The organism is Micromonospora sp. ATCC 39149 (genome assembly GCF_000158815.1).
GTDB lineage: Bacteria > Actinomycetota > Actinomycetes > Mycobacteriales > Micromonosporaceae > Micromonospora.
In genome coordinates, this window is record NZ_GG657738.1 from 2912228 (window position 1) to 2969898 (window position 57671).

The 57671-nt window shown below is 72.2% G+C and carries 45 protein-coding genes and 3 pseudogenes; 17 read left to right on the forward strand and 31 right to left on the reverse strand.

Annotation, left to right across the window (positions count from 1 at the left end):
* Positions 1–29 precede the first annotated feature (29 nt).
* Entirely contained in the window at positions 30–1160 is a 1131-nt protein-coding gene (rlmB, locus tag MCAG_RS12310; RefSeq protein ID WP_007073300.1) for a 23S rRNA (guanosine(2251)-2'-O)-methyltransferase RlmB, read from the reverse strand.
* A complete protein-coding gene (gene cysS / locus MCAG_RS12315) occupies positions 1160–2575 on the reverse strand; it encodes a cysteine--tRNA ligase (RefSeq protein WP_007073301.1) in 1416 nt (471 codons plus the stop codon). Before cysS ends, rlmB begins: the two co-directional genes overlap by 1 nt.
* A gap of 63 nt (positions 2576–2638) precedes the next feature.
* On the opposite strand from cysS, the gene MCAG_RS12320 reads away from it, so the two are divergent.
* Together MCAG_RS12320 and MCAG_RS12325 are read left to right on the forward strand one after the other, a co-directional pair.
* Entirely contained in the window at positions 2639–3328 is a 690-nt protein-coding gene (locus MCAG_RS12320; RefSeq protein WP_050777941.1) for an IclR family transcriptional regulator, read from the forward strand.
* A gap of 180 nt (positions 3329–3508) precedes the next feature.
* Complete coding sequence (locus MCAG_RS12325; protein WP_036376966.1) at positions 3509–4501, forward strand: hypothetical protein; 993 nt, start codon at positions 3509–3511, stop codon at positions 4499–4501.
* 260 nt (positions 4502–4761) lie between these two features.
* On the opposite strand, the gene MCAG_RS12330 is transcribed toward MCAG_RS12325, so the two are convergent.
* From MCAG_RS12330 to MCAG_RS12340, 3 genes are all read right to left on the reverse strand, one after another.
* Positions 4762–6426: a S8 family serine peptidase gene (locus MCAG_RS12330; protein WP_036376968.1), complete on the reverse strand. Its 1665-nt coding sequence runs from the start codon at positions 6424–6426 to the stop codon at positions 4762–4764.
* A 169-nt stretch (positions 6427–6595) separates the two neighbouring features.
* Positions 6596–7294 carry an HAD family hydrolase gene (locus MCAG_RS12335; RefSeq protein ID WP_007073305.1) on the reverse strand — a complete coding sequence of 233 codons (699 nt, stop codon included), beginning with the start codon at positions 7292–7294 and terminating at the stop codon, positions 6596–6598.
* 109 nt (positions 7295–7403) lie between these two features.
* A complete protein-coding gene (locus MCAG_RS12340; RefSeq protein WP_007073306.1) occupies positions 7404–8375 on the reverse strand; it encodes a DMT family transporter in 972 nt (323 codons plus the stop codon).
* 91 nt (positions 8376–8466) lie between these two features.
* Between MCAG_RS12340 and MCAG_RS12345 the strand changes: the two genes are divergently transcribed.
* Positions 8467–9012: a CGNR zinc finger domain-containing protein gene (locus MCAG_RS12345; RefSeq protein WP_007073307.1), complete on the forward strand. Its 546-nt coding sequence runs from the start codon at positions 8467–8469 to the stop codon at positions 9010–9012.
* 11 nt (positions 9013–9023) lie between these two features.
* Here the strand turns inward: MCAG_RS12345 and MCAG_RS12350 are convergent, their stop codons facing one another.
* From MCAG_RS12350 to MCAG_RS12360, 3 genes and pseudogenes are all read right to left on the reverse strand, one after another.
* Entirely contained in the window at positions 9024–9788 is a 765-nt protein-coding gene (locus tag MCAG_RS12350) for a GNAT family N-acetyltransferase (RefSeq protein ID WP_007073308.1), read from the reverse strand.
* 278 nt (positions 9789–10066) lie between these two features.
* On the reverse strand, positions 10067–10249 hold the full coding sequence (locus tag MCAG_RS12355; RefSeq protein ID WP_007073309.1) for a DUF397 domain-containing protein: 183 nt from the start codon (positions 10247–10249) through the stop codon (positions 10067–10069).
* Positions 10240–11051 (reverse strand): annotated as a pseudogene (locus MCAG_RS12360) (Scr1 family TA system antitoxin-like transcriptional regulator). Before MCAG_RS12360 ends, MCAG_RS12355 begins: the two are co-directional and overlap by 10 nt.
* Positions 11052–11308: 257 nt before the next feature.
* Between MCAG_RS12360 and MCAG_RS12365 the strand changes: the two are divergent.
* Positions 11309–11650: a hypothetical protein gene (locus MCAG_RS12365; protein ID WP_007073311.1), complete on the forward strand. Its 342-nt coding sequence runs from the start codon at positions 11309–11311 to the stop codon at positions 11648–11650.
* Between the two features lie 14 nt (positions 11651–11664).
* Here the strand turns inward: MCAG_RS12365 and MCAG_RS12370 are convergent, their stop codons facing one another.
* Positions 11665–13074 (reverse strand): class II fumarate hydratase, encoded by a 1410-nt coding sequence (locus MCAG_RS12370; protein ID WP_198141541.1) that lies wholly within the window; start codon positions 13072–13074, stop codon positions 11665–11667.
* Positions 13075–13205: 131 nt separating this feature from the next.
* On the opposite strand from MCAG_RS12370, the gene MCAG_RS29645 reads away from it, so the two are divergent.
* Complete coding sequence (locus MCAG_RS29645; RefSeq protein ID WP_007073313.1) at positions 13206–15626, forward strand: hypothetical protein; 2421 nt, start codon at positions 13206–13208, stop codon at positions 15624–15626.
* Between the two features lie 1357 nt (positions 15627–16983).
* Positions 16984–17070: pseudogene (locus MCAG_RS36215) on the forward strand (GntR family transcriptional regulator); the annotation flags it as partial.
* 426 nt (positions 17071–17496) lie between these two features.
* On the opposite strand, the gene MCAG_RS32450 reads toward MCAG_RS36215, so the two are convergent.
* The 5 genes from MCAG_RS32450 to MCAG_RS30655 all read right to left on the reverse strand — a co-directional run bounded on the left by MCAG_RS32450 (position 17497) and on the right by MCAG_RS30655 (position 29187).
* Positions 17497–17991, reverse strand: coding sequence for a hypothetical protein (locus MCAG_RS32450; RefSeq protein ID WP_007073315.1), 495 nt, complete (start codon positions 17989–17991; stop codon positions 17497–17499).
* Positions 17991–24347, reverse strand: coding sequence for an RHS repeat-associated core domain-containing protein (locus MCAG_RS12380; protein WP_232290142.1), 6357 nt, complete (start codon positions 24345–24347; stop codon positions 17991–17993). The genes MCAG_RS32450 and MCAG_RS12380 overlap by 1 nt, the downstream gene beginning before the upstream one ends.
* A 422-nt stretch (positions 24348–24769) precedes the next feature.
* The gene (locus MCAG_RS32455; RefSeq protein ID WP_232290143.1) at positions 24770–26266 is read right to left on the reverse strand and encodes a hypothetical protein; all 1497 of its coding nucleotides are present in this window, start codon (positions 26264–26266) and stop codon (positions 24770–24772) included.
* 472 nt (positions 26267–26738) lie between these two features.
* A complete protein-coding gene (locus tag MCAG_RS12385; RefSeq protein WP_007073317.1) occupies positions 26739–28802 on the reverse strand; it encodes a glycogen debranching N-terminal domain-containing protein in 2064 nt (687 codons plus the stop codon).
* Positions 28768–29187: an SCP2 sterol-binding domain-containing protein gene (locus MCAG_RS30655; protein WP_007073318.1), complete on the reverse strand. Its 420-nt coding sequence runs from the start codon at positions 29185–29187 to the stop codon at positions 28768–28770. The genes MCAG_RS12385 and MCAG_RS30655 overlap by 35 nt, the downstream gene beginning before the upstream one ends.
* Positions 29188–29351: 164 nt before the next feature.
* On the opposite strand from MCAG_RS30655, the gene MCAG_RS12390 reads away from it, so the two are divergent.
* Complete coding sequence (locus MCAG_RS12390) at positions 29352–30836, forward strand: aldehyde dehydrogenase (protein WP_198141542.1); 1485 nt, start codon at positions 29352–29354, stop codon at positions 30834–30836.
* 106 nt (positions 30837–30942) lie between these two features.
* On the opposite strand, the gene MCAG_RS12395 is transcribed toward MCAG_RS12390, so the two are convergent.
* The 3 genes from MCAG_RS12395 to MCAG_RS12405 all read right to left on the reverse strand — a co-directional run bounded on the left by MCAG_RS12395 (position 30943) and on the right by MCAG_RS12405 (position 34774).
* On the reverse strand, positions 30943–32610 hold the full coding sequence (locus MCAG_RS12395) for a fumarate hydratase (RefSeq protein ID WP_007073320.1): 1668 nt from the start codon (positions 32608–32610) through the stop codon (positions 30943–30945).
* 112 nt (positions 32611–32722) lie between these two features.
* Positions 32723–34132, reverse strand: coding sequence for a PQQ-binding-like beta-propeller repeat protein (locus MCAG_RS12400; RefSeq protein WP_036376982.1), 1410 nt, complete (start codon positions 34130–34132; stop codon positions 32723–32725).
* Positions 34133–34267: 135 nt separating this feature from the next.
* The gene (locus MCAG_RS12405) at positions 34268–34774 is read right to left on the reverse strand and encodes an Lrp/AsnC family transcriptional regulator (protein ID WP_007073322.1); all 507 of its coding nucleotides are present in this window, start codon (positions 34772–34774) and stop codon (positions 34268–34270) included.
* 138 nt (positions 34775–34912) lie between these two features.
* Between MCAG_RS12405 and hppD the strand changes: the two genes are divergently transcribed.
* The 3 genes from hppD (at position 34913) to hisC (ending at position 38309) form a co-directional block, all read left to right on the forward strand.
* Positions 34913–36118, forward strand: a complete 1206-nt coding sequence (gene hppD, locus MCAG_RS12410; protein WP_007073323.1) for a 4-hydroxyphenylpyruvate dioxygenase — start codon at positions 34913–34915, stop codon at positions 36116–36118.
* 86 nt (positions 36119–36204) lie between these two features.
* Positions 36205–37215, forward strand: coding sequence for an RDD family protein (locus MCAG_RS12415; protein ID WP_007073324.1), 1011 nt, complete (start codon positions 36205–36207; stop codon positions 37213–37215).
* The gene (gene hisC, locus MCAG_RS12420) at positions 37212–38309 is read left to right on the forward strand and encodes a histidinol-phosphate transaminase (protein WP_007073325.1); all 1098 of its coding nucleotides are present in this window, start codon (positions 37212–37214) and stop codon (positions 38307–38309) included. The genes MCAG_RS12415 and hisC overlap by 4 nt, the downstream gene beginning before the upstream one ends.
* A gap of 10 nt (positions 38310–38319) precedes the next feature.
* Here the strand turns inward: hisC and MCAG_RS12425 are convergent, their stop codons facing one another.
* The 5 genes and pseudogenes from MCAG_RS12425 to MCAG_RS12445 form a co-directional block, all read right to left on the reverse strand.
* A complete protein-coding gene (locus MCAG_RS12425) occupies positions 38320–39573 on the reverse strand; it encodes a PQQ-binding-like beta-propeller repeat protein (RefSeq protein WP_007073326.1) in 1254 nt (417 codons plus the stop codon).
* A 49-nt stretch (positions 39574–39622) separates the two neighbouring features.
* Positions 39623–40105 (reverse strand): SRPBCC family protein, encoded by a 483-nt coding sequence (locus tag MCAG_RS12430; RefSeq protein WP_007073327.1) that lies wholly within the window; start codon positions 40103–40105, stop codon positions 39623–39625.
* Between the two features lie 114 nt (positions 40106–40219).
* The gene (locus MCAG_RS12435; RefSeq protein ID WP_007073328.1) at positions 40220–40429 is read right to left on the reverse strand and encodes a DUF397 domain-containing protein; all 210 of its coding nucleotides are present in this window, start codon (positions 40427–40429) and stop codon (positions 40220–40222) included.
* Between the two features lie 240 nt (positions 40430–40669).
* Positions 40670–41869: pseudogene (fahA, locus tag MCAG_RS12440) on the reverse strand (fumarylacetoacetase).
* Positions 41866–42762 carry a hypothetical protein gene (locus MCAG_RS12445; RefSeq protein ID WP_036373225.1) on the reverse strand — a complete coding sequence of 299 codons (897 nt, stop codon included), beginning with the start codon at positions 42760–42762 and terminating at the stop codon, positions 41866–41868. Before MCAG_RS12445 ends, fahA begins: the two are co-directional and overlap by 4 nt.
* A 131-nt stretch (positions 42763–42893) precedes the next feature.
* Between MCAG_RS12445 and MCAG_RS12450 the strand changes: the two genes are divergently transcribed.
* Positions 42894–44069, forward strand: a complete 1176-nt coding sequence (locus MCAG_RS12450) for a homogentisate 1,2-dioxygenase (RefSeq protein WP_007073331.1) — start codon at positions 42894–42896, stop codon at positions 44067–44069.
* Between the two features lie 8 nt (positions 44070–44077).
* Here the strand turns inward: MCAG_RS12450 and MCAG_RS12455 are convergent, their stop codons facing one another.
* Genes MCAG_RS12455 through MCAG_RS12470 form a run of 4 tightly spaced genes read right to left on the reverse strand, consistent with a single transcriptional unit; the run spans position 44078 to position 46859 of the window.
* Entirely contained in the window at positions 44078–45115 is a 1038-nt protein-coding gene (locus MCAG_RS12455) for a tetratricopeptide repeat protein (RefSeq protein WP_007073332.1), read from the reverse strand.
* Between the two features lie 9 nt (positions 45116–45124).
* Complete coding sequence (gene ispF, locus MCAG_RS12460) at positions 45125–45607, reverse strand: 2-C-methyl-D-erythritol 2,4-cyclodiphosphate synthase (protein ID WP_036373227.1); 483 nt, start codon at positions 45605–45607, stop codon at positions 45125–45127.
* Positions 45608–45623: 16 nt separating this feature from the next.
* Entirely contained in the window at positions 45624–46319 is a 696-nt protein-coding gene (gene ispD, locus MCAG_RS12465; RefSeq protein WP_036373229.1) for a 2-C-methyl-D-erythritol 4-phosphate cytidylyltransferase, read from the reverse strand.
* 54 nt (positions 46320–46373) lie between these two features.
* Positions 46374–46859 carry a CarD family transcriptional regulator gene (locus MCAG_RS12470; RefSeq protein WP_007073334.1) on the reverse strand — a complete coding sequence of 162 codons (486 nt, stop codon included), beginning with the start codon at positions 46857–46859 and terminating at the stop codon, positions 46374–46376.
* A gap of 327 nt (positions 46860–47186) precedes the next feature.
* On the opposite strand from MCAG_RS12470, the gene MCAG_RS12475 reads away from it, so the two are divergent.
* Positions 47187–47918, forward strand: coding sequence for a hypothetical protein (locus MCAG_RS12475; protein ID WP_036373231.1), 732 nt, complete (start codon positions 47187–47189; stop codon positions 47916–47918).
* Between the two features lie 84 nt (positions 47919–48002).
* On the opposite strand, the gene MCAG_RS12480 is transcribed toward MCAG_RS12475, so the two are convergent.
* A complete protein-coding gene (locus tag MCAG_RS12480) occupies positions 48003–49052 on the reverse strand; it encodes a type III polyketide synthase (protein WP_036373233.1) in 1050 nt (349 codons plus the stop codon).
* Between the two features lie 94 nt (positions 49053–49146).
* On the reverse strand, positions 49147–49902 hold the full coding sequence (locus tag MCAG_RS12485; protein WP_036373235.1) for a methyltransferase domain-containing protein: 756 nt from the start codon (positions 49900–49902) through the stop codon (positions 49147–49149).
* 46 nt (positions 49903–49948) lie between these two features.
* On the opposite strand from MCAG_RS12485, the gene MCAG_RS12490 reads away from it, so the two are divergent.
* The 4 genes from MCAG_RS12490 to disA all read left to right on the forward strand — a co-directional run bounded on the left by MCAG_RS12490 (position 49949) and on the right by disA (position 54508).
* Positions 49949–50791, forward strand: a complete 843-nt coding sequence (locus tag MCAG_RS12490) for a UbiA family prenyltransferase (RefSeq protein ID WP_036373236.1) — start codon at positions 49949–49951, stop codon at positions 50789–50791.
* A gap of 135 nt (positions 50792–50926) precedes the next feature.
* Complete coding sequence (locus MCAG_RS12495; RefSeq protein WP_036373238.1) at positions 50927–51649, forward strand: hypothetical protein; 723 nt, start codon at positions 50927–50929, stop codon at positions 51647–51649.
* Positions 51650–51738: 89 nt separating this feature from the next.
* Positions 51739–53181, forward strand: a complete 1443-nt coding sequence (gene radA, locus MCAG_RS12500) for a DNA repair protein RadA (protein WP_007073340.1) — start codon at positions 51739–51741, stop codon at positions 53179–53181.
* A gap of 142 nt (positions 53182–53323) precedes the next feature.
* Positions 53324–54508, forward strand: a complete 1185-nt coding sequence (gene disA / locus MCAG_RS12505) for a DNA integrity scanning diadenylate cyclase DisA (RefSeq protein WP_036373240.1) — start codon at positions 53324–53326, stop codon at positions 54506–54508.
* A 65-nt stretch (positions 54509–54573) separates the two neighbouring features.
* On the opposite strand, the gene MCAG_RS12510 is transcribed toward disA, so the two are convergent.
* The 3 genes from MCAG_RS12510 to MCAG_RS12520 all read right to left on the reverse strand — a co-directional run bounded on the left by MCAG_RS12510 (position 54574) and on the right by MCAG_RS12520 (position 56522).
* Positions 54574–55308 carry a hypothetical protein gene (locus tag MCAG_RS12510; protein ID WP_036376984.1) on the reverse strand — a complete coding sequence of 245 codons (735 nt, stop codon included), beginning with the start codon at positions 55306–55308 and terminating at the stop codon, positions 54574–54576.
* 144 nt (positions 55309–55452) lie between these two features.
* Positions 55453–56013 (reverse strand): peptide deformylase, encoded by a 561-nt coding sequence (locus tag MCAG_RS12515; protein ID WP_007073343.1) that lies wholly within the window; start codon positions 56011–56013, stop codon positions 55453–55455.
* Positions 56010–56522 (reverse strand): glycine cleavage system protein R, encoded by a 513-nt coding sequence (locus MCAG_RS12520; RefSeq protein ID WP_007073344.1) that lies wholly within the window; start codon positions 56520–56522, stop codon positions 56010–56012. The genes MCAG_RS12515 and MCAG_RS12520 overlap by 4 nt, the downstream gene beginning before the upstream one ends.
* Before the next feature lie 96 nt (positions 56523–56618).
* On the opposite strand from MCAG_RS12520, the gene MCAG_RS12525 reads away from it, so the two are divergent.
* Positions 56619–57536: an A/G-specific adenine glycosylase gene (locus MCAG_RS12525; protein WP_036376987.1), complete on the forward strand. Its 918-nt coding sequence runs from the start codon at positions 56619–56621 to the stop codon at positions 57534–57536.
* Positions 57537–57671: the final 135 nt, after the last annotated feature.

A 57671-nucleotide genomic window follows, 5' to 3' on the forward strand; every position in this document is an offset into this window, starting at 1 on the left:
GGCCCCGCCGCGTCACTCGTGGGCTGTGCTCACGCCTCCGCGGCCCGGCGGCGGGCCACCTCGGCGAGGGTGACCGCAGCGGCGACGCTGGCGTTGAGCGACTCCACCTCGGAAACCATCGGGATGCTCACCGTCAGGTCGCAGGTCTCGCCGACCAGCCGGGACAGCCCGCGCCCCTCGGAGCCGACGACCACGACCAGCGGGCCGACGGCGGCCTCCAGGTCGTACAGGTCGGTGTCGCCGTCGGCGTCCAGGCCGACGACCATGAAACCGGCATCCTGGCACGCCTTCAGCGACCGGGTCAGGTTGGTGACCTGGGCAACCGGCACCCGCGCCGCCGCACCGGCGCTGGTGCGCCAGGCGGTCGCGGTGATCCCGGCGGCCCGCCGCTCCGGTACGAACACGCCCTGCGCGCCGAACGCGGCGGCGGACCGGATCACCGCGCCGAGGTTACGCGGGTCGGTGACCCCGTCGAGCGCGACCAGCAGCGGGGCGGTCTGCTCCAGCGCCGCCGCCACCAGGTCCTCGAACGGCTCGTACGCGAACGGCGGCACCTGGAGGCCGATGCCCTGGTGCAGCACCCCGCCCGTCATCCGGTCAAGCTCGGCCCGGCTGATCTCCAGGATGGCGATGCCCCGGTCGGCGGCGGTGCGGACGATCTCGTTGACCCGGTCGTCGATCTCGATGCCGTGGGCCGTGTAGAGCGCGGTGGCCGGCACCTGGGCGCGCAGCGACTCCAGCACCGGGTTCCGCCCGACCAGCAGCTCCGGGGTGTCCTTCGCCGGGTTGGACTTGCGGCCCGGCGCGACCCGGGGACCGGTGCGCCCGGTCGGCTTGCCACCCCGCCCGCCGGCACCGCCCCGGATGGTCGGCACCCCCCGGCCGCCGCCCCTGCCCCAGGTGGTGTCCTTGGTGCCCGGCTTGCCGACCTTCGGGGTGCGCCCCTCCTCGGCCGCCGCCCGGCGCTCCTTGTCCTGCTTCCAGGCGGTGCGCTGGGGCAGCTTCTCGGTGCCCGAGTACGCCTTGTGCCAGGGGCGCTCGTCGGCGGGCAGCGTCTTGCCCCGACCCGCGAGGGCGCCCTTGTTCTTGCCGCCGGAGCCCTTCGGGGCACCCGCCTTCGGCGTCAGTCGCCGGCCACGGCGCTGCGAGTTGCCGGCCATCAGTCCTGCTCTCCAATAGTCCAACGGGGGCCCTGGGGGGTGTCCTCGACCACCACGCCGGCCAGCTTGAGCTGGTCGCGGACGGCGTCCGCAGCCACCCAGTCCTTGCGGCTGCGGGCCTGCGCGCGCTGTTCCAGGGCCAGCGCGACCAGTGAGTCGACCACGCCGCGCAGGTCGTCCGCGCGACCGCCGCCGGTCCATGCCTCGTCGAGGGGGTCGATACCAAGGATATCCAGCATCGCCCGCGTGGAGCCGAGGGCCGTGCGGACGGTCACATCATCGCCGGCGGCCAGGGCGGTGTTGCCGTCCCGGAGCACCTCCTGGAGCACCGCGAGCGCGGCCGAGGTGTTCAGGTCGTCGTCCATCGCGGCGACGAAGCCAGCCGACAGCTCGCCCAGCTCACCGGGGCCGACCCGCTCGGCGGCCCGCTGGACGAACCCCTCGATCCGCCGGAAGCCGCTGGCCCACTCCCGCAGCGAATCCTCGGTGTAGTCGACGTGCGACCGGTAGTGCGCCGCCGCGTAATAATAGCGCAGCTCGATCGGGCGCACCCCGAGTGAGTCGATGTAGGTCAGGTCGAGGGCGTTGCCGAGCGACTTGCCCATCTTCGCCCCGCCGATGCCGAGCAGCCCGTGGTGCACCCAGTAGCGGGCGAACGGCAGGCCGGCCGCCTGCGACTGGGCGATCTCGTTCTCGTGGTGCGGGAAGGTCAGGTCGAGCCCGCCACCGTGGATGTCGAACTCCTCGCCCAGGTAACGCCAGCACATCGCCGAGCACTCGATGTGCCAGCCGGGCCGCCCCCGCCCCCACGGCGAGGGCCAGTACGCGTCGGCCGGCTCGTTGGGCTTCGCTCCCTTCCACAGGGCGAAGTCGCGCGGGTCGTGCTTGCCCCGCTCCGGGGCGTCGTCGGCGGCCTGCATGGCGTCGGGCGACTGCCCGGACAACGCGCCGTACGCCGGCCAGGAGGCCACGTCGAAGTAGACGTCGCCGGAGCCGTCGGTGGCCGGGTAGGCGTGCCCGGTGTCGATCAGCCGCGCGATCAGCTCGTGCATCTCCGGGATGTGCCCGGTGGCCCGCGGCTCGTACGTTGGCGGCAGCACGTTCAGCATCCCGTACGCGGCGGCCAGCGCCCGCTCGTTCGCGTACGCGATCGACCAGAACGGCCGGCCCTGCTCGACGGCCTTCACGAGGATCTTGTCGTCGATGTCGGTCAGGTTGCGGATGAACCGCACCTCGAACCCCCGGGCCAGCAGCCAGCGGCGCAACACGTCATAGTTGACGCCGGAGCGAAGATGACCGATGTGCGGGGGGCCCTGGAGGGTGAGACCACACAGGTAGACCCCCGCCTTGCCGGCTTCCCGCGGGACGAAGTCCCGCACCGATCGGGTGGCGGTGTCATACAGGCGTAGCGTCACGCCTCCAGGGTAGCCGTCCACGGGTTCCGGGTTCGCCCCGCGCCGGGTCGTACGCTGCCCCTCGTGGATGAGGCGGCACGGCAGGATGGCACGACGACCCGGACCGACGACGGCACGCGCGGGGGTGAGACAGCCCAGACGCTGGACCGGGGGCTGCGGCTGCTGCACCTGGTCGCCGACGCGCCGGGCGGGCTGACCGTCACCGAGGCGGCCAACCGGCTGGGCATCGGCCGGGCCGCAGTCTACCGGCTGGTCGGGGCGCTCAGCGGGCACGGCATGGTACGCCGCGACGGCGACGGCCGGTTACGGCTCGGCGCGGGGGTGCTGCACCTGGCCCGGCGGGCCCAGCCGCTGCTCGCCGAGGGCGCGCTGCCCGCCCTGCGGCGCCTCGCCGAGCAGGCCGGCGCGACCGCGCACCTGACCGTCGTCGAGGGCGGCGAGGGGGTCGCCCTGGCGGTGGTCGAGCCGAGCTGGACGTCGCTGCACGTGGCGTACCGGACGGGGACGCGGCACCCGCTGGAGCGAGGGGCGGCCGGACGGGCCATCCTCGCCGCCCGGGCGGGCTCCGCCGGCCCGGTGAGCACCAGCGGGGAGTTGCAGCCCGGGGCGTACGGCGTGGCCGCACCGGTGCTCGGCGTACCGGGGCTGGAGGCGAGCGTAGGCGTGGTGGCGCTGGCCCCGCTGGACCCGGAGTCGGTCGGCGGGCAGGTGCTCGCGGCGGCGGCGGCGATCAGCGCGGCCCTCGCCCCCTGACGAGCCCCGCCCCCGCCCCGCATCGCCTCGCCTCGTCGCGGGGCCGGGCCCGGCCCTTTGCGCCCCGCCTACCACACCCGACGGCGAATGGGGCGGTTGTCCACAGGGTGGGGAGCCGGCGGGGCGGCGGTTGTCCACAGGGGTGTCGCGGGGCGTGCTGGGGCGGTGACGCTGGAGGACATGCCCCCACAACCTTCCCGTCCCGCTGCCCTGGCCCGGCAGGTCTTCCGCGGCTCGGAGGCCGTCCGGCTTGGGCTGCTCAGCCGGCACCAGCTCCGCGGCGCGTCCTGGCTGCGCCTGCGCCACGACGTGTACGCCGACGCCCGGCTGCGCCGCGACCACGGCCTGGCCTGCCGCGCCGCCGCGCTGCGGTTGCCGCCGGAGGCGGTGCTCGCCGGCCCCTCTGCGGCCTACCTGCACGGCGTCGAGCACGCCGCCTCGTTCACCGACGACGTGCACGTGCTCGTCCCCCGATCGGCCCGGATCGACTCCCAGCCCGGCATCCGGGTGCACACTCTCGGCGCGGCCCCGGTTCTCCTGCCGGCAGGGGGCGGCCCGGTCACCCGAACGGACGACGACCGGGCAGTCGCAGCCGAGGCCACCGCCGGTCCGGCCATCGTCGACGGGACGGCTGCTGGTGCCAGGGTGCTCCGGTGGTCGACGCCGGCCCAGGCCGCGTGGGAGACGGCCGTGTGGCTGGAGCCGTTCCGGGCGGTGGCGATCGTCGACGGCCTGCTCGGCCGGGGGCTGGTCACCCCGGCCGACCTGACGGCGGTCGCCGAGCGCAACGCCGACCGGCCCGGCGGACGGCGCGCCCGTTGGGTGTTCGGGCTCGCCGACGGTGGCGCGCAGTCTCCGCCGGAGTCGCACCTGCGGGTCCGACTGGTGCTGGCCGGTCTGCCCCGCCCGGTCACCCAGCACCCGATCCGGCTGGCGTCCGGCCTGGCCCTGCACCCCGACCTGGCCTGGCCGGCCTTCCGGGTCGCCGTCGAGTACGACGGGCACTGGCACGCCGACGCCGAGCAGTTGCACCGCGACCGCCAGCGGCTCAACCACCTCGTCGGGGCGGGCTGGGTCGTGCTGCACGTGACCAGTCGCCGGCTCCACCGGGACTTCCCGGGGGTGGCCCGCGAGGTGCGCGCCGCCCTGGTCGCCTGTGGCTGGCGTCGATGACCCGCCCAGCATCCGAGCGCACCCCGGGCGAAACTGTGCCGGGTGAGGCCGAGCCGGGGCCGGGCAGGGCCGGCATGGCCGGGGCGAGCCACCATGTCGGCGACATCGCGCCATCCGAGCCCTCCGGACCCGCCAGGTCGCCGACATGGCGGAACGTCGGCGACGCCCGGAACGCCGCAGACTCGCCCGGGAACACCGGAGACGCCCGGGGGCCCGGGCGACCGTGGTCGCCCGGGCCCCCGCCCGGAGGATCCGGGACGTCACATGCGGGTCGTCACCGCAGCGTACGCATCGATGATGCCGTGACCGTAGAAGCCGTTGAACGTCGAGCTACCAGCGCAGAACGCGTCGAACTCGGCCGGCCGGCCCTCGTTGGTGTACGTCTGCAACCGGGGCTCCGGGCAGGCGTGCTCCGCGGCGGTGCGGTAAAGCTGCCGCTCCACCTTGTTCGGGTCCATGCCCAGGCCACCGGAGACCTTCTTGCCGTACTTGCTGACGATCAGCGCGGCGACGCCGCTGACGTGCGGCGACGCCATCGAGGTCCCCTGCAGGTAGGTGTAGTAGCCGCAGTCGCCGTTGGCCTTGCACTCCTTGAAGACCGACGCCTCGAAGCCGGCGACGATGTTGCCGTTCTCGTCGACCGAGCCCTCCTCCTGGAGGACGTGCTTCGGGTACGCGGAGAGGATCATGTTGGAGTCGAGGCGGTAGGTGTCGGTGCCGAAGCCGTCCCGGTACCAGCCACCCGGCGCGGCGACGGCGATCTGCTCGGTGCCGTAGTTCGAGTAGTCGGCCTTCTTGCCGGACGGGCCGATCGCCGACACGCCGATCACGTGCGGGCCCTCCACCGGGAAGTCCCAGCAGCTCGCGTTGTCGATCGGCCGCGGGTACGGGTCGGCGCCGTAGTCGGGGCTGGAGGTGTCGGTGCGTGGGGCCCCCAGGTCCTCGTGGTTGTTGCCGAGCGAGCCGACCAGGGTGACGCCCTTGCGGTGCGCGTAGTTGAGCGCCCGCGTCATGGCCTCGATGATCGCCCGCTGCTCGGCCTGCGACTCGGGCGAGTCGGCCGGGTTGGCCGTGCAGTTGTACAGCCACGGGTCGACGTAGAAGGACATGTTGACCACGTCCAGGCCGACCTTGCCGGCGTGCACCAGAGCGTTGACGACCGGGTCGAGGAAGAAGAAGCCGGAGTCCTGGCCGCCCTTGAGCTCGACCAGGGTCACGTTCGGGGCCACGCCGGACAGGCCGAAACCGTCGGCGGCGGCGCCGATGGTCCCGGCGACGTGGGTGCCGTGCCCGCCGTCGTCGGTGCCGACCGGGTCGAGGCAGCTCGCCACCTCGCACTCGCCGTCGGCCTCGGGGATGTCGGGGGCGAAGTTGCGCGACAGTGACCAGCTGAAGTTCGCCGCCAGGTCGGGGTTGCTGGCGTCGAGGCCGGTGTCGAGGACGCCGACGGTGACCCGACGGTCGCCCGGCTCCACCTTGCGGGCCTTGTCGGCCCGGATCATGCCCAGACCCCAGAGCTTTTCGTCCAGCGGGTCCATCTTCGTGCCCCGCTTGGCGGCGGCACCCTTCGCCTTGGCCTTGGCGATGAGGTTCTCCCGCTCGACCCGGTCGAGCTTCGGCTTGCGACCGATCGCCTTCTTCTCGGCCGCGCCGAGCAGAGCGGCGTTCGCGGCGGCCCGGCTGGCGAAGTCGGCGCGGTCGCTGGTGACCTGGTACAGGCCCACCTCGTCGGTACGGGACACCACCGTGCCGCCAGCGGCCTTGATCGCGGCGATCGCCGCGTCGGCGGAGACGCCGGACTCCGCCACGACGGTGAACTCCCGGGTCGCGGTCGGCTCGGCGTTCGCCGGGCCCACCACCCCGGTCACCGTGAGTGCCAACGCCGTTGCGGTTGCGACGGCACCGGCGGTGAAGCGCTTGCTCACCACATCAGATCCTCTCGTTGAGGGACGTGGCAGCCATCCCATATCACCGGCGCGAGTTCCGCTAGATGGAGGTCCGTATTACACGCCATTCGGGCTTTCGTCGGCCCGTTGTCAGCCCAGGCACCACCGGGCAGTCCCGCGCGAGGGCCAGGGCACGCAGCCGGCGGCCCTACGCGCCACTCAGCTCGACGCCGGAGAGCCGGTCGAGCACGTCCGGCAGGGCGGCCAGCGTGGACACCTCGGCGTCGGCGGGAACGTCTGCGGGGCGGGGCAGTCCACCCCGGTTGAGCCAGACCGCCCGCATTCCCGCCCGCCGGGGCGCGAGGACGTCGTGGCTCGGCGAGTCCCCGACGTACACGATCCGGCGCGCGGGTACCCCGGCCGCCTCGACCACGGCGGCGAAGAACTCCGGGTCGGGCTTCTTCGGCAGGCCGTTCTCGTGCGCGTACACCTCGAAGGTGAACTCGCCGACGAGCCCGCAGCGTTCGGCGCGGCTGTTGCCGTTGGTGGCGTAGCCCAGGGTGTACCGGCGGCGCAAAACGGCGAGGGCCGGCAGCGCGTCGGGGAACGGCCGGGTGAGCGCGAAGCGCCGGGCGAAGAACAGCGCCGCGAGATCGTCCAGGTGCGGGTCGAGGCCGGCCCGGGCCAGCGACCGGGCCAGCGCGGCCCGCCGGATCTCGTTGACGGGCGCGGCGCTCAGCGCCCCGAAGACCGCACCCCAGTCCGACTCCAGGTCCGCGAGGGTGACCTCGGCCGCCGCCGGGGTCAGCCGCCGCATCTCCTCCAGTACGGCCACCAGCCCGCCGGTGACCGCCGGGCGCAGGTCGAGCAGGGTCTCGTCGGCGTCGAACACGACGTGCGTCAGCATGCCGGCAAGGGTGCCACCGAAGCACCTCCCAGGCCACGACGGCCCTGCGCCCGCAGGCTGGGCCTGCCCGCGCGAAGGCGACCGACCCGGGCAGCGGGAGGACGGCCGGTCATACCTCGGCAGCGAGGGCGGGCTCGGCGGGGCGGGCGGGCGTCCGGTTGGGGTCCCGCGCCTCGCGCAGCTCGTCGACCCGGACCAGGGCGGCCCCGGCGACGATCAGGGCACCGCCGAGCAGTTGCACCACCGTCGGCAGTTCGCCCAGCACCAGCCAGGCGATGAGCACCGCGAACATCACCTCGGTCAGCCCGATGAACGACGACAGCCGGGCACCGAGAATGCGGGTCGCGGCGATCCCGGTCAGGTACGCGACGACCGCGGCGACCAGCGACAGGCCGACGATGGGCACCAGCCAACTCGTACGCTGCCCCGCGAAGGTCACCTCGCCGAAGACGACCCGCAGCGGCAGCGCCCCGGCGAGGCCGAGCACGAGCAGGGCCGCCGCGCCGACGCCCATCCCGGCGCTGGCCATCGCCACCGACGGCAGGCCGTCGTCGAGCCGCCCGGCGATCACGAAGTACCCGGCCAGGCCGACCGCCGCGCCCAGCCCCCAGAGCACGCCGACCGGGTCGAGGCGGCCGGCCCCGGTCAGGTCCAGTACGGCGGGGAGGCCGGCGAGCGCGGCCACCGATCCGGCCACGGTCAGCCGGCGCGGGCGCTGCCCGTGCGCCACCCACATCCAGCCGACCACGAGGACGATGCCGAGGTACTCCAACAGCAGCGCCACGCCGACCGGAAGGTAGCGCACGGCGTTGAAGAAGCACGCCTGGGCCAGGGCGACGGCCAGCAGCCCGAACGCGCCCACGGAGACGAGGTTGCGCCGCAGCACGTCCCACCGGCCGCGCAGGGCCAGCACCGCCGGCACCGCGAGGACAGCGGCGGCGGTGCCGACCCGGGCGATCACCACGGCCTCCGCGGACCACCCGGCCTCGATCAGCGAACGGGCGAAGATGCCCGAGGTGGCGAAGGTGACGGCCGACAGCAGCGCCAGGCCAAGGCCGGCACCGGCGGGTCGTTGACGCATCGACATCTCCTCGGAACGTCATGAGCTCGAATGTCATGAGTGAAATAGATTATGCTCGTGACGCTAGATCGGTCGGTCGAAAGGAGTCAAGTTGCTTTTCGCCCATGACACCGAGCCCGCGCTGATCGCCGCCGCCGCCCTGGTCAACACCGGGGGCCGCCACGGCGAGGCACTGCCCGACGTGGCGACCCTGGACGCGTTCCTCGCCACGCACGGCTGGACCGGCCGGCACGAGCACACCGACGCGGAGCTGCGGTCCGTCCGGGAGCTGCGCCCCCGGCTACGCCGGATCTGGTACGCCGACACCGACGAGATCGTCGCCACCGTCAACGGGCTGCTGCGCGACGCGGGGGCGCTGCCGCAGCTCATCCGGCACGACGACGAGCCGTACCACCTGCACGCCGTGCCGAGGGACGCACCGCTGGCCACCCGGATGGCCGTCGAGGCCGCGATGGCCGTCGCCGATCTGGTGCGCGGCGGCGAGCTGGGCCGACTACGCGTGTGCGAGCACCCGGACTGCGACAACGTGCTGGTCGACCTGTCCAAGAACCGGTCCCGCCGGTACTGCGACGCCGGCTGCGGCAACCGGGCCGCGGTCACCGCCTATCGCGCACGCCGGGCCGCCAGCCGCCCCTGAAGCCAGCGCTGTCATGTCGGGCAGGTGGCGGTATCCCGGCGGCCGGATACCGCCACCTGCCCGACATGAAGCAACTCGTACTCGACCTCGCCGTGCTCGGTGCCCTCGATCGGGTCGTCCCAGTCCAGGTGGAACGTGCGCACGTACCGCAGGCCAGCCTTCTCCATCACCCGGCGCGAGGCCGTGTTGACCGCCATCGTCTGCGCCCACACGCGGGCCAGGCCGAGGGTGGTGAACGCGTACCGGACCAGGGCCCGCGATCCCTCGGTGGCCAGCCCCCGCCCCCACGCCGCCCGCCGCAGCCGGTACCCAAGCTCCGCCTGAGTCGCCACCACCGGTTGCGCCGCCACCGCCTCGGCCGTCGTTGGTTGCGCCGCCACTGGTTGCGCCGCCACTGGTTGCGCCGTCAGCGGCGGCGCCGCCGCTGCCGGCCCGGGCAGGGCTCCCGCCTCGGATCCCGCCGGGGCATCGAACCCGGACAGGGCTCCCGGGTTCAGGGCGAACCAGCCGAGGAACGCTCCCGTCGCCCGGTCGAGGGCAGCCCACCGGCCCAGCCCGGGGTGGCGGTCGTACCCGGCCAGCAGGCGGGGCAGCAGCTCGCCCCGGACCACGTCGGCCGGGGTGGGTCGGCCGCCGGTCAGATAGCGCATGACCTCCGGGTCCGAGTCCAGCTCCGTCAGGGCGTCGGCGTCCCCCTCCGTGAACCGCCGCAGCCGCATCCGCCCCGTCTCCAGCAGGACCACCCCGGCCCCGTCGACTCCCGTCACGCCCGTCATGGGGGTGGATGATGCCCCGCCCCGCCCGGCCGGTCGACCGCATATCGCGGCGGCGGCGACGGTCGGCCGTGCCGCCCCGTGCCTACGTCGCCATGTCGGCAACGTGGCGGTATCCCCGTCGGGCTGAGCGCCATGCCGGCCAGGTGGCGGTATCCCAGCCGTCGGATACCGCCATATGGCCGGCATGAAGTCGATCAAGTGGCCGTAGCGCGCACCGCCAGACGATCCGCTCCCGGGTGGGCCGATCCGGGCCTCGGGCCCGAGCCCCGCCCGACCGGTCAGCGCGGGGGTGCCGCGACGAAGGCCCGCCACGCGTACGGGTCGACAGTCAGCACGGGCCCCGACGGGTCCTTGCTGTCCCGCACCCCGACCACCCCGGGCAGATTCGTCGCCACCTCCACACACTGATCGTTCTGGCCGCTGCGACTGCTCTTGCGCCACCGGGCACCGATCAGCTCCATGACTCCGCCACTTCCCTCAGCAACTCGATGGACTCCTCAGGGGGCAACGCCGCGCCGAGGGTAACCTCCCACACCTGTTGGAGCCGAGACAGATCCGCGCGCTGGTCCAGTTCCTGGCCGCCGATCTGGCCACCGAGAAAGGCCAGCTCGGCTCCATCCTCAAGGGTCGCCAGGATGAACGGGCCGTTGAGCGCGGGGTGCTCCTCGGCGGAGGAGCGCACGACGTGCAGCCGGACGCGCGGGTGCTCGGTGACGATCCTGGCGAGGTGCGCCGCCTGGTCGCACATCACCTTGCGCCCACCGACCCGGCGTCGGAGGGGCGCCTCGTCCAACACGGCGACCACCTGCGGCGGACGGTCTCCGTAGAGGACGCGCTGACTCTCCATACGGTCGGTCAGTCGGCGCTCGACCTCGTCGGGCTCAAGGATGCCGCCCGCCTCGAAGACGGCGCGGGCGTACGCCTCGGTCTGGAAGAGGCCGGGCACGTGCAGCGGATCGAACCAGCGCAGCCGCGGGCCTGGTCCAGGATCGCCCGCCAGCCGCGCAGCCAGACCTGGGCCTTGTCCAGGCTGACCAGCTCGGCGAGCATGCGACCGAAGAGCCCGCCGGTGTCGAGCGCCTCGTCGACCAGCTCCAGGTACTTCGGGGCGGGTGGCTGCTGGCCCAGCTCGACGGCGCTCACCAGTGACGGCGAGTAGTTGATCGCCTTCGCCAGCTCCTCCTGGCTCCAGCCCCGGCGCATCCGCGCCCTGCGCAGCTCCGCGACCAGGAAAGCCGCCGCCGTCATCCGCCCACCGGTCATCAACAACCACCCTCCACCGTCACGGTGATCCACTCCGATGTGCCGCCACCTGCGGCAACACCCGGAGCACCCCGGCTCCCACAACGGCCGGAGACACTTCCGAACGTAGCGGTGCGCTCACCAGACTGTGAAGGGCGGACGGCCAAAGTGGCCTATCCCCCGGCCCGGCGTCCGCCGGGGCCGCCCCGCTGCCCCGGCCGGGCGGCCCCACAGGGGGCGATGACGCAGATGACTCAGCTCCGTAGGGAGGCCGCTCCATGCCCCGACCCGCGCGCAACCAACGAGCCGCACACCCGCCGACCCCGCAGCGCCGGCCGGAGGCGGCTCACACAGCGCTTCGGCCGCTCTGGCTGTGCCGGGCCTGCGCCGCGCCCTGGCCGTGCGCCTTCGCGCGGCTCACCCTCCGGCAGGAGTACGCGCACGACAGGATCGGGTTGCACGTCTACCTCTGCGCGGTGCTGCACGAGGCGACCGCCGACCTGTACCGGCTGCACCCGCACGACGGCCCCGACCCGCGATCCCTGTTCGACCGGTTCCTCGGCTGGGTACGCGGCCCGGGTCCCGGCCCCGGCGGCGGCGACCACCCAGGGCCGGCGTGACCCGGCACGTGGCGTCAGGGGTGGGTCATCCGGAGCAGGTCGAGGGCCTCGTCCAGTTGCTCGGCGGTGAGCCTGCCGTTGGCCACGTGCCCCCGGGCGATCACCACGTCCCGGATCGCCATCTCCTTGGCCAGCGCCTCCTTGGCGATGGAGGCGGCCTCGTCGTACCCGAGGTGGCGGTTGAGGGGGGTGACGATCGACGGCGAGCCTTCCGCGTACGCGAGACAGACGTCCGCGTTCGCGACCAGGCCGGCCACGCAGCGGTCGGCGAGCAGGCGGCTCGACGCGGCCAGCAGCCGGATCGACTCCAGCAGGTTGCGGGCCATCACCGGAAGCATCACGTTCAGCTCGAAGTCGCCCTGCGAGCCGGCGAACCCGACCGCCGCGTCGTTGCCGATCACCTGGGCGCAGACCTGCCGCACCGCCTCGGCGACCACCGGGTTGACCTTGCCCGGCATGATCGAGGAGCCGGGCTGGAGGTCCGGGATGCGCAGCTCGCGCAGGCCGGCGCGGGGGCCGGAGCCCATCCAGCGGATGTCGTTGGCGATCTTGTAGAGGCCGACGGCGATGGTACGGAGCTGCCCGGACGTCTCCACCAGCGCGTCCCGGGCGCCCTGCGCCTCGAAGTGGTTGCGCGCCTCGGTCAGGGGCAGCCCGGTGGACTCGCGCAGCCTGGCGATCACCGCCGCCGCGAAGCCGAGCTGGGTGTTGATCCCGGTGCCCACGGCGGTGCCACCCAGCGGCAGCTCGGCCAGCCGGGGCAGCGCGCCCTCCAGCCGCTCGACGCCGTAGCGGACCTGGGCGGCGTACCCGCCGAACTCCTGGCCGAGGGTGACGGGTGTGGCGTCCATCAGGTGGGTGCGGCCGGCCTTGACCACGGTCTCGAACTCGGCCGACTTGGCCTCCAGCGCCTCGGCGAGGTGGGTCAGCGACGGGATCAGGTCCTCGACGATGAACTGCGTCGCCGCCAGGTGGATGGACGACGGGAAGACGTCGTTGCTGGACTGCGAGGCGTTCACGTCGTCGTTCGGGTGCACGTCCCGACCCAGTTCCCGGCTGGCCAGGGTGGCGATGACCTCGTTGGTGTTCATGTTCGACGAGGTCCCCGAGCCGGTCTGGAACACGTCGATGGGAAACTGGTCGTCGTACCCGCCGTCGGCCACGTGGGCGGCGGCGGTGGCGATCGCGGCGGCCACCTCCGCGTCGATCACGCCCAGCTCGCCGTTGACCTGCGCCGCCGCGCCCTTGATCTGGGCCAGGGCCTTGATCTGCGCCGGCTCGATGCCCCGGCCGGAGATCGGGAAGTTCTGCACCGCGCGCTGGGTCTGCGCCCGCCACAGCGCCTCGGCGGGCACCTCCACCTCGCCCATCGAGTCGCGTTCGATCCGGTAGCCCGCTGCCTCTGGAGTCGTCACGCGTACCATCCTGCCCCGGCCGTCGCCGGCCCGCAGATAATCGCCCGCTCGGGTGGGTGGGCGGGCCGAAAGACGAAGGCGCGGAGACAGTCACGTAGTTAAGATCATGGAACCGTTGTCTCCCACCGAAGGGTCTCACCTTGCAGTTCAACGGGGGTTCCACCGGCGCCCTTCCCGGACGCCTCCGGCGCGCACCACGCCGGTTCCTCACCGCGGGCCTCGCCGGCCTGCTCGCCGGCGCGGGCGCGCTGGCTGTCACCACCGGGCCGGCCGCCGCCGGCGTGACCCAGTACGTCCTGCCGGCCAGTGTGAGCTACACCGACGCCCGGCAGCCCACCCACGCCTTCCCCGCCACCGCCGCCGACGTTCCCGTCGGCACGTGGCAGGCCGACGGGGTGAAGCACACCTCCCGGGCCTACTTCACCTTCGACCTCACCCCGTACCGGGGCAAGGAGATCATCACCGCCCAGATCGTCACCGGGGAGTCCGCGGTCGCCGACTGCACGAAGCCGCGCAAGCTGGAGCTGTGGCGCACCGACACGCCGGCGGCCCCGCCCAGCTGGAACACCGCGCCGGCCGTACGCGAGAAGGTCGGCGACGTCGGCCCGACCGCGCCCTGCCCCGCCGGCTACCTGGAGCTGGGCGTCACCGAGGTGTTCCGGCAGGCCGTCGCCGACGGGCGCGACTCGCTCACCCTGATGGCCCGGATCGCCGGCAGCCACGAGCAGTACAAGCACTTCGGGCGGCGGTTGAAGAAGCCGGGCGTCTCGCTGGAGGCGAACGCGGCTCCCGACGTACCGGGCAAGCTGAGCGTCGCGGGCCTGGCCTGCGCCGCCGGCCGGCTGATCGGCACCACCACCCCGGTCCTCTCCGCCGAGGTGACCGACCCGGACAAGCTGGAGCCGTACGCCGGGGACCAGGTGCGGGCCACCTTCGCCTGGTGGCCGGTCGACCGGCCCACCGAGCGCACCGAGTGGACCTCCTCCGCCTGGCACGCCCCGATGCTGGCCCAGTACACGGTCCCCGGCGGCCTGTTGGTCGACGGCGGCACGTACGCCTTCGCGGTCCGCGCCGCCGACGAGCACGCCAGTTCCGGCTGGTCGCCGGAGTGCCGCTTCACCGTCGACACGACCCGCCCACCCGCGCCCACGGTGGTTTCCACCGACTACCCGTCCGACAGGAGCTACCCCGGCCACGGCGGCCCGGGGATCGCCGGTGACTTCACCTTCACCAGCGCCGCCGACGACGTCGCCGGATTCTGGTACGGCCGCTCCGGCCTCACCATGTACGTCGCCGCCGGCCCCGGCGGCACCGCGACGGTCAGCTACGCCCCCGACGAGTACGGCCCGGACTGGCTCAGCGTGCAGGCCGTGGACCGCACGGGCAACCGCTCGCCGCAGACCCGGTACGAGTTCTGGGTGCGCAACACCGCGCCGACGGTCACCGACGGTAACCCCGACGGCTGGCTCGGGCAGCCGCGCGAGTTCACCTTCGCGCCGAACATGACGGACGTGGTGGAGTACGTCTGGTCGCTCAACGACGGCACCGAGCGAACCGTGGCGGCGGACTCCGCCGGGGCGGCCACGGTGACGGTCACCCCGACGGAGGTCGACAACACGCTGCACGTGCGCAGCCGCACCCGCGACGGGGTGCTCTCCGGCGACGCCGGTTACGCGTTTTCCGTGCGCACCGCGCCGTTCGTCACCTCCGCGGACTGGCCGTTCGACGGGACGACGGGCGCGCCGGCCGGCACCGAGGGCAGCTTCACCTTCACCCCGGCGATGGCCGACGTCACCGAGTACGTCTACGCGTTCGGCCGCGGCGGCCAGCGGACCGTCCAGGCGGGCGCCGACGGCAGCGCGACCGTCTCGTACACGCCGGCCGACGCGGGTTACCACACGATCGAGGTGTTCAGCCGGACCAGCGCCGGGGTGGAGTCGGACCGGGTCGGCCTGGCGTTCTCTCCCGCCTCGGTAGCGCCGACCGTGGCCTCCGAGGTGTACCCGCGCAACACGACCGGCGGCGGGCCGGGCGTGCCGGGCACCTTCACCTTCGCCCCGCACTCCTCGGTCACCGGCGTCACCTCGTACGTCTACCAGTTCCGGGGCGAGCCGGAGCGGACCGTGGCGGCGAGCCCGGACGGCACCGCCAGCGTCGAGTGGACGCCGTCGGCGTACGACAACGAGTACGGCGGCTGGGTGGAGGTGCAGGTGCGGGCCCGGACGGCCGCCGGAGTGACCACGGACGCGCAGTACTACTCGTTCCGGGTCGACCCGCAGAGCCCGCTGGTCACCTCGGACGTGTTCGGCTGGCAGGGCGGCGCCGTGGTCGGGCAGACCGGCGAGTTCGTGTTCACCGCCCAGTTGCCGGGCACCACGGAGTTCGTCTACGCGTTCGACGACGGCGCGGAGGCCATGGTGGCGGCGGGCGCGGACGGCACGGCCCGGGTGAGCTGGGCGGCGGACTCGCCGTACGGCCACAGCCTCACCGTGCGCAGCCGCACCGCGTCGGGGGTCGTCTCCGGCCCCGCGTACTACAACATCTTCATCGACCCGAGCTGACCCACGCGGTACGCCGGAGGGGGCACCGGGCGCAGGCCCGGTGCCCCCTCCGACGTGCGCGGACGATCTTCGCGGCGGCCGGCGGTGAGCATCGGCTTTCCGGAACCAAACCTACTTCTTTGAGACTGTCGAAACCCCATTCGACATGAGGGAGAACATCCGAGCAAACGCCTTCCGAACATCTGGATCACGGTCGAGTCGCTCCATCGACTCAAATCTCACGGGATCAACATCCACCGTGACGATCCCGCCGCGACCTCCACCATCCACGGTTGAAAACAACAGAAGGCATCGATAGGCCCGCACAGCACCTCCTCGCTCCTCGCGCAGCAGCGATTGGAGAATGACGAAGTCCTCCTTGACCTGACTGCGAAGCGCTTCCACCGAAGTCCATCGGGTAGCCCAACCCCGCCCCTCCGCCTCCAACTGAATCTCGATTAGAGCATCGAAGCTGATCCGACACACACGAAAGTCGGGGTCAGTAAGGTGAATAACAGGCATCAGGGATCCACTCTCCGCCATAGAAGTCGACGCGGATTGGCGCGCTCGGGTCAATTCGCCCGTCATTCACCCTTCGTTGGAGTTCATCCAGGCGGTGATGCCCCCGAGGATCCTCCCGTCACGAGAGAAAGAACCCATCGCCGCTTGCCGGATTGTAACCCCATCCAACAGTTCGTTGTTGCTCAACTCCTCGCGGCACCACTGCGACGCCGGATCCCGAGACGACAAGATCAAGAGCGGTCCGACAGAGCCTGGGCCGCCCACACGCGCTACGGCCCACCCGCTGCCACACCTCAGATACATTGGCACGCCACAATCAGGCAATCAGTCGACTCTCTCAAGTCTCCGCACAACACCCTCCATCTCATGCCATTCGTAACCCGTTCGCAAGAAGAATTCACGACGACCAAGGCCCGAAGTTACTAGTTCCGCCAGCAAAAGCCAGCGGCCAGCCCAGGCGGCAGGAAGAGTTATCAGAACCTCACCTCCAGGGTCACCCCCGTGGCATGCCATTGGTTTACCAGCGACGTCGCGATCACTTCCAATGATTGGCTCCTGGAAGTCAATTCGGACTCGCGCGGCACAGTCCACCTTAGCTCGAACTGACCTCAGTGCAGCAATTAACCGTTCGAGATCATCGGCCGCCACTCCCAACTCACGCAGGCGCAGCTCATCGAAATTGGTCGCCTGGTATGTAACTTGAAAAGCTATCTCAAACTGGCTACCAGTAAGCACGATCGATCGCATAAGATCCGCCCGTCACTTCAGGATGTTTTCGAACCAGTCTTCCCCGCCCCTGGGAGTAAAGACTGTTCCAGCATCGCCGCCCTCGATGACAACAGCTCCCTTGTCGGGCTTCGCCCAGCAGCCCAAACACCTCCGACGCCCCAGCCACGACGAGGCGCCACCACCCGCCAAGCGCCTCCGCAGCAGCCCCGCACGCCAAAGCAGTAAGCCAGCCGGACCAAGGCCCTCGACCAAGATCCGACTGGCTCAAAACTGCTCTACAGGATCAAGACCGGCCCGGCAGAGCCGGGCCGCGCGCACGCGCTATGGCCTACGGCCCCGCGCGCACGCCCGCCACCACCGAGTCGATCAACTACCAGCTGGGGACGACCCACAGGTAGTGGCCGTAACGATCCCTTCACAATCCGACCTGGACGAGTGGTTCCGGGGATCGACGCCGCACCGCTACGCGGCACGGCACCGCACGCCTATCGGGTTGTCGACTCCGGCGACCCCCTATCGCTAGATTTAGATGTATGCGCTGTGCGTGGCGGCAACCTTGACGGCAACCGGGACAAGCATTGGCAGACGCGAACGCCCGTTTAGACACCCTGGGTAAGCAGCGCCAGTGTGAGCTCAACGTTCAACTTCTTGCGATCGGCACCCACTCCGCTCGCAAGTCCCGGCACGCCACCACTATTGTTCCACCCGTCATCTGCACCTCATGCAAGCATCCGTTAGGCGCCGGCAGCACTTCATCAAGCTGTACGTCTCCTAGGCGACGACTCTCTGGCCAGATACGCACACCCTCGCCGAGAAGGCCTACTGATATCTCCCACCGGGTCACGTCCACATACCGAATCAGTAGAGATGCATCGTGCTTGAATTCGTTAGCCTTGAACTCAATATCGATGCTGATCTGCGCATGCCCAGCTTCCCGCAGGGCTATAGACCCTATCCTAAGATCCTTAACGCAGCGCAACGAGGCGAAGTCGTAGTGGCCCGGGTCCGATGCATAAGCACGTGCACCCATGGGGAGCTGCGGCAGGAGCCCCGGCAGGACCTCTAGGTACGGCGCCGGATCAAGAACATTAGAAGGCCAATCCTCGGGCTCTGACCGGATGTTCACGAACCGCATCAGCAGCCACCACCCGTTCCGATCATCGGGCGCTTCCAAGCGTCACCCTTGATGTCAGCCCCAGGAGGAAGCTGGCCAAGCTTCCGCATCTGGTCTACCGCAATGCCCTTGAGTCGATTGTGCACCTGATCGGGCACATTGACCTTGCTGGCATCTACTCCATGCTTGTTAAAGAACCCGTTACTGCCATAGATGCCAACTTCAGAGCCACGGTAGTATACGTGAACTTCAAAAGATGCCTGTCCCCGCACGTTAAATTGATCCATTCGCGCCGTGTAATCGCCGTAGAGGCGGATGTCGTCGCCGAGGCCCCCGCCGCCCGCGTTATGTACCAACACCGGCGTGTTGCCGGCCACCACATAGTACGTGTGGAGGCCGTCGACGCTGAGGTTGTAGGCAGTGCCACGCCTCGGCAACCCGTCCGCAGGCCTGTCGACCAGCACGCCGGTGCCAGTGGGCGTCCTCAGCAGATCACCCTGGTCGAGATCGGCTGCCGGCTGCCACTGTTGGTCACTGGCGTTCCAGAAGGGGTGATCCTCCGTCGTGGTGAGACGGGCGCCGCCGACGGACAGTGCGACGAGTTCGTCTTCATGGACCCACAGATGAGTGACGACTCGTGGGCCCTGCTCACCCGTTACCGGATCAGTCGCCAAGACCTCGTCGCCGACCTTGATTTCCTTGATCGGCTTGACGGTCCCGTCTGCCAGGAGGACGTCCGTGTCCCCGGCAAAACTGCAGAATCCGGATTCCTGCCATGCCGGCGTGACACCTCTCTGCGTCGGCAACTCGGCACCGGGCGGCAGAACCGCACGCCCCAGCGACGTCATGCCCACTGGCAGCGCAAGGCCATCCTCGTCCGGCAGCGGCTCCATGGTGGCCCAGTAGCCGGGCCACAGCACATCCTGTATCCACTTGCGGCAGGCCGCGTCGTCGATGACCCCGCACACCTGCATCGCCAGGTTGAATTCCTGATGCATCACCTGGCCTGGGTCCCAACCCTTGGCGGCGCCGATGACGTCACCCTGGGAGTCATTCCAAAGTTGGGTAAACCGGTCGATGTCGATGGCCTCGGGAACCAGGATGACGTGGCCAAGGGTCCTCGGATCGTTCCATTTCATCGTGCTGGAGCACCTGATCGGCCAGCAACTGTTCTTCTGTTTGCTCCTCCGGTTTGCCTGCTCATTGCCTGGCTTGTATTCGGAGCAGCCGCCCGCGACCTTCGCGCAATCCTCGTCGATGAGGCCGCTCGGATCGCTGAACGTCGTCGGGTTATTGTGGGAGTAGGCGTAGCCGTGCCACTGCTGGGGATCAGCCAGGTCCTGGAGTGGGTCGACACTGACGAACCGACCGGTGGCGGGGTCGTACTCGCGGGCACCGAGATGGGTCAGCCCGGTGTTGTCGAGGGTCCCGCCGACGAAGCCCTTGTCGTTGGGCCAACTCACGCCGGCCCCGCGGTCCTGGCCGTAGGGCAGTTGCCGGCGGATGGTCGCCTGCTGTGATATGGCGGCCACGCTGACTTGGGCGGTGCCGTGGTGGTCGCTGGACAGCCAGTTCAGCCCGGTGGCAGTGCGGGAGGCGATCGTGGCGCCCGCGTGGGAGTAGTAACGGGTGCAGGTGGTGGCACCGGTGGCGGTGGTGTAGCGGAGTTCCTGGCCGGGCAGGTAGAGGGTGGAGCCGGTGGGATCGCGGCGGATCAGCCGGTTGCCGTCGGCATCGTAGATGTACCTGGTCGTCCCGGTGGTGTCCGTGGAGGTGTCCAGATGACCTTCAGCGTCCCAGGTCAGGGTCTGGACTCCCGAGGAGTTGGTGGGGCGGGTGAGGGTGTTGCCGGTCTGGTCGTAGGTGTAGGAGCCAGTGTGCGCGCCGCTGGTGGCGGTGAGGGCGTGCGGCTTCGGGCTGCCTGCGGCGGGATAGGTGTAGGTGGTGGTGGCATTCCCGGCGCTGGTGTGTTCGGTCTGGGTCTGCCGGTTGCCGACGGTGTCGAAGGTCCAGCTGTGCCAATAGGGGGCCGGGCCACCGAGGGCGGCGACGGTCGGCGTGGTGGCGCAGTCCCCAGTGGTGGGGGTCCATGCCTGGGTGAGCCGGCGGAGATAGTCGTAGCCGAAGCACTGGGTGTCGTCGGTCGGGGCCGGCGTAACATCCTGGGTCTTGACGATGTTGCCGGCCGCGTCGTAGGTGTAGCGGACATCGGCGAGGATGTACGGGGCGGCCGAGTTTCGGTCGGTACGGATTCCGGTGAGCCGGCCGGTCTCCAACTCCCGGGTGAACGCCTGCTGGACGCGTCCTCCGCTGCCGGTGTACAGGTGGTACTGGCTGGCCTGGCCGAGGGCGTTGTAGTCGGTGCCTTCGACGTAGGACAGGTTGCTCGACCCCCCGTAGATCGTGTTCAGGGTGGTGGGCAGGCCGAGGTCGCTGTAGCCGTACTGGAGGGTCTCGCTGGGCAGGTCGCTGTTGGTGGACGAAAAACTGGTCGAGGCCAGCGAGCCGTCGCGGTTCCAGCCGTTGAAGGAGTTGTAGGTGCCGCCGAGCCCGGTTTCGGACGTGGGAATGAGGACCTGAGTACCGGTCGGCTGGTAGAGGTCCGTGTAACCGATGACCTTCACCTGGTACATGGCACCGCCGACAAAGCGGGTGCTGAAGGATAGCTGGCCCTTGGCGAGGGTGTCGTACCCCCACTGGGCTCGCAGGGTGCCGCCGATCTGGCCCTCGTAGACCTCCCGCTTACGGTCGAGTGGGTCGAGCCGGTAGGCGAGTTTCTGACCGCGGGCGTCTTCGGTGGCGGTGACGCGGCCGGCGTTGTCGTAGGTGAAGGTGGTGACGCCCTTGTCGGGGTCGTCGGTCGTCGTCTGCCGGCCCCGGATGTCGTAGGTGTGGGTCCAGTCGTTGCCCGCCGGGTCGGCGAAGGCCACCAGTTGGCCCTTGCGGTTGTAGGTGTAGGTACTGGTGTCCCAACTGCCGGCGGTTCCCGGGGTCGGCGTCGCCCCGTGGTACTGGCGTAGCTGGACGGTGCGGCCTCGGGCGTCGGTGACGGTCGCGGTGGCGGTGCCGCCAGCCGGTGGTGTGACGTCGGTTCGGTCGCCGGCGTAGTAGGTGCTGGTCCGCCAGCGCTCGGTGTCGTAGGGCTGGAAGATCGATGCGGTGGCGCGGCCGGCGCCGTCGTAGATGGTCCTGCTCTGGGTGGGCACGAAGGCCTGTTCCGTCGCGGTCATCAGCGTGGTGCCCGGCGCGCCGGCGGCATGGTACGAGTCGAACGTCTTCACCTGCCGCCCGGCGGTGTCGTAGAACGTGTCGGTAAGTAGACGACCGCCGGACGGCGACGGCGCCTGGGTCTGCCGGGGCCGCAACAGGCCGTCGTAGAAGGCGTAGGTGGTGACGTAGTTGCCCTGCGCGTTCAGCCTGGCGGTCGTGACGACGGTGGCGGCGTCGTTGCGGACCTGGTAGGCGAAGGTCATGTCGGCGCTGTCGGTGCCCTTCGTCCGGCCCGGCAGCCACACGGAGGTGAGCCGGCCAAGCCCGTCGTGGGACAGGTCGGTGCGTTTGCCGTTCGCGTCGACCGTCGCCGTCGCCGTGCCCCAGGCCGGCTCAAGCGTCGTGGTCGCGACATGCAGCAGGGGGTTGGTCACGGTCGTCGCCGTGACCGGGCCGCCACTGGCCGGGGTGTACGCGGTCTTCGTCTCGTAGTTCATCGCGTTGCGCGAGGAGACGACCCGGCCCTGCGTGTCGTACCCGGACTGAGCGACGGTGGTGAAGGTCGGCGCACCCGCGTTCCAGGCCGCCATCTCCTCGGTACGGGTGGTCAGGCCCCTGGTGGGTGTCGCCTCGAACGCGTTGCCGTCGTACGAGGTCCGGGTCTCGCCGATGATGTCACCCTCACTCAGCGAGGTGGGGGTGGCGGCATCGGCGCACCTCACCGCATAGCTCTGCACCCGGTGGACCCGGTCCATCAACCAGATGCTGGTGTTACGCGGCGTGTAGTCCGTCTTGGCGCACTGCTCGTCGCCAGCGACGTTGTCGTCACCGAAGTCGTCCACGCTGACGGGCATCCCGTACGCGTCGAAGCTGGTGGTCGTCCTGGTTACCCGCTCACCACGACCCGCGTCCAGCGCCGTGTAGCTGCGGGTCGTGCCGACCCTGGTGAACCGAGCGGTGACGGTGTCCCCGTTGATAGTCCGGGTGGCGGTCGCCGCGGACGCCCACGGATCGCTGGTCTCCCGGGACACCACCGGGCCACCCGGCCCGTTGAACGTCTTGGACTCCCGGATCGTGCCGGCATACCAGTCCTCGTCGGCGATCCCGTCGACGGTGACCGACCTGGTGCCGCCCGTCGGCGTCGCCCGGTCGCCGTTCATGCCCCGGAAGTAGCGGGTCTCGCCGTAGGTCTGTTCGCCGGGGTCGCCGACGGTTACCCCGACCCGGCCATAACCGCGAAAGTCCGACCAGGTCTTGTGCTTGCTGTCGATGATCCCGTCGTCATCGTTGTAGTGCCACGCCGCACCGTCGAGGTAGCTGTACGAGTAGGCGACGCGCGGGCTGCCCTGTGGGACAACCCCACCGGTGTTGTTGTTCTCGAAGATCGTGGTGACCACGTACTTGTGGAACCAGTCCGTCACCGGGTTCTGGTAGCCCTCCGGTGTCCAGATCACCGGATAGCAGCGGCGGGTGTTCGTGTGCGGCGTGGGCGTCTGCCCGGCGACGCAGTCCGGCGCCGAGTAGGTGACACTCGTGGTACCGCCCGACTCGGTGCGGATCTTCGTGATCCGCATCCAGTTCATCGCCGCGGCGAAGTCCCCCGTGTCGACCCGGTTGGACAGCTGGACCGAGGTGAACTCGATATCCGGCACGGTGGTGGTAGCACCCACCAGGCCGGTGTGGGAGATCCGGTCGAGCCACAGCCCGGCGCGGGTGCCGTCGCCGGGATCGGGGAAGGTGTGCGTGAGGGTCCACCGCTCGACGTCGCGGTAGCCGCTGCCGTCGCGCACCTGCGTGGTGATGGAGGCGAGCCGCTTGGTCGTCCAGAACGTCGGCGCGAAATTGTCCCCGCAGGAGCTGCCGGTGCACGCGCTGTCCCACGGCGTGTCCGGCCAGTGGATCTCGTCGTGCGTGGCGCAGCCGCTCAGGCACCGGTCGGCGACTGCGAAGTCGACCCGCAGCGGAGCCGGCGAGCCGAGCGCCGACTCGACGCCGCTGTTTCGCCGGGTGCCGTAGTCGATCCGGTCCAGCCAGCCACCCCGGTCGTAGCTGGCGTCGTCGTCCGCATCCCGGTTACGGCCGTACTTGTTCGTCTCCTTGACGTACCAGTACGAAGCCGAGTTGCCGTGCAGGTCCACGACGTAGTCCAGGTTCCACCGCCACGCCTGGGCACAGTCGGAGTCGGCATACGCGGCAGCGTGGCACGGCTCGCCCGGGTCGTTGCCGAACACTGGCATGGTCCATGTCGAATTGGTCACCGGATCGCCCGACGTCCAGCCCGGCAGGCGCTGGACACCGAACCAGTACTGCATGCCGTCGGTAGTGGTGACCACCCAGTACTCGCCGTCGTTGTCCCCGTTGGCAGCACCACTCAAGCGCTCGATTCGGGACCCGTCGTCGTTGCGCAGGTGCCAACGGCCCTCCGACGAGTTGTAGATCAGCTCACCGGAGTGGCCGTTCAGCGACAGCGTGGCGTTGTCGGTCTCCCAGCACTGGTCGCCGGTCTTCAGGTCGTTGTTCGCCGAACCGTCCATGTCCTCGGCGCAGGCCCGGTAGCGCCGCTCGATGTGCCCCCCGGGCCAGGCCTCGAAGCCCTCACCCACCCACGACGGCTGGTTGTTCGACGCCGCGTGTCGGCCGTCGACCGACTGGGACGAGTAGTTCAGTGCCAGCTGCGGCGCGGGTCCGCCCGGAGCAGGGGGCACCCGCATCGGATAAGACCACGTGAAGGCACCCGAGTTGCCTCCCGCCGACCACGTCGATGACGGCTGCAGCGGCGTGGCCGAATAGTCCCCGGCGGGCCCGGACGGCGCAGCCGTCACCGCGACCAGGCCGGTGGCCGCACTCACCGGCACGGTCGCGGTCACCGTACGGGCAGCTAGATCGTTGCGGGACGGCAGCGGCTCACCCACGCACTGCCTCTTCTCCGGCATACGCAGCGCGCACTCCGGCAGCGATACCAACCGCAACCGAGTCGCCCAGTCCGCCCCGTACCCGGTGGCGAAGGAACGGTAGTCCACCGTGACGTCGACCCGACCGGCACCGGCCATCCCGTCCGCGCGGCTGATCGACAGCAACACTCCCCGTACCTGAGCGCGATGCGTCGCCGCCCGGTCCAGGACCTCCAACCGCACCCGCTGCGGGTCAGCCGCCGCTGAGCGACTCATCCCAGATGTAGACGTGATCCGTACCGGCGAATCGCCCGCGCGGATGGGCTCGCCCGGCTGCGCGGACGTCAGGTCGACCACGGCCGCGCCCGCCGCCGGCCAGACCGGTGCCGGCTTGGCACTCGCCACCCGGGGATGCTTGGTCTGATCGTCCGGTCGAGTCTTGACCGCACTCACGGGCACCGTCGGCACCGATTTGGCTGCTGCCCTGGTGTGCCCAGCGGCCTCCGCAGCCGGGGCTGGGACCCCCATCAGGTTGGCCAGCATGACGACGGCGACACTCACTGCCACACCGGAGCGGCGCACCGTACGACGTCGGGCCCGCCGCATCGGCGAGAGAGCGGGGACGACGGGCGGGTTGGATATCACCGAGGGCCTCCGGAGGATCCGAGATTCAGCGGCTGGGCGCGGTCGAGGCGGGGTCAGGGCGTGGGTGGGTTGAACCTCAGTCCCAGGCCGGGGCGGAGGACGGGTTGGCGGTGGGTGTATTGGATGGCGGCGGTGCCGTTGGCGTTTTCGATGCCGATGGTGGCGCCGCCGCCGCGTTCGAGGAAGGTGCCGCCGTTGTCGGTGTAGGTGAAGCTGTAGCCGCCGGCTTCGTCGAGGATGGCCTGGAAGGTGATGCGGGTGAGGGGGTCTTCGTATGAGTGGACGTTGCGCCATTCGATGACGTACTGCCGGTTGGGGGCGGTGCCCCGGGTGGTGGTGCGGACGCTGGCGTTGGTGTCGACGACCCAGTCGTGCCAGAAGGGGTAGAGCGCGGCGTTGGGCTCCTCGGGACTGTCGGGTGAGGGGATGGGCCAAGCGTCCGGGGACGGCTCGCCGGGGTTGACGAAGCTGACCAGGCCGTTGGTGTCCACCCAGCCGGTGGTGTACGCCTGCCCGTAGAGGGAAACCGGGAAGGGCAGGGTGACCGAGGTGTAGGCGTCGTCCCCGGTCAGGGCCAGGACGGTGGTGTTGGCGGGGGTGTACGCGACGGCCTGTTCGGTGAGGGTGTGCCCACCCCCGGTGGTGGTGGCCCCGAGAGGGTAGTCGGCGGTGGCCTGGGTGTTGGTGCCGACGACCACCTGTTGCACATCGGAACCCTTGCAGGCGCCGGCGGTCACGGTGGCGATCGCGGCCCACGAGCCGGCCGGTACGTTGGTGACCTGGTAGGTGCCGTCCGCCGCGGTGGTGGCGGTCTTGTCGGCGGCCGTGACGGTCGCGCCGGCGATCGGGGTGCCCTGGCAGGTGACGGTGCCGGCGACGCTGCCCTGGCCCGGCGGGTTGGGTTTGAAGGTGACGCCCTGCCCGGTGGCCAGCCAGGTCTGCCGGTGCAGGTACTGGAAGGCGATGGACCCGTCGGCGTTCTCGATGCCGACGGTGGCCTCGCCGCCACGCTCGATCGGCTTGGCCGGGTCGATGCCGGTGTAGGCGAGGGTGATGTCACCGCCCTCGGTGAAGATCACCTCGAAGGTGGTCCGGGTGCTGGTGTCGCCGTAGAGGTGGACGTTGCGCCACTCCACGACCCATTGCCGGTTGGGGGCGGTGCCACTGATCTTCGTGACGATCTTCGCCTGGGAGTCGATTACCCAGTCATCCCACAGGGCGTAGACGGCCGCGTTGGGTGAGCCCTCGGCCGCCGGTGACGGGATGGTGCCCGGCGCGGGAAGCTTCCCCGGCCAGGAAACGTCGAGGCGACGGGATCCGTCACGAAGCGTGGCGAACGGGCCGTCGCCGCCCTTGGCGGAGAAGACCATCGGCAGCACCGTCGCCCGGGGCACGATGCCTTCGGCAGTAACCTTCAGCGTCGTGTCCACCGGCACCCAGGACCCGCCCTTGCGCACCCGGGTGGGCTCTATCGTCTGCTCGAGCGTCCGCGAGCCGTCGACGTTGGCGAAGGTCTGCGACCACTCCGTACGCTCCGAAAGGATCTCCACCCGTCGGCCACAGGTCGCCACCATCTTGCGGGCCGCCTGCCCGTCCGGCTGCTCCTCGACACATGTGCCCCTGTCGGGACGGCGGCGGCAACGGGGGTGGTTGGCACACCGATAGCGGTGGCCACGGCAACGACCGCTGTCACCCCGGCCGACCAGCATCGGACAAGCCCTGAACGGCCCCGCGAAATGTACGCAGGCGTGCGCCAACCAGCCATCGGTCAACCCCCCGTAGTCACACACCTGACGCTGCGTCAGACAGTAGAGATGAGAGTTGTTCGATGTAAAGGTCGGCTACAAGATATCAGCACAAGACGGACACCCACGTCGCAAAGCAGCGAAGAGAGTCACCATAAGTAATTCATCGCACACGCAAAGCAGTGCCGACGTCGGCCAGCCAAGAAGATCTTCCAAGTCCGGGCGGCTGTCCAGGGACCGGCCGACGCGATCAGCGTGATCGGCCTCGGTCGCCGGTCTACCTCAGGAGGCGCTGCCGTGGGTGGGGACCGGACCGCAGGCCGAACGCGTTGGTGTGCCCCCACCGGCCAGGGATGTCGAGTAGCTCGATGCGGTTGACGGAGGGAGGCAGGACCGGGTCGGTGGCAAGGTGGCTCTCGTGCGGTTCGAGGCCGAGCATGGTGCGGAGAAACAGCAGTGGGGCTCCGGCGGACCAGCCCTGCGGGCTGCACGCCGTGGGGTACTCGACCGGGAAGTTGGTCAACGCGCGGTCGTAGCCGGCGAAGGCTTCGGGAAGGCGGCCGTGGAAGTAGGCCGAGGCCTGGATGACGGCTTCGGCGACCCGGGCCGCCTCCTCCCGGAACCCGCTGCGTCGCAGGCCCCAGGCGATGACGGAGTTGTCGAAAGGCCAGACGGTGCCGACGTGGTAGCCGACAGGGTTGTAGCGGGCTTCGGTGTCGGCGAGGGTGCGTACCCCCCAGCCGGAGAACATGCGTGGACTGAGCAGGTGCTGGACGACCTTCTTCGCCCGGGACGGCTCCACGATGCCACTCCACAGCAGGTGACCCATGTTGGAGGCGAGGGCGTCGACGGGTTCGCCGTCGGCGTCGAGGGCCAGGGCGAAGTATTCCTGGTCAGGGAGCCAGAAGTCCTGGTTGAACCGTCGCTTGAGTTCGGCGGCCTGCTGCTCGAGCCGGTCGGCGTAGGCGGGGTCGTTCCAGAATTCGCGGGCCAACCGGGCACCCCGGATCCTCGCGTCGTAGGCGTAGCCCTGTAGCTCACATGGGGCGCGGGGCGGGCGGGGCAGCCGGCCGTCATGGTAGGAGATCGAGTCCCACGAGTCCTTCCAGCACTGGTTCTCCAACCCGTTCACGGTGTTGCGCCGGAAGTAGGAGAGGTAGCCGTTACCGAGCAGGTCACCGTACTCGTCGATCCAGGCCAGCGCCTTCCGCGCGTTGGGTTCGAGCCTGCGGATCAACGTCGCGTCCCCGGTCCACCGCACGTACTCGTCCAGAAGGATCACGAACAGCGGGGTGGAATCCGCCGACCCGTAGTACGGCGTGTGCGGCTGCTCCTCGAACGCGGCGGATTCCCCGTAGCGGAACTCGTGCAGGATCTTCCCCGGCTCCTCCTCCTCGAAGTCGTCCAAGGTCACCCCCTGCAGGAGCGCCAGCAGCCGCAACACCGGCGGGGTCAACTGCGGCGCGAAGGGCAGCGCCTGTAGGCAGATGAAGATGCTGTCCCGCCCGAAAATGGTCATGAACCAGGGCAGGCCGGCCGTCGGCAGGGGAGCCGACGGGTTGGTCAGCGACGCGTACCGCATCGCGGCCAGGTCGATCAGGCTCCGCTCGTACGCCGTCTGGAGCGGCTCGTAGTCACAGATCAACGTGGGGGCCCGCTTGAGCCAGCGCTCCAGGTCCTGCCGCAGTTTCGGTCTGCTCCTGCTGCGGTAGGCGGCCCAGATGGTCTTGTTGTTTTCGGCGAGGGACTCCTGGATGACCGGCTGCACGTGCAGCTCCGTATGCCAGCTCGACCGCGGTTCCAGGTGGATGTCGAAGGTCATCCCCGCGTCGTCGACCTCGGCCTCGGCGGTGCTGGAGATGATCGTGTCGCGCCGGAAGCCGCCGCGCTCGTAGCGGAAGCGCAGGACGCCGTTCTCCCGGTGCACCGAGGTCGTCCCCACCTTCTCCCGCACGTCCTTGATTTCGAACAGGTCGGCGAAGTCGGCGCCCATCTCCACCCTGAGCGTGAAATGCTCCGGCTCAAGGTCGTGGTTCAGGACCGTCAGGCGTTCGCTGAAGTCCTGGCAGATCGACTGCTCCCGGATGACCGAGACCTTCGCGTCGACGTAGTGTGTCGGCTCTCCGGGGACCAGGAAGAAGTGCCGTTCGAAGTACCGGAGATCGTCGCGGGACAGCACACTGAGTCGCTCTCCGTTGAGGCTCAGCCGCCAGGTCGAGAGGAAACGCGTGTCGAACGAGAAGAGCCCGGTCGGGTAGACCTGCGAAGGACTGACATCACCCTGGTCGTTGGTGACGATGAAGGTGTTACCGTCCAGGAGGCTTACGGTCTTCTCGATCACGTTTCGCACCTTCCTCGCGAACGAAATCCCGCGGATGATGCGCCTTTGGAGGCCCGGGAAACAGCAGCCTCCCGAACGCGTCGGCCAGCCTCAGGTCCCCCTCGACAATAAGATCGTTCCGGAAGACCGATGGACTGAACTTGGCTTCGCCCCTGGCCATCCGGTCCAGCACCGGTCGACCGGCACAAATGACCGCGTCCGGCTCGCGTCCGGTGCGTGACACCCGGGCTTTCCCCTTCTCCAGGGTGATGAACCACTGATCGACCCGCTCGTCACCCCGTATGTCGAGGCGAATGATGCCCCGCGCCCACGCCGGCAGGTCCTTGAGCCCCGGATTCTGGTTCCGGCCCAGCCTGTCGAGGTGTTCACCAATGGAGTCGGCCATCCATCCACCCCCGCGGTTCGCCGTCCCCCGGAGGGTATGGGCGTCAAGGGTGACCCGGCGTCACCCCATGAGAACGAGAACCGGACGAGCGGCGGCAGGTGCGGCACTCGTTTCACCCTGCCGGGGTGATCCCGGACCCGCACCGTGGCAGCCAGTATGCAGACATGGAGCGTATGAGCACGGCGATCGCCGAAGAGCGGACCGACCTGCCGCCGGGACAGCTTTTCATCGACGGCAGGTGGCGCGACGCCGCCGATGGGAGACGGCGCGACGTCATCTATCCGGCCGACGGCCGGGTCGTCACCTCCGTGGCCGAGGCGGGTGACCAGGACGTCGACGCCGCGGTCGACGCCGCACGGCGCGCGTTCGACGACGGTCCCTGGCCACGGATGAGCGGTCGTGAGCGAGGTGCCGTGCTGCTCAGGGTCGCCGCCCTGCTCGAGGAACGCAGGGACGAGTTCGCGCAGCTGGAGAGCCTGCACACGGGCAAGCCCATCACCATCGCGCGCGCCGTCGACCTTCGCGACACCATCGACCACTTCACCTACTACGGGGGCCTGGCCGACCAGATCGGGGGTGCCACCCGCAACATCCGCACCCCCGGCCTCGCCTACACCCTGAAGGAGCCACTTGGCGTCGTCGGGGCGATCACGCCGTACAACTTTCCGTTGATCCTGTCCACGACGAAGATCGCGCCGGCTCTGGCCGCCGGGAACACGGTGGTGCACAAGCCGGCCGCCGATTGCCCGCTGACGGCGCTGCGACTGGCGGAACTGTTCGCCGAGGCCGGCCTCGGCGACGGTGTGCTCAACGTGGTCACCGGCGGAGAGGACGCCGGCGCCGCCCTGGCCAGCCACCCCCGCATCGACAAGATCGCCTTCACCGGGTCGACGCGGGTGGGGGCCAGCATCGCGGCGGCGGCCGCGGCGGCGGTCAGGCCCACCACGCTGGAACTCGGCGGCAAAGCCGCCCACATCGTCTTCCAGGACGCCGACATCACCGCCGCCGTCAACGCCGTGGTGCCTGGCTTCCTGTTCAACTCCGGCCAGTTCTGCATGGCCGGCTCCCGCCTGCTCATCCAGCGCTCGTGTTACGACAGCGTGCTGGCCAAGGTGACCGAAGTGGTGGCACGGGTGCCGGTCGGCGATCCGCGCGACCCCCGGACCATCGTCGGGCCGCTGGCTGCGCGGCGACGCCTGGAGAGCGTGGAGCGGTACGTCGCCGCCGGCGAAGGCCGGATCGTCACCGGCGGCCACCGCATCGAGCGGGACGGCGGCTACTACTACGCCCCGACCGTGGTGGCCGACGTACCCAATGACGCCCGCATCGTCCAGGAGGAGGTCTTCGGTCCGGTGCTGACCGTCCAGCCGTTCGACACCGAGGACGAGGCAGTGAGCCTGGCCAACAGCACGCGGTACGGACTCGCCGCCGGCCTGCACACCCGCGACGTCGCCCGCGCCCACCGGGTCGCCAGCCGCCTGCGCTCCGGCATCGTCTGGGTCAATTCCTGGGCGGTCCTGGACGCCGCCCTGCCCTTCGGGGGTTACAAGCAGTCCGGGTACGGCCGGGAGAACGGCCCGGAGGCGATCGACGGCTACCTCCAGACCAAGTCGGTCTTCGTGCCCACCACGGCTGACGAAGTCCGGTGAGACGTCCGGGCCGCCGTCCCTGGCAGCCGTGACCGAAGGCGTCATCGCCCAGGCGCTGTCGCCCCCCGTCCCGGGAAACGCTCAGCGCCTGACCCGCGCGGGACGGTCAGCGGCGGCCGACGGTGAGCACCGGCTTGGTGACCTCGGCGAAGAAGTCGTTGCCCTTGTCGTCGACGACGATGAAGGCCGGGAAGTCCTCCACCTCGATCTTCCAGACCGCCTCCATGCCCAGCTCGGCGTATTCGAGGACCTCGACGTGCCGGATGCAGTCCTGGGCGAGGCGGGCGGCCGGGCCGCCGATGGAGCCGAGGTAGAAGCCGCCGTGCCGCTGGCAGGAGCGGGTCACCTGGGCGGACCGGTTGCCCTTGGCGAGCATCACCATCGAGCCGCCGGCGGCCTGGAACTTCTCCACGTACGCGTCCATCCGGCCGGCGGTGGTCGGGCCGAACGAGCCGGAGGCGTACCCCTCGGGGGTCTTGGCCGGGCCGGCGTAGTAGACGGCGTGGTCGCGCAGGTACTGCGGCATCGGCTCGCCCGCGTCCAGCCGCTCGGCGATCTTCGCGTGCGCGATGTCCCGGGCGACGACCAGCGGGCCGGTCAGCGACAGCCGGGTCTTCACCGGGTACTTCGACAGCTCGGCCCGGATCTCGGCCATCGGCCGGTTCAGGTCGACGCGGACGACCTGCTCGGCATCGAGCGTCTCGTCGGTGACGTCGGGGAGGTACCGCGCCGGGTCGGTTTCGAGGCGCTCCAGCCACACACCCGACGGGGTGATCTTGGCGACCGCCTGCCGGTCCGCCGAGCAGGACACGGCGATCGCCACCGGGCAGGACGCGCCGTGCCGGGGCAGCCGGACCACCCGCACGTCGTGGCAGAAGTACCGGCCGCCGAACTGCGCCCCGATGCCGAAGTTGCGGGTCAGCTCCAGCACCTCCGCCTCCAGCTCCAGGTCGCGGAAGCCGTGGGCGGTCATCGAGCCCTGCGTCGGAAGGGCGTCCAGGTACTTAGCGGAGGCGTACTTGGCGGTCTTCAGGGCGTACTCGGCCGACGTGCCGCCGATGACGACGGCCAGATGGTACGGCGGGCAGGCGGCGGTGCCGATGAGCCGCAGCTTCTCCTCCAGGAACTGCATCATCCGGGTGGGGTTCAGCAGCGCCTTGGTCTCCTGGTAGAGGTACGACTTGTTGGCCGATCCGCCGCCCTTGGCCATGAACAGGAACTTGTACGCGTCGGGGTGGCCGTCCGGGTCCTCGGCGTAGATCTCCACCTGCGCCGGCAGGTTGCTGCCGGTGTTGCGCTCCTCCCACATCGTCAGCGGGGCGAGCTGCGAGTAGCGCAGGTTCAGCTTCGTGTACGCCTGGTAGACGCCCCGGGAGATCGCCTCCGCGTCGCCGCCGTCGGTCAGCACGTGCCGGCCGCGCTTGCCCATCACGATGGCGGTGCCGGTGTCCTGGCACATCGGCAGCACCCCACCGGCGGCGATGTTCGCGTTGCGCAGCAGGTCCAGCGCGACGAACCGGTCGTTCGGCGAGGCCGCCGGGTCGTCGATGATCGACCGGAGCTGGGCCAGGTGGGCGGGGCGCAGGAAGTGGGCGATGTCGTGCATCGCCTCGGCGGTCAGCGCGGTCAGCGCGGCCGGCTCCACGGTGAGAAACCGGCGCCCGCCCGGACCGTTGACGACATCGACACCCTCGTCGGTGACCAGGCGATACTCGGTCTGGTCGGGACCGGTCGGCAGCAAGGGGGCGTACGAGAACGCGGCGGCACTGCTCATGAGCGGAAAGCCTAGGGCAGACCGGCCGATCGGTCGCACCCGACGGGGGCTCCTGCGAAGTCGCTTCCCGCTCGGCCCCACCCACCGGCTCGGCGCGCCTACCGCAGGGCGCTCAGCAGAGCTCCCGCTTCGGGCCGCACCGGTCATCGTCGGCCGGCGCGTCGCCGCCGCCCGGCGCGTCGCCGCCACCGTCGGGGCCGGGGACACCGGCGTCGCCGCCGGACACGGGCGCGGCACCACCGGCGCCGAAGCGGACGTACCCGATCTCGCGGCCCTCGCCGATGACCATGCCCGCCGGCCCCACGGCCAGGGCGTTGGCCGAGGTCCGCAGCACCACCAGCTCCTTTCCGGTACGCGGGTCCAGCGCGATCAGCCGGTTCGGCTTCTCCTGGGTGAGCACCGCCGCGTACGGGGTGAGCGTGGCCCCGCTCTTGGCCCCGGTCGCCCGGGTCCACCGGGTGCGGCCCGCGCCCAGCTCCCGGGCGACGATCGAGCGCTTGTCGGCGGTGCGCAGCAGCGCGTGCCGGTCGTCGACGGCGATCAGCTTCTGCCCCTCGCCGTTGACCTGCAGCAGCCGGCCGTCGTACCCGTCGATGACCGCCTCCCGGCCGTCCGGGGCCACGCCGATCAGCACGTTCCGCGCGCCCTGCGGGTCCTCCCGCTGCACGCAGCCCGCGCTGTCGGCGGTGCGCAGGTTGACCCCGGTGCGCCGCCACACCTGTTTGCCGGTGGCCGGGTCGTGGGCGGTGAGGGTGAACGCGCACGCGCCGTCCTGGCCGACCGCCCTGATCCGCAGCATCCGGCCGCCGATCACGGCGAGCCGCTCGTCCCGGCCGGGCTCGACGTTCTGGAGCACCCGGCCGGTGGCGGTGTCCACCACGTGCACCCGGCCGTCGACGGGGAAGCCGAGCAGCGGGGGCACCGGCTCCGGCCCGGCCGCCCCGGCGTCGATCCGGTTGGCGGTGAGCCGGCGGGTGCCGAGCAGTTCGGGGTTGTCGGCGAAAAGGCCGGTGCTGACGCCGGGCAGGAACGCCGTCCACAGCGGCGCGGTGCCGCGCGGGTCCCAGGCGCTCAACGTACAGTCGGTCGCCTCGACGCAGTGGGCGTCGAGCAGCAGGTTCCGGTACGTCCACACGGCCACCGCGTCGTCGTCGCGGCGGCGGGTCGCGCCGGTGGCGGGGTCGAGCAGCTCGTACCCCTTGACGAGGAGCTTGCCCACGGCGACGACCGGGTCGCGCTCCCCGCCGGCCACGGCGGCCCAGTCGGCCTTGCGGTCCCACAACTGTACGCCGGTGGCGAGGCTGCGGGCCTCGACCCGGGTACGCTGCTCGACGATCACGGTGTCGCCGGCGATGGTGACGCTCTTCGGGGTCCCGCCGACGCGCTGCTGCCAGACCACGTCGGGCTCGGAGATCGGCTCGCTGCGGTCGACCCAGTCCCACACGCCCGGCCACGGGTTCCACACCCCGGCCACGGCAAGGACGACCACCGTGACGAGGCCGAGCAGGAACCAGCCACGCATCCTGAGGCCGCCCACCTTCGCCACACCGGACACGGTAACGACGATCACCGCCACCCCGAGCGCCGGTGCGGCCGTGTCGCGCTGCTTTCTCGCTGACCGGCGTGTTAATAGGGGGCCCTTCCTATACAAAAGGCGTTAGGAAGGGGCCCTTCCTTCCCCCCGGGCGGCGGAGCGGACCAGGGGGAGCACCCGGTACGGGATCTGCTGGGCGAGCGCGATGATCGTCGACGCCCGCCGGATGCCCTCGTACGAGACGATCTGGTCGATCACCCGCTGGAGGTCGGCGTTCGAGCGGGCGACGATCCGGCAGAGCAGGTCGCTGGAGCCGGTGATGGTGTGCGCCTCCAGCACCTCGGGGATCGCCGAGAGGTGGGCGGTGACCGGATCGTGTCCGAGCCGCTGGCTGATCTCCAGGGTGACGAAGCTGGTCACCCCGAAGCCGATCGCGGCCGGGGAGACGTCCGGCCCGAACCCGCCGATCACCCCCCGGCCGATGAGCTTGTCGAGCCGGGCCTGGATGGTGCCCCGGGCCACCCCGAGCCGCCGGGAGCACTCCAGCACCCCGATCCGGGGCTCCTCGGCGAAGAGTTCGATCAGCCGCGCGTCGAGCGCGTCGAGCTGGACATCATGCACAGCGGTCACGGGTGAATACCATACCGAATGCGCAACCTGACCAGGGTTTTCCGCGACTGTTGCCCACCGAACCCGGTCCGGCGATCCTCGCTGAATAACCCACCCACGGCGGCCCACGAGGCCGGCCGGTACGCAAGGGAGGTCACCATGACTCAGGCGATCGACCGACCCCAGCCCACCGAGGAGATCGACGTCGACCGGCTCGTCGGTGCCGTCGACCACGACATCAGCCACGACCCGTTCCCGGTGAAGGCGCTCGACCACGTGCACTTCCTGGTCGGCAACGCCAAGCAGGCGGCGCACTACTACTCGACCGCGTTCGGCATGACCTGCGTGGCGTACCGGGGGCCGGAGCAGGGCCACCGCGACCACGCCCAGTACGTGCTGACCAGCGGCTCGGCTCGGTTCGTGCTGACCGGCGCGGTGCGCCCGGACGCCCCCGGCGCCGACCACGTGACCCGGCACAGCGACGGCGTGTCCGACATCGCGCTGGAGGTCCCCGACGTCGACGCCGCGTACGCGCACGCCACCGCGCAGGGCGCGATTGGCCTGGTGGAGCCGCACGACGTCGCCGACGAGCATGGCACCGCGCGGATGGCGGCCATCGCCGCGTACGGCGACACCCGGCACACCCTGGTCGACCGGTCCCGCTACACCGGTCCGTTCCTGCCCGGCTTCGTGGCCCGGGGCCCGATCGTGGACCGGCGGCCGATGATCGACGCCGGCCTCCAGCCGAAGCGCTTCTTCCAGGCCGTCGACCACGTCGTCGGCAACGTGGAGCTGGGCCGGATGGACGAGTGGGTCGACTTCTACCAGCGGGTGATGGGCTTCTCGAACATGGCGGAGTTCATCGGCGACGACATCGCCACCGACTACTCGGCGCTGATGAGCAAGGTCGTCGCGAACGGCACCCGGAAGGTCAAGTTCCCGCTCAACGAGCCGGCCGTGGCCCGCAAGAAGTCGCAGATCGACGAGTATCTGGAGTTCTACCAGGGCCCGGGGGCCCAGCACATCGCCGTGGCCACCAACGACATCCTGGCCAGCGTCGACGCGATGCGCGCGGCCGGCGTGGACTTCCTGGAAACCCCCGACTCGTACTACGACGACCCGCAGCTGCGCGCCCGGATCGGCCGGGTGCGGGTGCCGATCGAGGAGCTGAAGGCCCGCAAGATCCTGGTCGACCGGGACGAGGACGGCTACCTGCTCCAGATCTTCACCAAGCCGGTGCAGGACCGCCCGACCGTGTTCTTCGAGCTGATCGAGCGGCACGGCTCGCTCGGCTTCGGCAAGGGCAACTTCAAGGCCCTGTTCGAGGCCATCGAGCGGGAGCAGGAGAAGCGGGGCAACCTCTAGTCACCTGCGACACTGTCGAGCGTGACCCAGCCCCCGAAGCACCGCCGCGACAGGTTCGCCCGGCCGCTCGTCGTTAAGGTTGCCCCGTGAGCATCGCACCCGGCTGGTACGTCGACCCCGCCGACCCCGACACCAGGAGGTACTGGGACGGCGAGGGCTGGATCGGCGCGCCGATCCCGGTCGACCAGACCCCGCCGGAGGGGCCGCCCCCCGTCGAGCCACCGCCCCCGGTCGGCCCCGTCCCGGGTCGGCCGGCCGCGCCCACGGCGACCCCCGGGCCGGCGGGTGGGACCGTGCCGCCGCCCGCCCCCGGCCCGTTCCCAGCCTGGCCGGGCCCCGGCCAGCCGCCAGGTCCCGGCCAGCCGCCGGGGCCGGTTGGCGGGCCACCGCTCGGCCCGGGCCCCGGTGGGTACCCCGGCCCGCCGCCGGCCCCCGGGCAGGGGTACCCGCCCGGCTGGCAGTACCCGGGGTGGCCGGGACGCCCGCCCCTGCCCCGCCCGCACGGGCTGCCGCTGGCCTCCTTCGGTGCCCGGCTGGTCGCCCGGCTGATCGACTTCGGCATGGTGTTCCTGCTCAACGTGGTCGTCAACGGCTGGTTCGTCTACCGGTACGTCGAGGAGGTCACCCCGTACTTCCGCGAGGTGCTACGCCGCAGCATGGCCGGCGACACCTCCACCAGTGGGCTGCCCCAGCCCGGCGAGCAGGCCGGCGGGCTCCAGGTCGCCATCCTGCTGATCGCCACCGCGCTCTGGTTCGCGTACGAGGTGCCGGCAATGGCCGGCAACGGGCAGACCCTCGGCAAGCGGCTGCTGGGCGTACGCGCCGTGCCGATCGAGGCCGACCAGCCGCTCGGCTTCGGGCGGGCGCTGCGTCGGTGGAGCACGCTGGGCCTGCCCACCCTGCTCTGGTACTGCTGCGGCTTCGGCCTGCTGCTCCAGCTCGTCGACGCGCTGTCGCCGCTGTTCGACCACCCGCTTCGGCAGGCGCTGCACGACAAGCGCGCGCAGACCGTGGTGGTCCGGCTTCCTCCCCGTACCCCCGCCGGCACCGCCGCCGGCCACGACGCCCCCGCCAACCCCCCGGGAGACACCCCATGACCGGACGTCACGAGCCGCCGCTGCGGCTGACCCGCGCCGACCTCGACGCGCTGCCCAACTACGTGCCCGGCCGCAGCCCCGCCGACCTGGCCCGCGAGCTGGGCCTGCCAGAGGCGATCAAGCTGGCCAGCAACGAGGTGCCGTACGGGCCGCTGCCCGGCGTGGTGGAGGCGGTCGCCGAGGCCGTCGCCGGCTCGCACCGGTACCCGGACATGGGCGTGGTCGCTCTGCGCCAGGCGCTCGCCGAGCGGCACGGGGTGCACCCCGACCGGATCGCCACCGGCTGCGGGTCGGTGGCGCTGGCCGAGCACCTGGTGCGGGCCACCTGCCTGCCCGGCGACGAGCTGCTCTACTCGTGGCGGTCGTTCGAGGCGTACCCGATCATCGCGGCGACCAGCGGCGCGACCAGCGTGCGGGTGCCCAACGACGCCGGGGCAGGGCACGACCTCGCGGCGATGGCCGCAGCGGTGACCGACCAGACCCGGATGGTGTTGGTCTGCAACCCGAACAACCCGACCGGCACGGCGACTCGCAAGGCCGAGCTGGACCGGTTCCTCGACGCCGTCGGCGAGGACGTGCTGGTGGTCATCGACGAGGCGTACCGGGAGTTCGTCACCGACGACGAGGTGCCGGACGGCCTGACCTACCTCGACCGGCCGAACGTGGTGGTGCTGCGCACCCTGTCCAAGGCGTGGGGGCTGGCCGGCCTGCGGATCGGCTTCCTCGTCGCCGCCGTGGAGGTGGCCGCCGCCGTGCGCAAGGTGGTCACCCCGTTCTCCACCAGCATGGCCGCGCAGGCCGGCGCGCTCGCCGCGCTCGCCCAGGCCGACGAGGTGCGGCGGCGCTGCGCGCTGGTCGTCGCCGAGCGGGACCGGGTCACCGAGGCGCTGCGCAAGCTCGTCCCGGACGTGCCGTCCAGCCAGGCGAACTTCGTGTGGCTGCCGCTGGGCGACCGGGCGGTGGAGTTCGGCCGGGCCTGCGAGGCGCGCGGCGTGATCGTCCGGCCGTTCCCCGGCGACGGGGTCCGGGTCACCATCGGCACCCCGGCCGAGAACGACGCGTTCCTCGCCGTCGCGGAGTCCGCACTGGCCTGAGCCGCGCTCGTCAGGTCGCGGCGAGCAGCAGTGGCTCCGAGGTGAGGAAGTAGCGCTGGTCGTCGGCGTCCGGGGCGACCGGCTCCCGCAGCCGCTCCACCGCCACGTAGCCGCCGCCCGCGTACGCCAGGCCGGTGGCGTAGCCGATGCCGTCGCTGCCGACGGTCAGCGGGAAGCGGGAGCGCTGCGCGCCGGTCATCGGGTCCAGGGTGATCAGGTCGTTGGTCTCGGTGAGCAGGTGCACCCGGCCGGGCTGGACGGCCAGGATCCGGGCCGGGCCGAGGTCGGCGCGACGCCACAGCTCCTCGCCGGTGCGCACCGCCCTCGCCGTCACCACCCCGCCGGTGGTCCCGACCACCCGCTCGCCGGCCAGCTCCGAACCGGCCGGGTCCAGGGCCGGGGCGGCGACCGGATCGCCTGTGCCGACCAGCCAGCCGCGTCCCGCCCCGTCGGCGAAGCCCTCGGCCCGCAGTCCCCGGCACCGGGACCGGGCGCTCACGCAGCCGAGGGGGGTGACGGTCAGGTCGGCGGTGGCCCCGGTCGGCGTCAGGCGGGTGGTCGGGGTGCCGGTGGCCACGTCACGGAACTCGACGGCCGCCGGGCCGGCGCACCGGTCGACGGCGACGAGCTGCCCCGCTGACGTGGTGGCCACGTCGTCCCGGCACCCACCGTCCACGTCGGCGGACCAGAGCCGCCGGCCGTCGTCGAGCGCGAAGCCGCCGACCCGCTCCGGGCCGGCGGCCACCAGCACGGGCCGGCCGTCGGCGGCGCGGGCGAGGAACAGCCCCGGTGGGGCCCACACCGCCCCCGCGCCGGTGCGGCGGGCGGTCCAGCCCTCGGCGGGCGCGGGGCCGTCGGCCCGCCAGGCCACCCGTCCGGTCCGCGCGTCCAGCGCCACCAGGCTTCCGTCCGACCAGTGGCTGACCACCGTGGTCCCGTCCGCCACCACCCCGCTGACCTCCGCCGGCCAGCGCCGGTACGACCAGTACGGGGTGACCCGGTTGCGGGCGTCGGCGGGCTGGTCGGCGTACACCTGGCGGGTGGCGGCGTAGACCCGGAGCCGGCCGTCCACGATCAGCGGAGCTGCCGGCAGCCGGCCCACCACGCCGATCGCCGGGGTGAGCGCCGCCGGGTAGGCGGCCCGTGCGGGGGTCTCCACCTCGGCGGGCGCGAGCACCCGGTGGACGACGACGGCGACCGCAGCGACGCCGACCAGCGCCGCGAGAGTCATCGCGACGGCCCGCCGCCCCTTCGCCAATCCCATCCCGCACCTCCGCCCGGCACCCTACCGAGGGGGACCGCCACCGGCCCGGTCAGGCCGCCTCGGCGGACGCCGGGGGCTGGGCCGCGCGGGCGAGGTCGGCGAGGTCGCGACGGAAGGCGCCCTCGACCGTGCGGGCGGCCAGGCCGCCGAAGAGCAGGGCGAGAACCCGGCCGAACGGTGCCGTGGCGACCGCCTCCTGCCGCACCGTGACCGCGGTGCAGGCCCGGCGACGACGCTGGACGGTGCGCAGGGTCCAGGTGGTCCGGTAGGACACGCCGATGCCCGGCGAGTCGAGCACCAGCCGCCGGGGCGGGACGCACTCCACCACGACGAACTCCTCGGCCTGGGCGCCCCCGTCGGGCCGGGTGCGGGTCTCCCGCCAGGCGGTGCCGGGGGCGAGGGGGCCGGGGGTGAGCAGCTCGACCCCGCCGACCGTGCGGAGCCAGTCGGCGCGGACCGGCAGGTCGACGAGGAGCCGCCAGAGGTCGACGGCGGACGCCTCGATGAACTCGGTGACCGTGACCGTCGACATGGCACCTCCCGTGCCCTCCACGGTACGGGGGGTGAGCTTGTGATGGGGCCCCAGCGGCGGAACTTCCGCCGCTGGTGGCCGATCCGGGGGTGTCGGGAGCACCCCCGGGGTCGGTCAGGCCCCGAACCGTCCACCCCGGATCGCGCCGACGAACGCGGTCCAGCCCGGCGGGCTGACGGTCAGCACCGGCCCGGCCTGGTCCTTCGAGTCGCGTACGGCGACGACGTTGGCAGTGCCCGCCAGGTTGGCCGCCACCTCGACGCACAGCCCCTGGTCGTTCGAGCGGCTGCTGGTGCGCCAGACGGCACCCGACAGATCGATCATTTTAACTTCCTCCACTCCGTTCGGGACGTCCCACGGCGGCCTGGCGGCACCACCCGTGGGCCGCCGGCCGGCCCCGCCGCACGGCGGAACCCGGCTCGATCAACGGAGATGCGCCGAGCCCCGGTCGCACCTGATGTGCGACTCGGGCTCGTGGCCGTCACCGGGCGGAGGACGCCGGCGCGAAGAGAGGTGCACCGGCGCGGCGCGCCGGGCGGGTCAGCGGGTCAGCGGCCCGGGTGGTCAGCGGGCCGGGAGGATGGTCCCGGTGACCTCGCCGAGGGCGACGGTGGTGCCGTCGGGGCCCGGCGCGGTGGCGGTGACGGTGACCGTGTCGCCGTCGGCCAGGAAGGTCCGGGTCGTCCCGCCGACCGCGACCGGCTCCGCGCCGCCCCAGGTCAGCTCCAGGAACGAACCGACCTGATCCCGCCGGGGGCCGGAGACGGTGCCGGAGGCGTACAGGTCTCCGGTGCGCAGGGACGCGCCGTTGATGGTGAGGTGGGCAAGCTGCTGGGCGGGCGTCCAGTACATGGTGGCGAACGGCGGCTCAACATGACCCGCTCGCCGTTCCACTCCACGGCCAGCCGCAGGTCCAGCACCACGTTCGGCACGTCGCGCAGCTACTGCATCAACGGCGGGTCCTGCGCGGGCGCGGGCACGAACGCGTCGGCGAGCGCGTCCAGCGGCGTCACCCAGGCCGACACGGAGGTGGCGAAGGACTTGCCGAGGAACGGGCCGAGCGGCTGGTACTCCCAGGCCTGGATGTCCCGGGCGGACCAGTCGTTGACCAGCACCACCCCGAAGACGTGGTCGGCGAAGTCGGCCACCCCGACCGGCTCGCCGAGCGCGCTGGACACGCCGACGACGAAGCCCACCTCGGCCTCGATGTCGAGGCGTACGGACGGACCGCAGACCGGCCCGTCCGGGGTGGCCCGCTGCCCGGTGGGGCGGACGATCGGCGTGCCGGAGACGACCACCGTGCCGGCCCGGCCGTGGTAGCCGATCGGCAGGTGCTTCCAGTTCGGCGGCAGCGGCGGCTGGCCGGGGCGGAAGATCTGCCCGACGTTGCCCGCGTGGTGCTCGGAGGAGTAGAAGTCGACGTAGTCCGCCACCTCGAACGGCAGCAAGCAGCTCGACTGCGGCCAACGGCACCAGCAGCGGCTCGACGGCCGGCCGGTGGGCGTCGTCGGTGAGCAGCTCGGTCACCCGCTGCCGGACGGCGGTCCACTGCGGCCGGCCCAGCGCCAGGAACGCGTTGAGCGTGGGGCGGCCCAGTGCGCCGGCGGCCAGCACCAGCCCGGCCGCCTCTGCGGCGGCCAGGTCGAGCACGAACTCCCCGATCCGTACCCCGACGCGCGGGTGGCCCCCGCCGGACCGGAACACCCCGTACGGCAGGTTGCGCACCCCGTAAACCGAACCCTCGGCACCCGTCACCCAGGTCATGCGTCGTGTCCCCCGTTCACGTCGTGTCCCCCGTTCACCAGGCCCAGCCGGATCAGATCCGCCAGTGGTTCCGCCACGCTGCACGAGCCGTACCCCACCCACAGCGGCCGCTCGGCGGCGCGGGCGGCCCGGGCCCGCTCGACCAGCGGCACCGGGTCGGTGGCGGCGAGCAGGGCTGCCACCTCGTCCACCTCGGCCCCGTCTGCGGCGGCGAGCGTCGCGGCGAGGACGTTGCCGAAGCCGTGGTGGGTGAAGCCGGTCTCCGGGTCGCGGTGGCGCACGGCGTGGTGCAGCCCGGCGGTCAGCTTGAACGGCAGCTCCCGGTCCCGGCAGGCGCAGATCACGGCGGCCAGCTCGACCGGGGTCGGGAACAGCTCGGCGGCCAGCCCGCCGGTGCGGAACTTCGCCGCGACCGGGAGGCCGGCGGCGCGGGCGGCGGCGACCGTGTCCAGCGCGGCCGTCAGCCCGAAGGTCAGTGGCAGTTCGGCGTAGACGTCGACGTCGCCGCGCCGCTCGGCCAGCTTCAGCAGTTCGGCCAGGCCGGGCTGCGGGTCCTCGCCGCGCTTGGCGACGGCCACCTCGACCTGTCGGGCGGTGACGCCGGCCGGCAGGGCTGCCAGCGCGGCGGGCAGCCCCTTAACGCCGGTGTCGCCGATCAGCCCGAGCACGAGGCCGCCCGCGGGGCCCGCGCCGTGGGGGTCGGCGGGGCCACCCAGCTCGCCGGCCACGACCGCCGAGGCGGGCACGAGCAGCGGGCCGACCATGTCGGCGTACCAGGAGTCGCGGTGCCGGCGGTGCGCGGCGAGCGCGTCGGGCAGCGTGGCGCTGCCGGGCGGGAAGACGGCGGCGTCGTCGACGAGGCCGGCGAGGAGACGGGGCACGCGCGTTGACACGAGACAAGAACTTACGGGACGCTACGAGAAACGGACAACAGCGTCCGACTATCGGACGGCAGTGGCCGGTGAACGGGACGATGGCCGTGAGCCCGACGATGGCCGGTGAACGGGGACGAATCGGAGGCGACATGCCGTACTACCGCAGCGTCGGCGAGGTGCCCCGGAAGCGGCACACCCAGTTCCGCCAGCCCGACGGCACCCTCTACACCGAGGAACTGATGGGCCAGGAGGGCTTCTCCTCCGACTCGTCCCTGCTCTACCACCGGCACGCCCCCACCGCGATCATCGCCGCCGAGGCGTTCGACCCGCCGGCCGTCACCCGGGTGCCCAACCTGCCGCTCAAGCCCCGCCACCTGCGCACCCACCAGCTCGACGGCACCGGGGCCGACCCGATCCTGGGCCGGCGGTACCTGCTCGCCAACGACGACGTGCGCATCGCGTACGTGTCGGCCGACCGGCCGTCCCCGCTGTTCCGCGACGCCACCGGCGATCACTGCCTCTACCTGGAGTCCGGGGCCCTGCGGGTGGAGTCCCCGTTCGGCGCGCTGGACGCCGTCGCCGGCGACTACGTGATCATCCCGACGTCGACCATCCACCGCCTCGTCCCGACCGGCGACGAGCCCGCCCGGCTGCTCGCCGTCGAGGCCGCCGGGCACGTCGGCCCGCCCAAGCGCTACCTGTCGGTGCGCGGCCAGTTCCTGGAGCACTCGCCGTACTGCGAGCGCGACGTCCGGGGGCCGGACACCCCGCTACTCGTCGACGGCACGGACGTCGAGGTCCTGGTCCGGCACCGGCGCGGCTGGACCAGGTACGTCTACGCGCGGCACCCGTTCGACGTCGTCGGCTGGGACGGGCACCTGTACCCGTGGGCGTTCTCCATCCACGACTTCGAGCCCATCACCGGCCGCGTCCACCAGCCGCCGCCCGTGCACCAGACGTTCCAGGGCCCGAACTTCGTGATCTGCTCGTTCGTGCCCCGCAAGGTGGACTACCACCCCGACGCCATCCCGGTGCCGTACCACCACCACAACGTGGACTCCGACGAGATGCTGTTCTACACCGGCGGCAACTACGAGGCCCGGCGCGGCTCCGGCATCGCGCAGGGCTCCATCTCGCTGCACCCGTCCGGCTTCACCCACGGCCCGCAGCCGGGCGCGGCGGAACGCTCGATCGGCGTCGACTTCTTCGACGAGTTGGCCGTCATGGTGGACACGTTCCGCCCCCTCGACCTGTGCGACGCGGCGAACGAGTGCGAGGACCCGGCGTACGCCTGGACCTGGGCCCGGCAGGCTCCGGCCGGCTAGGGCGGGGCTCAGCGCACCGTGCGGGAGAACACCGCCAGCTCGGCCAGGGCGGCCACCACGATCGCCGCCACCAGCGGCCACGGCGTCCCTACCAGCGCGTAGACCAGCAACAGCAGGGGGCCGGCGGGCACCGCGTACCCGGCCAGCGCCAGGGACCGGTCGGAACGCAGCAGGCCCGGCAGCACGGTACGGGTCAGCCCCGGCACCCGCGCCGCGAACAGCCAGCCCAGCAGCGCCCCGCTCACCGCCACCAGCACCGCGAGGAACCTCGACGGGCCGGACGCCCCGGCCGCCGCGACCGCCACCAGCACGGCGCCCACGAGCGTCCAGCCCGCCCCGTACAGCACCAGCCGGCGCAGGTCGTCGACGACGCCTCGGCGCGGGTCGGGCTCCACCGGCCCGGCCGGGGACACGGGGCCGGCCGGGGCGACCGGCACCAGCTCCGCCAGCTCGGCGAGCGCCGACGCGTACCGCCGCCGTTCCAGCCGGACGATCCCCGGCTCGTCGTCGGCCCGCTCCAGCTCCGGGTCGAGCCGCAGCGCCTCCTGGTACGCCCGCTCGGCCAGGTCGTACAGCCGTAGCCGCGCGGCGACCAGGGCGAGCACCAGGTGCGCCTGGGACTCCTCCGGGGCCAGCTCGACGCCCCGCCAGGCGGCGTTGAGGGCCGGCTGCCCGTTGCGCGAGCCGGACAGGATCGCGGCAGCGCTGCGCTGGGCGTACGCGTCGGCGGGGCCGACGGCGAGCAACCGCTCGGCGGTGCGGACCGCCTCGGCGTACTCGCCCTGGTCGACCAGGGCCAACCCCCGGGCGACCAGCGGGGCGACGGCGTCCGGGGCGACGGCCAGGGCGGCGTCGGCCGCGGCGCGCGCCTCGGCGGGCCGCCCGGCGGCCAGGTGCACCCGGGCCAGGGTGGTCAACGCGTCGGCGTTCGCCGGCTCCAGGGCGAGGGCGAGGCCCACCTCACCGGCGGCCTCCTCGTACCGGCCGAGGTCGGCCAGAAGCTGGGCGCGCTGGAGGTATCCCTCGGCGGTGGCGTCGCTCGACATCGGGCGACCCTACGCGGGCGGGGCCGGATGGACCAGGGCCACCGCGATACCGGCGAGCCCCTCGCCGCGCCCGGTGAAGCCGAGCCCGTCGGTGGTGGCGGCGGAGACGGCCACCGGCGCGCCGACCGCCTCGGAGAGCACCGCCTCCGCCTCGGCCCGGCGCGGCCCGATCTTCGGCCGGTTGCCGACCACCTGCACGGAGACGTTGCCGATCTCGAAGCCGGCGGCCCGGACCCGGCGGGCGGTCTCGGCGAGCAGCGCCACCCCCGGCGCGCCCGCCCACTCGGGCTCGGCCACGCCGAAGTTCGAGCCGAGGTCGCCGAGGCCGGCGGCGGAGAGCAGAGCGTTGCAGGCGGCGTGCGCCACCACGTCGGCGTCGGAGTGCCCGGCCAGGCCGTCCTGGCCGGGCCAGAGCAGGCCCGCCAGCCAGCAGGGCCGGCCCACCTCGAAGGCGTGCACGTCGGTGCCGATGGCCACCCGAGGAACGATCATGGACCGAGGGTACGCGTCACGCGCCGCCGGCCAGCAGGTGCTCGGCCAGCGCGAGGTCGAACGGGCGGGTGACCTTGAGGGCGTACTCGGAGCCGGGCACGCAGACCACCGGGACGCCCTGCTTCTCGACGAGGCCGGCGTCGTCGGTGAGCGGGTCGCCGGCCGCCGCGTGGGCGGCGGTCAGCACCGCGCGGCGGAAGCCCTGCGGGGTCTGCACGGCGCGTAGGGCGGACCGGTCGACCGTGCCGAGGACCACCTCGCCGGGGCCGACCTCCTTGATCGTGTCGACGACGGCGAGCACGGGGATCACCGCGTCGTGCCCGGCGCGGACCGCGGCGGCGACGGACTCGACCAGCCCGGGCGGGGTCAGCGCGCGGGCCGCGTCGTGCACCAGGACGATCTCCGGGCCGGCGGGGACGGCGGCCAGCGCGGCGGCCACGGAGGCCTGGCGCTCCGCCCCGCCGGGGACGACCGTCACCGGGGCGACCGGGGCGAGCAGCTGACGGACCGCGCCGACCTCGCCCGCCGGGGCGGCCACCACGATCGTGTGCACGGAACCGGCGGCGGCGATCCGGCGCACGGCGTGCACGAGCAGCGGCTCGCCGGCGAGCAGGCGCAGGGCCTTGGGCGCGCCCGGGCCGAGGCGTACCCCGGCACCGGCCGCAGGCACGAGGACCGCGACGTCACCGCGCGGATTGAGCTGCGCGGTCACGTCGCGGTCCTCGGGTTTCTCTGCGGTGCGGATCGGAACGACGATGGGCGGGACCTATGCCTCGGTCAGCACCTTGTCGAGCAGCGTCTCCGCCTCGTCCTTGGTGCTCTTCTCGGCCAGCGCGACCTCGCCGACGAGAATGTCCCGCGCCTTGGCGAGCATGCGCTTCTCGCCCGCCGACAGGCCCCGCTCCCGCTCCCGGCGCCACAGGTCGCGAACGACCTCGGCCACCTTCAGCGGGTTACCGGAGGCCAGCTTCTCCAGATTCGCCTTGTAACGCCGCGACCAGTTGGTCGGCTCCTCGGTGTGCGGAGCCCGGAGGACGTCGAAGACCTTGCCGAGGCCCTCTTCGCCAACCACCTCGCGCACGCCCACGATCTCGGCGTTCTCAGCGGGCACCCGGACCGTCAGGTCACCCTGCGCGACCCTCAGGACGAGGTACTGCTTAGGCTCGCCCTTGATGACCCGAGTCTCGATTGCCTCGATGAGTGCGGCCCCGTGGTGGGGGTAAACAACGGTCTCGCCGACACTGAAAACCATAGGTTCGAAACCCCTTTCGCTGTGTCTAGGGTAACACGCTCAGGCACCGATGTCTCACCGCTGTCCTGACCGTTGGCGCAGCTCAGGGGCCCTGTGAGAGGTATTTCTTCAGCTTGACAGGAGGCCGAACTGATGGTCTGAACACGCTCCGTGATTAGCGGATGACACCCCGACATGAGTGATCGGAGCGTGGATTTCTCGGGCGATGCGCTCTTCCCATGGTATCCCGGTCGCGCCGGCCGCGCCCAGGTGTAGCGGGAGGACCCGGCGGTGCGGGACGCTGGAGGCGCACCGCTGTCCGCTCACCGAGACGGTCCAGGGGGTCCGATGGGCATGCCCGACGCAGACGGCCAAGGCTCCGCCGACGGCCTTCCCGGCCTGCCACCGGAGTGGGGCCGCATCGTCGTGCCGGACGACCCGTCCGCGCTGGCGGAGGAGGCCGCACAGGTCCGCCGCGAGCTGCGGCGCAGCGCCAACGGGGCCCGCTGGCGGCGCCACCTCGGCCTGCTGCCCCGCCCCGGCGGCCGGCCACCGCTCCGCCTCCCGCTGCTCGTCATGCTGGTGGCACTGCTGATCACGCTCGCCGGCCTGTTCGCCGTCACCTGGCCCCGGCCGCCCCGGGGCGGCGACCGTCCCACCGTCGTGCCGTACCCGACGGCGACCGACCTTAGCGGCCGGGCACTGCCGGCGCTGGACCTGGTCGACGCCGAGAACTCGGCCGTCTCGCTGCGGAGCCTGGTGCCCGCCGTGATCATCCTGGTGGACGCCTGTCCCTGCCCCGAGCGGGTGGCCGAGGTCGCCGCGCTCGTGCCGCCCGGCGTGGCCGTGGTCACCGTCGGGGGTGGCCGGACGGTCCGCTCCACCCCGGCGTCGCCCGCCGCGCCGGTACGCCCGCTCGCCGACCCGGCCGGCGGCCTGCGCGCCTTCCTGCGCCTGCCGGCACGACCCGGTGCGGCCACCGCCGTGCTGGTCGATCGCGCCGGAGTGCTGGTTCAGGTGGTGCCGGAGCTGCGCTCCGCCGAGGACTACCGCGCCGACCTGACCCGCCTCGGCTCCTGACCCCCTCGACTCACCCATCGAATGCTCCTGGCCCCCTCGGCTCACCCATCGAATCAGCAGGCCAGCGCCGCGCGGCGGGAGAAGTCAGTCGGTGTGGTCGAGCAGGGCGGCGTAGAGCGTCAGGCCGGGGCCGAAAGCGAGCATCAGGATCCGCTCGGCCGGTCGTTGCGCCCTCAGCAGCCGGTCCAGGATCAGCAGGACGGTCGCCGAGGAGCAGTTGCCGTGGGCGTCCAGGGTGGCCCGGGCCGCGTCCAGCGCCTGCGGCGGCAGCGCCAGCTCGTGTTCCACCACGTCCAGGATGCGCGGGCCGCCCGGGTGCACCGCCCAGCCGCTCACCTCGCTCAGCGCGCCGCCGTGCCGGGCCAGCAGGTCGTCGACCAGCCCCCGGACGTGGCGGGAGAGCACCTGGGGGACCTTCGGGGACAGTCCCATCCGGAAGCCGGTGTCGGTGACGTCCCAGGTCATGTGGTCCGCCGTGGAGGTGTCGGTGACCGAGGTGACCTCGCGCAGCGCGTACCCCCGGCCGCCGGGGACGACCACGGCGGCGACGGCGGCGTCCGAGAAGAGGGCGTGGGAGACGATCTGCTGGGTGTCCAGCCGGGCCGTGGCGGGCTGGATGTGCAGGCTGGTCAGCTCCGCGCAGAGCAGCAGCGCGGGGCGTTGCCGGGCGGTGACGAAGTCGCCGGCCGCGCCGAGCCCCGGCAGGGCCGCGTAGCAGCCCATGTGGCCGACGACCATGCGCTGGGTGTGCGCGGCCATGCCCAGGTCCCGGGCGAGCAGGATGTCGAGCCCCGGGGTGGCGTACCCGGTGCACGAGCAGACGATGAACATGCCGACGTCCCCGGCGTCCAGGCCGGCGGCGGTGAGGGCCCGGCCGACCGCCTCCTTGCCCAGCGGCAGCGCCTCGATCTGGTAGCGCCGCATCCGGCGCTCGGTCGGCCAGTCCGAGACGTCCTCCAGCAGCGGGTTGACCGCCGCATGCCGCCGGGTCACGCCCGAGCTGGCGAAGATCCGTTGCGCCAGCGCCCGGGTGGAGCCGGGGAAGTGGTCAGCGAAGAAGCCCGCCCAGAGTTCGTCCTGCGTCGCCCCCGGCGGCTGCGCCGTGCCCAGACCCGCGATCACCGGTACGGCCACATTCCCCACCTCTCGTTCGCGTACCCCCCGTCGTCACCAACGAGAGGCGGAGCTGTAGCGGTCCGGTCTCACCTGTACCCCCCGCGCGGCCCGGCTATCCGAGCCGGACACCGCGCCCCTGGTAGAGCACGGCCGTCGACCAGGTCGGCCTGATCCGCGGAGCCCGCCCGGCCGACGGGCCGGTGCCCCGAATCCGGCGGACCAGCCAGCGCAGCGTCCCGCGCAGCTCCGGCCGGACACCCCGGACCCGCAGGTCGACACCGTGCCGGGCGCACTCGGCAACCAGCGCCCGGTCGTCTACGAACAACCGTGGATCGTGGATGCCCCGGGGCACGGTCGGCAGCCGCTCGCCGACCTCCACCGCGACCAGCCGGCTGAGCACGGTGTCGTTGAGCGTGTCCAGCACGAGCAGGCCACCCGGCCGGAGCAGCCGGCATGCCTCCGCCACGGCGCGCCGCCAGTCCGGCACGTGTTCCAGCAGCTCACCGGCGGCCACCACGTCTGCGCAGCCGTCCGCCAGCGGCACTGCCGTGGCGTCGCCGTTGACCGGGGTCACCCCGTGCTCGGCGGCTTGGGCCAGGGCGGACCGGGTGAGATCGACGCCGACGTGCCGATAGCCCTTGCCGGCCAGATGCGGGGCGAGCAGGCCAGCGCCGCAACCCAGGTCGACCAGGAGCGCGTGGGGCCGGGTGGCCGGCGGCACCAGTGCCGCCCGGGCACGCGCGAGCCAGTGCAGCATCGCGAACGCCCCGTCCGGGCGCCACCACTCGTCGGCCAGTTCGTCGTACTGCCGGGGATCGTTCGGCGGCAGGCGGGAGCGGTCGGACACCGGGGACGATCCGTCACGCATGCCACCGAGCGTGGCACGACTGGACGGTAACGGCCAGACTTCCCTTATGTCGACGACGGTGTTAGGGCTGGTCAGGGCGAGCCATCCGGAGCCCGCCGCGGCGGTCACCGTGGTGGCGGGACTGCTCGCCCTGGGGGTGGGACACCGCCCGTCCGGAGTCGCCGCAGTGGCGCTCACGGTGCTCGCCAGCCAACTCGCCGTCGGCTGGTCCAACGACCACCTGGACGCCGACCGGGACGCGGCGGTGGGGCGTACCGACAAGCCGGTCGCCGCGGGCGCGGTCAGCCGGCGCGCCGTGGGTCTGGCGATGCGGGCCGCAGCCCTGGCCACGGTGCTCCTCGCGGCGGCGACGACCAACCGGATCGCGGCGGCCTGGGCGACCGTCGCGCTGCTCTCCGCGCTGGCCTACAACCGGCCGCTGAAGTCGACGCCGTTCTCCGTGCTGCCCTACGCGGTCTCGTTCGGCGCGCTGCCCGCCTTCGTGGTGCTCGCGCTGCCCGGCGCCCCCGCCCCGCCGGCCTGGCTGGTGGCCGCCGCCGTCCTGCTGGGGGCCGGGGCGCACTTCGCCAATGTGCTGCCCGACCTGGCCGACGACGCCCGGACCGGGGTCCGGGGGCTGCCGCACCGCCTCGGCGCGACCGGCAGCCGGTTGGCCGCCGCCGGGCTGCTGCTCGCCGCGACCGTCACCCTGGTCGCCGGGCCGCCCGGGCCGCCGTCGTGGTACGGGCTGCCGGCGGTCGCGACGGCCGCCGTGGTCCCGCCCCTGACCTGGTACGCCGCCCGCAACGCCCGCCGGCCGGGCGACCGGGGGGTGGCCGCCTTCCGGGCGGTGCTGCTGGTGGCCCTGATCGACGTGGTGTTGCTGGTGGCCGGCGGTCGGGTGGTCTGAGCGCCCCGCGAGGTGGTGGTACCCGGGTCGGCGTGCGCGTCTCGATCAGCCCCAACTACCCTGAACCCGGTCTGCGCGGGTATGGCCACCGTGCCCGGTGACGGCCGGGTGGGGATCGTGACGAGGAGGACCGACGTGACGCGCTCGATCAGGGGTTCCCGGCGGGCGGCCCTGCTGCTGTCCGGCGTGGCGGCGGCGACCGGCCTGCTGGCGACCGGTTGCGGCGCCGGCCAGGTGGCCGAGACCGCCAACAAGGAGCCGTCGGTCCAGGGCGTCAACATCCAGACTCCGGACAACGCCTACAAGGTGCGCGGGCTGTACGTCGAGTACCCGGGTGCCGGGGGCTACGAGGCCGGCGCGAACGCCGCCGTCAACGCGGTGCTCTACAACGACACGCAGAACCCGGTGACGGTGACCGTCACCACGGACAGCGCGCGGGAGATCGTGATCAGCGGCGGCGCGTCCGCCTCGGCCAGCCCGTCCCCCTCGGCCAGCCCGTCCCCCTCGGAGTCGCCATCGCCGTCGGGTTCCGCGTCGCCGTCCGGGTCGGCCAGCCCGTCGGCCTCGCCGAGCGCGTCGGCCCCGGCTGGGGAGCCGGCCCGGTTCGAGATCCCGGCCTTCGGCTACGTGCAGCTCAACGTGCAGGGCGGCCGGTCCCTTCAGCTCGTCGGCCTGAACCAGGCGCTGCTCGCCGGCCAGCAGGTCAATCTGAACTTCGACTTCGGCGGCCGCACCATCCGCACCCCGGCCCCGGTCGGCGTCCCGCTGACCCCGCTGCCGCGGCCCTCCCAGATCGTGCAGCGCGAGGGCGCGCACGGCGCGGAGGGCGGCACCGAGGGCTCGGGCCACGGCGGCTGACCCGCCCCCGAGAACGATCGACGGCATCGCCGGCGTGGCACCCACCACGCCGGCGGTGTTTCGTCGTATGGAGGGACTAGCGTGCCGGTGTGACGACGCCCCGATCGACACCCTCCCGGGCGGCCCCGCGCGGTCGGGCCGCCCGTGAGCCCCGCCCCGCCTACGAGTGCGACGCCTGCGGCCACCAGCCGCCCAAGTGGGTGGGGCGCTGCCCCGAGTGCGGCGAGTGGGGCTCGGTGGTCGAGTGCACCGTGACCGGCCCGACCGTCTCCGGCCGGGTGGTCAGTTCCCGCATGCCGGCCGAGCCGGCGCGGCCGATCGCCACCATCAGCGCCGCACCGGCGAAGGCCCGTCCCACCGGCGTGAGTGAGCTGGACCGGGTGCTCGGCGGGGGCCTGGTGCCCGGCGCGGTCGTGCTGCTCGCCGGCGAGCCGGGGGTGGGCAAGTCCACGCTGCTGCTCGACGTCGCCCAGCAGTGGGCGGCCACCGCCGGCAGCCCTTCGCTGGTGGTCAGCGGGGAGGAGTCGGTCAGCCAGGTGCGGCTGCGCGCCGAGCGGATGAACGCCCTGCACGACCAGCTCTGGCTGGCCGCCGAGAGCGACCTCGGCGCGGTCCTCGGCCACCTCGACGCGGTGAAGCCGGGGCTGCTCGTGCTCGACTCGGTGCAGACCATCTCCACCCCCGGCACCGAGGGGGTGCCCGGCGGGGTGACCCAGGTGCGGGCCGTCACCGCCGCCCTGGTCGCCGTGGCCAAGGACCGGGGCGTCGCCACCGTCCTGGTGGGCCACGTCACCAAGGACGGCCAGGTGGCTGGCCCCCGGGTGTTGGAGCACCTGGTCGACGTGGTGCTGCACTTCGAGGGCGACAAGCACTCGTCGCTGCGGATGGTGCGCGGCGTGAAGAACCGGTTCGGCGCCGCCGACGAGGTCGGCTGCTTCGAGATGCACGAGGGCGGCATCAGCAGCCTCGCCGACCCGTCCGGGCTGTTCCTCACCCGCTATTCGGAGCCGGTGCCGGGCACCTGCGTCACGGTGGCGATGGAGGGGCGGCGGGCCCTGGTCACCGAGGTCCAGGCGCTGATCGGGGCGACGGTGGCGGGCTCGCCCCGGCGTACGGTGTCGGGGCTCGACGGGGCCCGGCTGGCGATGGTGCTGGCGGTGCTCCAGCGCCGCGCCGAGCGGCTGACCCTGCACGACCGGGAGGTCTTCGCGGCCACGGTCGGCGGCATCCGGGTGGTGGAGCCGGCCGCCGACCTGGCGGTCGCCCTCGCGGTCGCCTCCGGCGGTCTCAACCTCGCCATCAACCCGCACCTGGTGGCGATCGGCGAGGTCGGGCTGACCGGCGAGGTGCGCCGGGTCGGCGCGGTGCCCCGCCGGCTGGCCGAGGCGGCCCGGCTCGGCTTCCGGGTGGCCCTCGTCCCGCCCGGGTGCGGCCCGGAGAGCGCCGGGGCGGGCCCGGAGAACATGCGCGTGATGGAGGTCACCGACGTGCGCTCGGCGCTCCAGTGTGCCGCCCGCGCATCGGCGGAGTGACCGACGGTGGCCGCCGGGTCGGACCGCGCGTGTGATTCCGGACAAGCGGGGCGGGCCACGCGGCGTGGTCGACGGAAGGCATCGTGACACATCACGGTAACCACGACAGCACCCACCGCACGCCAGTCCGTAGACTGTGCGCGTGCCGATCGACCGCGATGCCAGCAGAACTGCCGGCGCGACACCCCACGCCCGCACCGGTGTCGTGGGCTCGTCCGCCCGTCCGATCAGCGTCAGCGTGACCGGGAGTGTGGGCGGCGCGAGCGGCGACCCGCTGCGGGCCAATCTCGCGCTCATGGCTCCCGGCACCGCGCTGCGCGACGGCCTGGAGCGGATCCTGCGCGGCCGCACGGGCGCGCTGATCGTCCTCGGCTACGACAAAATCGTCGAGGGGCTGTGCACCGGCGGTTTCCCGCTCGACGTGGAGTTCTCCGCGACCCGGGTCCGGGAGTTGTGCAAGATGGACGGCGCGGTGGTGCTCTCCAGCGACGGCACCCGGATCGTCCGGGCGGCCGTGCACCTGATGCCGGACCCGTCGATTCCCACCGAGGAGTCCGGCACCCGGCACCGCACCGCCGAGCGGGTGGCCCGGCAGACCGGCTATCCGGTCATCTCCGTCAGCCAGTCGATGCGGATCATCAGCCTCTATGTGAACGGCCAGCGGCACGTGCTGGACGACTCGGCGGCCATCCTGTCCCGGGCCAACCAGGCTTTGGCCACCCTGGAGCGCTACAAGCTGCGCCTCGACGAGGTTTCCGGCACCCTCTCCGCCCTGGAGATCGAGGACCTGGTGACGGTCCGGGACGCGGTGGCGGTGGTGCAGCGGCTGGAGATGGTCCGCCGGATCGCCGACGAGATCGCCGGGTACGTGGTGGAGCTGGGCACCGACGGCCGCCTGCTGGCGCTCCAGCTCGACGAGCTGATGGCCGGTGTCGACGCCGACCGCACCCTGGTCATCCGGGACTACCTGCCCGCCGGCCGCAAGTCCCGCACCCTGGACGAGGCGCTTGTCGAGCTGGACCTGCTGGGTGCCACCGAGCTGATCGACCTGGTAGCGGTGGCCAAGGCGATCGGCTACCCAGCCGCCTCCGACGCGCTGGACGCGGCGGTCAGCCCGCGCGGCTTCCGGCTGTTGGCGAAGGTCCCCCGGCTGCCAGTGGCCATCGTCGACCGGCTGGTGCTGCACTTCGGCAGCCTCCAGCGGCTGCTCGGGGCCACCGTGGAGGACCTGCAGGCCGTCGAGGGCGTCGGCGACGCCCGCGCCCGGGGAGTCCGGGAGGGTCTGTCCCGGCTCGCCGAGGCCTCCATCCTGGAACGCTACGTCTGACACTCGCGGGTCTGCGGCGGCACCCGACCCGGGTGCCGGCCCCTTGCCGGAGCCGGCGGGGCGGTTCAGCCGGTGATGCTGAGCTTCACCGGCTCGCTGAGCTTGGTGTCGAGCCGCCCGAAGACCTGGTACGCCCCGGCCGGCGGGAACTGGCCGTTGGCAAGCCCGTCCTTGCAGCGGCTGGTGTCCCGCCCGTTCCAGTCCACCTGGTACGACCGCTCGAAGCCGGGCGTGAACGACTGCACGTCCGAGCCCTTGACGTTGCCGCAGGTGTCGGAGGACCAGACCTTCTCCGCGCCCGACTTCACGAACAGCTCCTGGAAGTCCGCACCCACGTCGCGGCTGCAGGTGCGGTCCGACCTGTTCTTGATCTTCAACTGGAGACGGACCACGGTGCCCTGCTGCGCCGACGTCGGCAGCACCACAGGCGTCACCGAGATCTCCGCGTCGGTGCACGTTCCGGCGTCCCCGCCAGGACCGGCCGGGACATCGCCCCCGGACGGGCCGCCCGACCCGCCCTCGTTCCCCGAGTCACCCTCGGAACCGTCCGGCCCGCCCGGCGGCAGGCCGGTCTGCGGGGACAGCAGCGAACCGCTCGGTGCCGGCGCCGCCGAGGGGTCGCCGGCACCCGGCGCCGCAGTCGGAGTCGGGGTCGACTTCGATTGCGGCGTGGTGCCGGTGTTGCCCGCGCCGTTGCAGGAGTAAAGCAGAACAATCAGGAAGAGAAGCCCCGCTCCCAGTACGACGGCGCGACGCCGCCAGTACACGGCGGGTGGCAGGGGGCCGACCGTCAGACGCATGATGCCCCCACCGTAGCGGCGCGACGCACCGTCGTCGGGCACGACGCGCCGGAAGGTCCTCGGCTCACCGCGACGACCCTCCACTCGCGACAGCCGTCGCCCAGCCCACGGCGGTGGCCTGCCGGCGGACGGGGCCCGGGCGGATCACTGGTACACCTTGCGCTGGTAGATCGCATGCGCGCCGGCCACCCGGTCCAGGAAGAGCAGGCCGAGACAGTGGTCGATCTCGTGCTGCAACGCGCGCGCCTCGAACCCATCGGTGACCAGCCGCACGGGCGCGCCGCTGCCCGGGAGCAGACCCTCCACGACCAGGCGGCTCGCCCGCTTGACGTCACCGGTGAGGTCGGGCACCGACATGCAGCCCTCGCGACCGCTCTTCCAGCGGCTCCCCTCGACGACCCGGGCGTTGCACAGCACGAACGTGCCGTGCACGGTGACCGCCTTCGGGTGGCCGGTGACGTCCACCGCGAACACCTGGGCGCTCACGCCGACCTGGGGCGCGGCGAGGCCCACGCAGCCCGGCGAGACCCGCATCGTGGCGATCAGGTCGGCGGCGAGGCGGGCCACCTCGTCCGACGTCGGGTCCACCTCCGGCCCCGGCCGGCTGAGCACCGGGTCGGGCGCGGAGACCACCGGGCGCACCTCGCCCGGCACCGGTAACGACTCCGGCGTCCAGCCGGCGAGGCCGACGTACTCCGCCGTCACAGCAGGTCCGTGTCCGCCGGGCGGAGGCTGACCCCCACACCCAGCTCCGCAGCCGTACGCGCCAACCGGCCGGCCACCTCGCCGGAGCTGCCCGCCAGCAGATCGACCTCCGCGACCACCACGTAGAGGGATCCGGTCAGCCGGGTGCTCAGGTCGGTGACGTTGCCGCCCGCGTCAGCCAGCACCCGGGTCATCGCCGCGACGATGCCCATCCGGTCCGCGCCGTGCACCGCCAGCACGTACGGCTCGCCGGTCGGCGCCGTCTCGCCGTCGGGGGTGACCGCCCGTACGGTGGCCAGGAGTTGGCCGTCGGCGGCGAGCGGGGCGAGCGCGGCCTCGACGTCGGCGGCGGCCGGGCCCACGCAGATCAGGGTCATCGCGAAGTGACCCCGCAGCCGGGTCATGGTGGAGTCGGTGAGGTTCGCGCCGAGCCGGGCGAGCACCTCGGCGACGTCGGCCACGATGCCGGGCCGGTCCCGGCCGATGACGGTGATCGCGAGCTCGTTCATCCGGGCATTCTGCCCGATCGTGGGCCCGCCTCCACGTCACCCCGCCCGGCCCGCCCAACCTGCGGGAAGGCGACCCGTGACATGATCGGCGGCGCGATGTCTGAGCCCACTTTCGCCACCCTCGTCAGCCGGTGGTACGAGCAGAACGCCCGCGACCTGCCGTGGCGCGTGACCGGCGTGGGCGCCTGGGCGATCCTGGTCAGCGAGGTCATGCTCCAGCAGACGCCCGTGGTGCGGGTGCTGCCGGCGTTCCAGGCGTGGCTGGCCCGCTGGCCCACGCCCGCCGCGCTGGCCGCCGACACGCCCGCCGAGGCGATCCGGATGTGGGGGCGGCTCGGCTACCCACGCCGGGCGATGCGGCTGCGCGAGTGCGCGGTGGCGATCGTCGAGCGGCACGGCGGCGAGGTGCCGGACCGGCTGGACCAGCTCCTGGCCCTGCCGGGGGTCGGCACGTACACGGCCCGCGCGGTGGCCGCCTTCGCGTACGGGCAGCGGCACCCGGTCGTGGACACCAACGTGCGGCGGGTGGTCTGCCGGGCGATCGCCGGGGAGCCGGACGCCGGCCCGGCCACCCGCCCCGCCGACCTCGTGGCCACCGAGGAGTTGCTGCCGGCGGAGCCGGCCGCGGCGGCGCTGGCCAGCGCCGCGTTCATGGAACTGGGGGCGGTGATCTGCACCGCCCGGTCGCCCCGGTGCGCCGCCTGCCCGGTGGAGTCGGTCTGCGCCTGGCGGGCCTCCGGGCAGGAGGCCCCGGCCGGTCCGACGCGGCGTCCGCAGCGGTACGCGGGCACGGACCGCCAGGTCCGCGGGCTGCTGCTGGCGGTGCTGCGGGAGGCCAGCGGCCCGGTGCCGCACCAGCGGCTGGACCAGGTGTGGACCGATGACGTCCAGCGCTCGCGGGCGCTGGCCGGGCTGGTCACCGACGGCCTGGTGGAACCGGTCGGCGGGGAGTCGTTCCGCCTCGCCGGCGACGGCCCGGCGCTTTCGGACCCGGCCCCGGCCCTCGAGCCCTGACCCGGGCCGCCGGCCCTGGAAGACCTGACCGCAGCCGCCATGTCGCCGGTATCGCGGCCTCCGTACCCCCCGATACCCCCAGGTCGCCGACATTGCGGCACGCCATCCGTGCCGGCGCGGCGTAGGGGTGGCCGA

Bases quoted from the DNA above. Each gene is read 5' to 3' on its own strand.
- MCAG_RS12390 (WP_198141542.1), top strand. From the start codon at position 29,352: ATGGAGCGTATGAGCACGGCGATCGCCGAAGAGCGGACCGACCTGCCG.
- MCAG_RS12470 (WP_007073334.1), bottom strand. From the start codon at position 46,859: ATGGTTTTCAGTGTCGGCGAGACCGTTGTTTACCCCCACCACGGGGCC.
- MCAG_RS30655 (WP_007073318.1), bottom strand. From the start codon at position 29,187: ATGGCCGACTCCATTGGTGAACACCTCGACAGGCTGGGCCGGAACCAG.
- hisC (WP_007073325.1), top strand. From the start codon at position 37,212: ATGACCGGACGTCACGAGCCGCCGCTGCGGCTGACCCGCGCCGACCTC.
- MCAG_RS12510 (WP_036376984.1), bottom strand. From the start codon at position 55,308: ATGCGTCTGACGGTCGGCCCCCTGCCACCCGCCGTGTACTGGCGGCGT.
- MCAG_RS32450 (WP_007073315.1), bottom strand. From the start codon at position 17,991: ATGCGGTTCGTGAACATCCGGTCAGAGCCCGAGGATTGGCCTTCTAAT.
- MCAG_RS12365 (WP_007073311.1), top strand. From the start codon at position 11,309: ATGCCCCGACCCGCGCGCAACCAACGAGCCGCACACCCGCCGACCCCG.
- MCAG_RS12370 (WP_198141541.1), bottom strand. From the start codon at position 13,074: ATGGTACGCGTGACGACTCCAGAGGCAGCGGGCTACCGGATCGAACGC.
- rlmB (WP_007073300.1), bottom strand. From the start codon at position 1,160: ATGGCCGGCAACTCGCAGCGCCGTGGCCGGCGACTGACGCCGAAGGCG.
- MCAG_RS12425 (WP_007073326.1), bottom strand. From the start codon at position 39,573: ATGGGATTGGCGAAGGGGCGGCGGGCCGTCGCGATGACTCTCGCGGCG.
- MCAG_RS12435 (WP_007073328.1), bottom strand. From the start codon at position 40,429: ATGATCGATCTGTCGGGTGCCGTCTGGCGCACCAGCAGCCGCTCGAAC.
- MCAG_RS12520 (WP_007073344.1), bottom strand. From the start codon at position 56,522: ATGAACGAGCTCGCGATCACCGTCATCGGCCGGGACCGGCCCGGCATC.
- MCAG_RS12380 (WP_232290142.1), bottom strand. From the start codon at position 24,347: ATGAGTCGCTCAGCGGCGGCTGACCCGCAGCGGGTGCGGTTGGAGGTC.
- MCAG_RS12490 (WP_036373236.1), top strand. From the start codon at position 49,949: ATGTCGACGACGGTGTTAGGGCTGGTCAGGGCGAGCCATCCGGAGCCC.
- ispF (WP_036373227.1), bottom strand. From the start codon at position 45,607: ATGATCGTTCCTCGGGTGGCCATCGGCACCGACGTGCACGCCTTCGAG.
- MCAG_RS12450 (WP_007073331.1), top strand. From the start codon at position 42,894: ATGCCGTACTACCGCAGCGTCGGCGAGGTGCCCCGGAAGCGGCACACC.
- MCAG_RS12395 (WP_007073320.1), bottom strand. From the start codon at position 32,610: ATGAGCAGTGCCGCCGCGTTCTCGTACGCCCCCTTGCTGCCGACCGGT.
- MCAG_RS12485 (WP_036373235.1), bottom strand. From the start codon at position 49,902: ATGCGTGACGGATCGTCCCCGGTGTCCGACCGCTCCCGCCTGCCGCCG.
- MCAG_RS12335 (WP_007073305.1), bottom strand. From the start codon at position 7,294: ATGCTGACGCACGTCGTGTTCGACGCCGACGAGACCCTGCTCGACCTG.
- MCAG_RS12400 (WP_036376982.1), bottom strand. From the start codon at position 34,132: ATGCGTGGCTGGTTCCTGCTCGGCCTCGTCACGGTGGTCGTCCTTGCC.
- MCAG_RS12355 (WP_007073309.1), bottom strand. From the start codon at position 10,249: ATGGAGCTGATCGGTGCCCGGTGGCGCAAGAGCAGTCGCAGCGGCCAG.
- MCAG_RS12325 (WP_036376966.1), top strand. From the start codon at position 3,509: ATGCCCCCACAACCTTCCCGTCCCGCTGCCCTGGCCCGGCAGGTCTTC.
- hppD (WP_007073323.1), top strand. From the start codon at position 34,913: ATGACTCAGGCGATCGACCGACCCCAGCCCACCGAGGAGATCGACGTC.
- MCAG_RS12525 (WP_036376987.1), top strand. From the start codon at position 56,619: ATGTCTGAGCCCACTTTCGCCACCCTCGTCAGCCGGTGGTACGAGCAG.
- MCAG_RS12475 (WP_036373231.1), top strand. From the start codon at position 47,187: ATGGGCATGCCCGACGCAGACGGCCAAGGCTCCGCCGACGGCCTTCCC.
- MCAG_RS12455 (WP_007073332.1), bottom strand. From the start codon at position 45,115: ATGTCGAGCGACGCCACCGCCGAGGGATACCTCCAGCGCGCCCAGCTT.
- MCAG_RS12340 (WP_007073306.1), bottom strand. From the start codon at position 8,375: ATGCGTCAACGACCCGCCGGTGCCGGCCTTGGCCTGGCGCTGCTGTCG.
- MCAG_RS12430 (WP_007073327.1), bottom strand. From the start codon at position 40,105: ATGTCGACGGTCACGGTCACCGAGTTCATCGAGGCGTCCGCCGTCGAC.
- MCAG_RS12350 (WP_007073308.1), bottom strand. From the start codon at position 9,788: ATGACGGGCGTGACGGGAGTCGACGGGGCCGGGGTGGTCCTGCTGGAG.